This window comes from Micromonospora sp. Mcm103, assembly GCF_024519755.1.
Taxonomy (GTDB): domain Bacteria; phylum Actinomycetota; class Actinomycetes; order Mycobacteriales; family Micromonosporaceae; genus Micromonospora; species Micromonospora aurantiaca.
Map to the genome: position 1 here is coordinate 141,126 of NZ_JALJRJ010000012.1, position 55,692 is coordinate 196,817.

Consider the following 55,692-nt stretch of genomic DNA (forward strand, 5'->3'; position numbering starts at 1 on the left):
GCCCCAGTGCTGTTGACGGCTGTCGTTCCCACTCACCGCTGCGGGGCAGTCCCGGACTCTCACCGGGTTCCCTCTTAGGGGCGTGTTTCACAAGAACTGGCCGGCCGCCGCCTGGACTCCGCCTCGGCTCGACCGCCCTTATGAAACACGCCCCGCGACACCCGGCCGTCGCCGACCGGGTGAACCAGCGCTTCCCGCAGCGTAGCCCAGCGTCCGAGGCCGGCGGCACAGGCGTCAGGACGGCGCCGATCCCGTCACAGCGGCAAGCGGCGCCGCGCCGAACGACACCGCGAACCGCTTGCACCAGATAGACACGCTGCGCAGACCGTCCAGGTCCACCGACGCCGGGATGTCGTACGCCTGGTCGCCGATGTTGCCCTTGAGCCGGCCCAGCTCGACCCAGCGGCCGTCGTCGAACACCTGCCATCCGGCCCGGCCGGGCAGCACCTTCCGGTCGGTGAGCCACACCCGCAGGTCCGGCCCGTCCGAGGTGTCCAGTCCGCGCAGGAGCAGCTGACGGCGGCCGTCGGCGAGGCGGACGAGCTGCGCCCGGCCGGACGTGTCGTGCTCGTGGGTGACGAAGTCACCGGCGGCCAGGACCACGTCGGCCGGCGCCGCACCGGTCGGCGACGGGCCGATCGTGCCGGACGCCGGCGGGCCGGTCGTCTGCGGCTCCGCCACAGTGGGCAGCGCCTCGCGTACCTCACGGTCGGTCACCAGCCGCCACGGCTGGAACAGGTACAGGCTCACCCCGAGACCGGTGACGGCCACGACGGCGAGCACCGACAACACCACACGTCTTCTGCCCATGGCCAGACGGTAGGCGCGGACCCGGCGGAAAGATCTTTCCGTCCGCTTACGGCCCGACCGCGGGCCGCCACGCCGGGGCGCCGATGGGTAGCGTCTGGCGCATGGGGCGCTACGTGCTCGTCGTCGACGACGACCGGACGGTGAGCGACGTCGTGCGGCGCTACCTGGAACAGGACGGCTGCCGGGTCCGGCTGTCCTTCGACGGGCCGGACGCGCTCGCCGCGGCCGAGGAGGAGCCGCCCGATCTGGTGGTCCTCGACCTGATGATGCCGGGTCTCGACGGCATCGAGGTGTGCCGGCGGCTGCGGCGCCGGCTGCCCGGCCTGCCGGTGGTCATGCTCACCGCGCTCGGGGACGAGGCCGACCGGGTCGCCGGGCTGGAGGTCGGCGCGGACGACTACGTGACCAAGCCGTTCTCGCCGCGCGAACTCGTGCTGCGCATCAGGTCGGTGCTCCGGCGCGCGGCCCCGCAGGACCGGGGACCGACAGGGCTGCTGCGCGACGGCGACCTCACCGCGGACACCGGCCGCCGCGTCGCCGAGCGCGGCGGGCAGCAGCTGTCGCTGACCGTACGGGAGTTCGACCTGCTCGCGTTCCTGCTGGCGCACCCCGGACGCGCCTGGTCACGGGCCGAGCTGCTGGACCGCGTGTGGGGCTGGCGGTTCGGCGACCAGTCGACAGTCACCGTCCACGTCCGGCGGCTGCGGGAGAAGATCGAGGACCACCCGGCGCAGCCGCGCCGCATCGTCACCGTGTGGGGCGTCGGTTACCGGTACGAGCCGTCGGAGGCGTCCCGGTGAACGAACTGATGGTCATCGGGCTCTACGCCCTGCTCGCCGGCGCTGCCGTCGGCGCGCTCGGCGTCGGCGCGCTGCGGCTGGTGCGCCACCGGTCGATCCTCGCGCACATCGCGGTGCTGCTCGCGGTCACCATCGCCTCGGTGACGGCGGGCGTCACCGCCGTCGCCCAGGCCATGTTCCTGTCCGCGCACGACCTCCAGGTCGTCCTCGTCACTGTCGCCGCGTCCGCGGCGCTCAGCCTGGCCGTCGGGGTGGCGTTCGCCCGCCGCCTCGCCCAGGCGGCGGTCTGGGCCGACCAGGCCCGGCAGCGGGAACGGCAGCTGGAGGCCGGCCGCCGCGAGCTGGTCGCATGGGTCTCCCACGATCTGCGTACGCCGCTCGCAGGGCTGCGGGCGATGGCGGAGGCGCTGGAGGATCGGGTGGTCGACGAGCCGGCGGCGGTGGCCGAGTACCACCGCCGGATCAGGGTCGAGACGGACCGGATGACACGCCTGGTCGACGACCTGTTCGAGCTGTCCCGGATCACCGCCGGTGCGCTGCGGCCCGCCCTGTCCCCGGTGCCGCTCGGCGACGTGGTCTCCGACGCGATCGCCGCCACCGCGCCGCTGGCCGCCGACCGGCGGGTGCGGGTGCTCGCCCCGGAGACCGGCTGGCCGACCGTCCGGGCCGCCGAGGCCGAACTCGCCCGCGTCGTGACGAACCTGCTCGTCAACTCGGTGCGGTACACGCCACCGGACGGCACTGTGCGCATCGACGCCGGCCGGGACGACGACGACGCGTGGCTCGCCGTCTCCGACACCTGCGGCGGCATTCCCGAGGCGGACCTGCCCCGGGTGTTCGACGTGGCGTTCCGGGGCACCCGGGCCCGTACCCCCGCACCGGCCGGCGCCGACGAGGCGGCGCCGGCCGGCGGCGGCCTGGGGCTGGCGATCGTGCGCGGACTGGTCGAGGCGCACGGCGGGCGGGTGCACGCGCACAACGTGACCGGCGGGTGCCGGTTCGTGGTCCGCCTGCCGGCGGTCTGACCACCCGCCCGGCTCGCCGGGCGACCCGGCCACCGCGCAGGCGGGTGAGGCGGCCCGGTCAGGCGGCGTCCGGGGGACCGGTCTCCACCAGGCGTCCGTCCGCCAGGCGCAGCCAGCGGCCCACGTCGATCGCGGCGAGGAACCGCTCGTCGTGGCTGACCACCAGCAACGCGCCCCGGTAGGCGTGCAGCGCGCTCTCCAACTGGCCGACGCTGACCAGGTCGAGGTTGTTCGTCGGCTCGTCGAGCAGCAGGAGATGCGGGGCCGGTTCGGCGCCCAGCACGCACGCGAGCGTGGCGCGCAGCCGCTCCCCGCCGGAGAGCACCCCGACCGGAAGGTGCGCGCGCGGGCCGCGGAACAGGAAGCGGGCCAGCAGGTTCATCCGCTGCGCGTCCGGGGCCTGCGGCGCGAACGTGGCCAGGTTCTCCGCCACGGTACGGTCCAGATCCAGCAGGTCCAGCCGCTGCGCCAGGTACGCGATCCGGCCGTCCGCGCGGGTGATCCGGCCGCTCTCGGGCTCCAGGTCGCCGTCGATCAGCCGCAGCAGCGTGGACTTGCCCGCGCCGTTGTCGCCGAGCAGGGCGATCCGTTCCGGACCGCGGATCGTCAGGTCGACCCCGTCGGCGGCGAACAGCGACCGCTCGCCGTGCCGGACCTGCACCCCTTCGGCGGTCAGCAGCGTGCGTCCGGCCGGGACGGTGGTGGCGGGCAGCTCCACCGTGATCGTCTTCTCGTTGCGCAGCGCCCGCTCGGCCTCGTCGAGCCGTGCTCGGGCGTCGTCGACCCGCCCGGAGTGCATCTCGTTCGCCTTGCCCGCTGCCACCTGCGCGTCCCGCTTCAAGCCGCCGGCGACGATCCTCGCCAGACCCGCGTTCTTCAGGTTCCGGGAGGCGTTGCCGGCTCGCCGGGCCGCCCGTTCGCGGGCCTCCTGCAACTCCCGCTTCTCCCGCTTGAGGTCCTGTTCGGCGCTGCGGACGTTCTTCTCCGCCACCTCCTGCGCGGCCCGCACGGCCGCCTCGTACGAGGTGAAGTCGCCGCCGTGGAAGCGCATCTCACCGCGGTCTAGTTCGGCGATGCGGTCCATCCGGTCCAGCAGCGCCCGGTCGTGACTGACCAGCAGCAGGCAGCCGTGCCACTGTTCCAGCACGTCGTAGAGGCGGTGCCGGGCGCCCAGGTCGAGGTTGTTGGTCGGCTCGTCGAGCAGCAGCACGTCGGGCTGCTTGAGCAGTTGCGCCGCCAGACCGAGGGAGACCACCTGCCCGCCGCTGAGCGTGCCCAGGCGCCTGTCGAAGGCGAGGTCGCCGAGGCCGAGACGGTCGAGTTGCGCGCGCGTGCGTTCCTCGACGTCCCAGTCGGCGCCGATCGTGGTGAAGTGCTTCTCGTCGGCGTCGCCGGCCTCGATGGCGTGCAGCGCCGCGATCAGCGGGGCGATCTCCAGGACCTCGGCCACTGTGAGGTCGGCGGCCAGCGGCAGGCTCTGCGGGAGGTAGCCCAGCACGCCGTCGACGGTCACCGACCCGGCGGCCGGGCGGTACTCGCCGGCGATCAGCTTGAGCAGCGTGCTCTTGCCGGCGCCGTTCGGCGCGACCAGACCGGTCCGGCCGCCGCCGAGGGTGAAGGAGAGGTTCTGGAAGACCGGGGTGTCGTCCGGCCAGGAGAAGGTCAGGTTCGAGCAGACGACGAAGGAATCGGACATCAGGAAGACGACCTCGAAGATGAGGGCGGGCGGACCTCAGCCGCCCGGCGGGGGACACGGTCTCGGGGTACGACGGAACGACCACGGCGCTCGCCTGCGGTCGGTCACATGTCCGGTCTCACCCGGAGATGTCGTCGTCACCCGCCATGTCTGGTCTCCCTGCCTGCCTGATCGCCACTGGATCACTCCGGTCCACCGTAGCACCGGCGGTGGTCGCCAGGCGGTCCTGGAGACGGGCGTGCCGGAACTGGTAGACCGGCCCCACCGTGCGCAGCACCGACCGGCGGTGCGCGTCGTCGAGGAATCGGAGCAGCCGCAGCGGCGCCACCCCGGTACGGCGCAGCTCGACGATGACGAGCAGGGCGCGCCAGGTCTGCGAGGACGTCACGCCGAGCAGGAAGCCGCCGACGATGCCACAGGCGATGCCACCTTCCGCCGACCCGGCGAGCCGCCCCACCAGGCCACCCAGGACGCCGAGCACGGACCCGAGCCAGAGGCCGCCGCCCACCGCGGACCACAGGTCCCGCCGCCAGGACAGCCGCGACGACACCGGGTCGTCCTCGCCCGCCGAGCCGGCCATCGCCAGGTACAGGCCCAGGGAGAGGCAACCGAGAAAACCGGTCGCGGTGAAGGCGAGGAAGACCGGGAAGGCCCGGCCGGACCCGATGCCTGTGACGTCGGCGCACGCGGCGACGAGGAGCCCGAAGAAGCCCAGGAACAACGCACCGGTGAGCCCGGCGCCGAGCACGTTCTCCATCCGCTGACGGCTGATCACCCGGCTCCACCTGATCCGGCGGAGCCGCAGCGGACGCCGGCCGATCAGCACGTCCCGGGAGAGCTTGGCGGTGAACGTGAGCACCAGCCCGAACGCCAGCCCGGCCAGGACGCCGAACGCCGGGCCCGCGAGCAACCCCGCGCTCAGTCCGGCGCCGAGGCCGGTGACGAGCACCGTCGAGACCGCGTACAGGTCCCAGGAGGTGAACGACGCCAGGTGCCACCACACCAGATCGCGGCTGCCCGCCCGGTTCATCAGGTGGGCGAGGTGACCGAGCCAGCGCGCCGCCTGCGCAGCCGTGTAGCGCGGCTCCGGTACGCCGGGCTGGACGGCGTACGCCGCGGGGAGCACCCGGTCGAGCAGGGCGTCCTCCACCGCCTCCCGGCTGTGGTAGCGGTCGAGCAGCTCCGCGGCATCGTCGTCGGTGGTCACCGTGTCCCGGAACAGGCTCAGCATCAGCGGGCTGCGCAGCGCCTGCGCGACGGGACTGTCCGGCCGGTCGCGCACCTCGTCCACCAGCCGTTGCCACCCCGGCGGCAACGGCTGGGTCCGGCTCCGGGTGACGTACGCGGCGATGTCCGTGCCGGTCAGCGGCTCCAGCTCCAGGGCGGCGGCGCCGGAGAGGTGCCGGGCGGCGGCCACCGCCTCCACCAGCTCGCGGCTGCGGGTCGTCACCACCAGCCGGAACGTGGTCTGGACGTCGAGCGCGCGCAGGGCGACCGGTCGCAGGTCCGGCGGCAGTTCGTCCAGCCCGTCCAGGAAGAGGGCGACGTGCCCGCCCGTGACGAGCCGGCGGGCCGGTTCGAGCCCGCCGAGGACATCGTGATCGGCGGCCAGCCGGGCGGCCAGCCAGTCGGCGACCGGTTGCCGGCGTGGATCCCAGCCGGACACGGTCAGCAGCACCGGCACGGGTACCCGTGCGCGTTCCTGCTCCGGCAGGCGCTGCCGGTGCTCCAGCGCGTCGATCAGCAGCAGGACGACCGCTGCCGACTTGCCCGCCCCGGGCCCGCCGAGCAGCAGGAGGCGGCCGGAGCCCAGGCCCGCGTACACCCGGAAGAGGTCGTGCAGGTCGCCGTGGGCGAGGTCGGCCGCCCGCACCGGCGGGACGGCCGGCAGGGGCGGGAACCGGACCAGGTCGCCCTCGGTCGCGGCGGCGTCCACCGGCCCGGTGACCGGCCGGTCCGACCACCGCCAGTGGACCCGGATCGGAACCGGCGCCCACAGCCCGCGCTCGGTCGCCGCGCGGCTCCACTGCGCGAGGACGGCGGCGGCCAGCTCGTCGGCCGCCCGCTGCGCCTCGGGGCCGGGGCGGCGTGTGCCCCGGTGGTTGCGCCGCCACAGCCAGCCCAGGATCGGCCCGCCGGCCGCCAGGACGGCGAGGACCGACTGCAGCAGGGTGAGCTGCCGGTCGGTGGCGTTCGGCAGCCAGGCGACCGACGCGCCGAGCCCGGCCGCGACGAGCATCGCCAGCACCGACCAGACCCCCCGCCGCATCCCGGTAGTGTGCCAGCCGACCGGCTGTCCACACAGGCCCGTTCGCCGAGCCGGGAGTGGTGCGGCCCTATGCTCCTGGCCATGTCCCAGGTGACCGCGAGCCGCTGGTTCGGGCCGGCCGGCTCCTCGTCCGGCGACGCCCAGGTGTTCGTCTTCCCGTACGCCGGTGGCGTCGCCGCCTCCTTCGCGCAGTGGCGGGAACTGGCCGCGCCGGAGCTGTCGGTGCAGGTCGCGCTGATGCCGGGCCGGGGCGCCCGGCTGCACGAGCCGCCGCTGGACGACCTCGCGGAGCTGGTGGACGCGCTGGCGACAGCCGTCGCCGAGCGGGCGTCCGGGCCGTACCTGCTGTTCGGCCACAGCCTGGGGGCGCTGGTGGCGTTCGAGGTGACCCGGGAGCTGCGCCGCCGGGACGCGCCCGCGCCGCTGGCGTTGCTCGTCGGCGGCGCGGAGGCGCCGGGGACCCGGCTGGTACGGCGGCGCGTGCACGACCTCGACGACGCCGGTCTGATCGACGCGCTGCGCGACTTCGGGGCGACGCCGGCCGCGCTGCTGGCCGACCGCGACCTGATGGAGCTGATCCTGCCCGGGGTACGGGCCGACTTCGCGCTGTCCGAGCGGTACGCCTACCGCCAGGGGCCGCCGCTGGAGGTGCCGGTGCACGTGCTGCTCGGCGACCGGGACGAGCACGTGGACCCGGACCGGGCCGCGGGGTGGGCCCGGGAATGTGTCACCGAGCCGCGGTGGCACGTGTTTCCCGGCGGGCATTTCTTCCTTACCGACCATCTGCCGGAAATCATCGACCTAATGCGACACATCGTCGCCAGTCACACCCCTGTGGCGGAATAAGCGACAAAGAACGGGTAAGGACTCGTACCCGTACCGGACCTTCCACAATGTCCGGTATTCGACCTGGTGAACGGTCGAGAAGCGGTGTTAAAGTCTGCCATCCGTTCGCCGAAGGGACGTCGCTGACGAGGCGGCATACTGTCGCGTGCGCCGAGGTGTACATGAGCCGGCCGTACCTTCCGTCCCTGGTCCTGCGCGATTACCTGCACACCGTGGCGACCCTCCACCCGCAACTGCGCGAGCTGCTCGACTTCGGCCGCCCCGGCGCGGACGCGGCGCTGGCGGAACTGGCCGGCACGGTCAGCGAGTTCGACACCGACTCGACCGGCCGGGGCGATTCCTACCGCCGGGCCCAGCGGGACACGCTCGTCCGCTGGACCGGCATGCGGCGGCTGCTGGACCTCGCCACACCGGACGCCGCCGCCCCGGTCACGCTCATCCTCGACGTGCTCGGCGGCGACGGCACTGTGGCCCGCGCCGCGAGCAGCCAGTCCGCCTGCTTCGAGTCCAAACTGGCATTCATCACCGGCGACCTGTCCGGCCACATGGTCGACAAGGCGCTCGCCCACGGCCTGCCTGCCGTCCGTCAGGCCGCGCACTTCCTGTTCCTGCGCGACGCCGGTGTGGACGCGGTGCTGCTGGCGTACGGCACGCACCACATCCCGGCGGCCCGGCGGCCGCAGGCGGTCGCGGAGGCGGCCCGGGTGGTCCGCCCCGGCGGCCGGATCGTGCTGCACGACTTCGACGAGTCCAGCCCGATGGCCGGGTTCTTCGGCGATGTGGTGCACCCGCACGCCGCCGGCGGTCACGACTACCGGCACTTCAGCCGCGCCGAGCTGACCGGCCTGTTCACCGCGGCCGGGCTGCCGGTACGCGTCGTCGACCTGTACGACCCGCTGATCGTGCGCGCCGACAGCGCCGAGTCCGCCTCCGCCGGCATGCGCGACTACGTCGGCGACATGTACGGCGTGCGCGACTACTTCGCCACGCTCACCGACGACGAGGTGTGGCGACTGCTGACCCGCCACTTCGACCACACCGGCTACCTGGCCGGGCTCGGTCGCGACGACGTGCCGGCCCGTCCGCTGGTCTACCGGGCCGACGGGCAGTTCGTCGCCGAGGTGCCCCGGATGGCGATCGTCGCGGTCGCGACGAGGACGCGGTGACCGCTGTGACCGGCCCGCGCTACCTGACCGACCTGGTGCACCGGCCCACCGGCGCCGACGGCGACCGGCCCGCGATCGTCGGACCGGACGGCGAGGTGAGCTACTCCGCGCTGTGGGAGCGGGTCGGCGCGACGGCCGAGCTGCTGCGCCGCGCCCGCGTGCGGCCGGGTGACCTGGTGGGCCTGTACCTGCACCGGTCCGCCGACTACGTGACGTCGTTGCTCGCGACGCTGGCGGTGGGCGCGGTGGCGGTGCCGGTCGACCCCGAGCTGCCGTCGGGCCGGGCCGAGCAGATGCTCGCCGCGGCGGCGCCCCGGCTCGTCCTGTACGCCGACCGTCCGCCCGCCGTCGCCGCGCCCGCGTCCACCGGGTGGCGGGACGTGCGTACCGCGCGGGCCGGGTCGACGGCCGACCTGACCGATCGCGCCGGCTGGCTGCCGCCGGGCGAGCACGCCGCGCTGGTGCTGTTCACCTCCGGCTCCACCGGCCGGCCGAAGGGCGTCGTGCTGCACCACGCCGGGCTGGTCAACCGGCTGGCGTGGGGTCACGAGTGGTTCGGCTTCGGCGCCGACGACCGGGTGCTGCACAAGGCGTCGATCGGATTCGACGCGTCGGTGCACGAGATCCTCTCCCCGCTGATCGCGGGCGGTGCCGTGGTCGTCGCCGGGCCGGGCCTGCAGTTCGACAGCCTCGGGCTGGCCCGGCTGATCCAGCGGGAGGCGGTCACCACCGCGCACTTCGTCCCGACCATGTTGCGGCACGTGCTCGACGAGCCGGAGTTCGCCGGCTGCGTCACGCTGCGCCGGGTGCTGTGCGGCGGCGAGGCGCTGGACATGCGGCTGGTCCGGCGGCTGCGCGAGGTGCTGCCGTGCGGGCTGTTCAACGGGTACGGCCCGAGCGAGACCTCGATCAACGTGTCCTACTGGGACTGCGCCGAGCCGTACGCGGGCAGCATCGCCCCGATCGGCTGGATCATCGACGGCGTCACCGCCCACGTGCTCGACGACGACCTGCACCCGGTGCCCGAGGGCGGGACCGGCGAGCTGTGGATCGGCGGGGTCGCGGTCGGGCTGGGCTACCTGCGCGACGACGAGCGGACGGCGGAGCGCTTCCGCCCCGACCCGGCGCGGCCGGGCGCGCGGCTCTACCGCACCGGTGACCTGGTTCGGGTCGCGCCGCAGGGTTTCCTGGAGTTCCGTGGCCGGGCCGACGACCAGGTCAAGATCCGGGGGGTCCGGGTGGAGCCGGGCGAGGTGGCCGCCGTGCTGCGCGAGCATCCGGCCGTGCACGACGCGGTGGTGGTGACCGTCCCGGACACCGACGACGGCCCCCGCCTGGTCGGCTACGTGGTGCCGCAGCCCCGGCAGGCCCCGGCGGTCGGCGGGCTGCCGCGGTTCCCGCTACCCAACGGCATGGCGGTCACCGCGGCGTCGCCGGACGAGGCGGTCTTCCTCTACCGGCAGATCTTCGACCAGGCCGAGTACGCGCGTTTCGGCGTCCGCGTCGGTGACGGTGCGGTCGTCCTCGACGTCGGCGCCAACATCGGACTGTTCTCGCTCTGGGCGTCCCGGCAGGCGCGCGACGTGCGGCTGGTGGCGGTCGAGCCGAACCCGGACACACTGCCGTACCTGCGCGCCAACCTCGGCCTCTACGCCGGGTCCGCGTCGGTCGTCGAGGCCGCTGTGACCGATGCGGCGGGCACCGCCGAGCTGACCTCGTTCCCCGAGCTGAGCTACCTGTCCGGCCTCGGCGCCGACCGGGCCGGCGCCGCCTCCGACCTGGTCCGGTCGCACTACCGCCACGGCGGCGGCGACGCCGACGAGACCGAACAGGCGGCGCTCCTGGCCGACGCCCGCCGCCGCCTCGCCCCGGTGGCGCACGTGGTGCCGACCGTGACGCTGTCGGACCTGCTGGACCGTTTCGGGCTGGACCGCGTCGACCTGCTGAAGGTCAACACCGAGGGCGCCGAGCTGAGCGTGCTGCGCGGGCTGCGCCCCGAGCACTGGCCCCGTATTCGCCAGGTCTGCCTGGAGGTCGAACGCAGCAGCGTGACCACCCCGCTGGTACGCGAGCTGCTGTGCGCGGCCGGGTTCGAGGTCCACGACATCGGCGACTGGAACGTCGGCGCGGACGCCGACGTCAGCTACGTCTACGCCGTACGGCCGCAGGAACCGCCACCGGCAGCGACGCCCCGGGACGAGCCCGCCGACCACCTGCTGACCACCGGGCTGCTCCAGGGCTACCTGGCCTCGGCGCTGCCGCCCGCGATGCGCCCGGACCAGATCGTCCTGGTCGACCGGCTGCCCCGCCTGCCCAACGGCAAGGTCGCGCGGCTGGAGCTGCCACCGCCACCGTCCCGGCCCGCCGGGATCGCGGCGGAACCCGGCGGCGGCGCCCTCACCGACCGGCTGCGCGAGGCGTGGCGGGCCACGCTCGGCGTCGACGCGGTGCACGACGACGACACGTTCGTCGCGCTCGGCGGGCACTCGCTGACCGCGCTGCGGATGGCGCTGCGGGTACGGGAGATGGCCGGGCTGGAGGTGTCCCCGGCGAGCTGCCTGCGCGCCGGATCGTTCGCCGACTGGGTCGACCGGGTCACGGAGGCGGGACGCGATGTCAGCCCGGTCCGCTGACGCGCGGCACGTCGTCGTGGTGGGCGCCGGCCGGCTGGCCCGCTCGCTGTGCCACGCCCTGGCGGCGACGCACACCCCGGCGCCGCTGCGCGTGACGGTCCTGGCCCGCGACCCGGACGCGGCCCTCGCGCTCGCCCGCGCCGCGCGGGTGCGCGCCACAGTCGCCGGAACCCCCGTCGCCGTCAGCGCCCGGCCGTTCACCGCCGAACCCGGAGCCGACCCGGGGGAGGGGTACGCCGCCGACGCCGCCTCGATGGCCCGGCTCCGGCCCGACGTGCTGGTCTGCGCCGCGTCCGCGCAGTCGCCGTACGAGCGGGCGGCGGCGCCGTCGGCCTGGACGGACCTGATCGCCGCGGCCGGCTTCGGGGTGACGCTGGCGTTGCAGGCCGAGCTGGTGTCCCGGCTGGCCGCCGCGCTGGCCGGCGGCGCACCCGGCGCGACGCTCGTCAACGGGGCGTTCCCGGACGCGGTCAACCCGCTGCTCGCCGCGCTGGACCTGCCGGTGCGCTGCGGCATCGGCAACGTGGCGACGCTCGCCGTGTGCCTGGACGCCGCGCTCGGCCGTCCCGGCCCGCGCCGGCTGGCGGTGCTCGGCCATCACGCCCACCTCGCCGCGCCCGGCCCGGACGACGACGACACCGCCGAGGTACGCGCCTGGCTGGACGGCCGGCCCGTCCCGGACGTCACCGGGCTGCTCGCCGGCTACCGCGCGCTGCCCCGGCCGGAGCTGAACGCGCTCGCCGGGCACGCCGGGGCCGCCCTGGTGGCGGCGCTCGCCACCGGCGACGAGGTGACGGCGAGCCTGCCCGGGCCACTGGGACTGCCGGGCGGCTATCCGGTCCGGCTCGCCGGGGGCCGGACCGAGCTGCGGCTGCCGGCCGAGCTGCCGGTGGCGCAGGCGGTCGCCTGGAACACCGCCGCCGGGCGCCGCGACGGCGTCGAGGTCGGTGGCGGCCACGTCCGCTACCCGGAGCGCGCCCGGGCGGCACTGGCGGCGTACCGGCCCGACCTGGCCGGCGGCTGGCACGCGGGCGAGCTGCCCGAGATCGCCTGCCGGTTCACCGCCCTGCGTGACCATCTGCGAACGGTGCCGCCGGCGCCGGCCCGGAGTGTGTTGGAGGAAGCCCGATGACCGTGACCACCCCGGCCACCCGCAACATGATCACCGACTACTACGACGTCATCGCGTCGGCGGTGCGCCGGTGCGGCGCGGTCCCCGGCGACGCGCCCGGCACGCCCGGCTTCGCGCCCGGCTTCGACCTGCCCGAGCTGACCCCCGCGGTACGCGAGTTCTACGCCGCCGCCACGGTCAGCTGGTCCCCGCTGGGCCACTACGGCGGGCACGACCTGACGATGCTCGACCTGACCGCCAACCCGGGCACCCGCACCACGAAGACATTCGCCTCGATGGTGATCGTCGCCCGGGCGGTGGAGCACATCCGGCGTACCGGTGAGCGGCTGTGCATCGTCACCCCGACCTCCGGCAACAAGGGCGTCGCGCTGCGCGACTCGGTGGCCCGCGCGTACGCGGCCGGGCTGGTGACCCCGGAGCAGCTGTCCATCGTGGTGCTGGCTCCGGCGGCGACCCGGCACAAGTTCCGCCACGACGCGCTCGCCGCCGATCCCGCGACCCGTGCGGTCAACCCGCTGCTGCGGTACACCGGCGCGGACCCGGAGGGCGTGAAGGCGCTCGGCCGCGCGTTCGTCGACGAGTACGCCGCCACCGCGTACGACAAGCACGGCGTCACCCTCTGGTACACCCTCGACCTGCGCAACTACCTGGTCGCCGACGCCGCCCGGGCCGCCTTCGAGGCCGACGTGTCGCCGGCCACCGGCTCGCGCTGGCACGCGCACGCCGTGTCCAGCGCGTTCGGTCTGCTCGGCTACAACCTGGGCCGCGACGTACTGGAGGCGGCCGGCGACGCCGAATCGGCCGACCGGCCCGGTTTCCTGCTCGTGCAGCACCTCGGCACGCCGGACATGGTGCTCAGCCTGCGCCACGGCTCGTTCGAGCGGGACCACTGCCCGGCGTACACGCTCGACGAGAGCCGGGGCGTCTGGACGCAGGACGCCGACCTGCGCTTCCCGGCCGTCACCGACGACCCGGCCGAGGTGCTCGACCCGACGTTCTACACCCACCGCCCGGTGACCTCCCCGGCCATGAACGCGCTCATCGGACGGCACGGCGGCGACGGCATCGTGGTGTCGCGGCGCGAGTGCGTCCGGCGCTACCCGGTCGCCCGGCAGTGGCTCGCCGACGCCGGTCTGACCCTGCCCGAGGACCCGGCCCGGCTGCGGGAGTGGTCGATCCTGATGGCGCTGACCGGCGTCTGCAACGCCGTCGACCGGGGCCTGGTGCCGGCCGGGTACGAGATCGTGGTGCACGGCACCGGCAGCTACTGCGACGACTTCCGGATCGCCGAGGCCGACGCCGAGGTGTCCACGCTCGCCGACGTGGTCGCCGCCGTCCTGGACCAGCGGTGAGCCCGTCTCCGCAGCCGCTCGGCCTGCCGCCGCGGCTCGCCGCCCGGGCGCACGCCGCGGGCGTCGACCCGGCCGCCGTCGTCCTCACCGCCACGGCTCTGGTGGTACGCCGGTACACCGGATCCCCCGTGGTGACGCTGCGGCACGGCGACGAACCGGTGACGCTCGACCTGACCGCCGACGCACCGATCCGGGAGTTGTGCCGCTCGGTGCGCCCGGCGCCGCCGGACCAACTGGTCGACGTCACCGTCGAGGTGCGCCCCGGCCTGGCCGGCGTCACCGTCTCCGGGCTGCCCGCCGCGTACGCCGACGACCTCCGCGCCGACCTGGCCGACGTCCTGTCCACGCTGGACCCGGACGCGTCGTCGGCGGGGGTGCTGCCGTCGGCCCGCTACGAGCGGCGTCCGGCCCCGGACCTGTGGCGGCTGCACGGCGGCGACGGCACCGAGGCCGATCGGGTCCGCGGCGACACCATCCCGGCCGCGTTCGCGGCGGCGGTGCGGGCGTACCCGGAACGGCCGGCGGTGCTCGCCGACGACGCGACGGTGACCTACCGGGAACTCGGCGCGGCAGTCGCCGCGACCGCCGAAGCGCTGGCCGGGCCGGGTGACGTCACGGCGCCGGTGGCGGTGCTGTGCCGCCACGGCGTCGCCACGATCACCGGCATCCTGGCGGCGCTGGCGTCGGGGTCGCCGTACGTGCCGCTGGACCCGGCGTACCCGGCGGCCCGGCTGGCCGCGATGCTGCGCGACGCAGGCGTCCGGGCGATCGTCGCGGACCCCGGTCACGAAGCGCGGGCCGCCGCGCTCGCGGCCGACGCCGGGCTGGAGCTGCCGGTCGTGTCGTTGCGCCGGGGCGACCCCGGCGTGCCGGTGCCGGCCGGGCCCGCGCGCCCGGACGACCCGGCGTACGTGCTCTACACCTCCGGGTCCACCGGGAAGCCGAAGGGCGTGGTGCAGAGCCACCGCAACGTGCTGTTCGGTGTCCGCAACCACGTGCGCAACTTCGCCGTCCGGCCGGACGACCGCACGAGCGTGCTCACCTCGTTCGGCTACGACATGGCGGTCACCGACACGTTCAGCGCGCTGCTGTCCGGCGCCGCCGCCGTCCCGGTCGACGTCCGCACGCACGGCCTCGGCCACCTCACCGGCGCGCTCGCCGACCGGGGCGTCACCGTCTACCACTCCACCCCCACCGTCTTCCGGTACGTGGTGGCGAGCCTCGGCGAGCACGGGCGGCTGCCGTCGGTCCGCGCTGTCGTCCTCGGCGGCGAGGAGGTCACCCGGCACGACGTGACGCTGGCCCGGCGGTCGTTCGCGCCGGGCGTGGTGTTCGTCAACGGGTACGGCACCACCGAGATCAGCTTCGCCGCGCAGCACCACCTGCCGCCGGACGCCGACCCGGGGCGGGCAGTCGTGCCGATCGGGCATCCACTGCCGGGCGTCGAGGTGGTGCTGACCGACCCGGCCGGACGCCCCGCCTGCCTCACCGGCGAGGTGGTCGTGCGCACCCCGCACGTCGCGCTCGGATACCTGGGCCTGCCGGAGCTGACCGCGACCCGGTTCACCGAGCACGACGGGGTGCGCGCGTACCGGACCGGGGACATCGCGCGGCGGCTGCCCGACGGCATGCTCGTCTACCTGGGCCGCGGCGACCGGATGGTGAAGATCCGCGGCTACCGGGTGGAGCTGGGCGAGATCGAGGCCTGCCTGGCGGCGCTGCCCGGCGTGGCCCACGCGGCGGTGGTGGCGCGGCGGGGCGTGTCCGGCGCGGGCGAGCAGGAGATCGTCGCGTACGTGGTCGCCGCCGCCGGTACTGTCGTCGCGCCGCCGGCGCTGCGGGAACGGCTGGCCGCCGTGCTGCCGGACTTCATGGTGCCCCGGGCGGTGGTGGCGGTGCCGGAGCTGCCGATCGGGCCGACCGGCAAGCTCGACCAGGCCGCCCTGCCCGATCCGGACACCGGAGGGCCGGTCACCCGAGGGCCGGTCACCGGAGGGCCGGTCACCGGAGGGCCGCCGGCCGGGCCGGTCGAGCAGACCATCGCGGCGGGCTGGTGCACGGTGCTCGAACTGCCCGCAGTGGACCGGCTGGTGAACTTCTTCGAGGCGGGCGGGCACTCGCTCCAGCTCGCCCTGGTGCAGGGGTACCTGGAGGAACACCTCGGCCGCAGGGTGCCGCTGGCCCGGTTGGTGGAGTTCCCGACGGTGGCGGCGCTGGCCGCGTACCTGGAGACGTCAGGGGACGCTGCGGGCGTACCGGAGGACGGCCGGCTGGCCGCGGTCGGACGCCGGATGGCCCGCCGCGCCGCCGCGCGGGCCGGCGGCGGGGAGGGACGGGCGTGAGCGAGGACGACCGGATCGCGGTGGTGGGCCTGTCCTGCCGGGTCCCCGGCGCGGACGACGCGCCCACGCTGTGGCGCAACCTGCTGTCCGGGGTGGACTCGGTGCGCCGGACCCCGGCCGGCGAGGGCGCGCCGGACGGCCCGGACTGGGTGCCGGCGTTCGGCCGGCTCGACGACCTGGAGGGTTTCGACGCGGACCTGTTCGGCTATCCCGCCGCGGCGGCGGCGCTGCTCGACCCGCAGCACCGGCTGTTCCTGGAGGTCGCCTGGCACGCGCTGGAGGACGCCGGGATCGACCCGGACCGCGACCCGGCCCAGATCGGCGTGTTCGCCGGATGCGCGCCCAACCGCTACCTGCACCACCACCTGCTCGGCAACCCCGCGCTGGCACCGGCGGCGGGTACGCTCGCCGAGGACTGGGACGACGCGCTGACCGGTTCCGGCTGCGACTACCTGCCGACGCGTACCGCGTTCGCACTGGGGCTGTCCGGCCCGGCCGTGGCGGTCCAGACCGCCTGCTCGACAGCGCTCGTCGCGGTGTGCCAGGCCGGGCAGAGCCTGCTGGACTACCGCTGCGACGTGGCGATAGCGGGCGGCGCGGCGGTGGTCTCCACCCGGCAGGCGGGCTACCGGCTGCGGCCCGGCGGGTTGCTGGCCACCGACGGGGTGTGCCGGCCGTACGACGCCGCCGCCACCGGGCAGGTGTTCGGCAACGGCGCCGGGGCGGTGGTGCTGAAGCGGCTCGCCGACGCCCGCGCCGACGGCGACCACGTGTACGCGGTGCTCGCCGGGTGGGCGGTGAACAACGACGGCGCCGACCGGCCCGGCTTCACCGTGCCGGGCGTGTCCGGGCAGGCGGCGGTGATGGCGGAGGCGCTGGCGTCGGTCGGCTGGGACGCGGCCGACGTGGCCTACCTGGAGGGGCACGGCACCGGCACGCCGGTGGGCGACGCGATCGAGGTGGACGCGCTGGCCCGGGTACGCCGGGGCGCACGCGCTCCGCTGCTGCTCGGCTCGGTGAAGGGCAACCTCGGCAACCTGGACGCCGCGGCGGGCGTGCTCTCGCTGATCAAGGCCGTGTACGCGGTCCGCACCGGGCAGGTGCCGGGTACCGCGCACTTCACCGCCGCGCACGGCGACATCGACCTGGCCGCCGCGGCCGCCGAAGTCGGCGCGGAAACCCGGCCGTGGACGGGGGAGCGGCGCGCGGGCGTCAGCTCGTTCGGTCTCGGCGGCACCAACGCGCACGTACTCGTCGAGTCCGCGCCCGCGACGGACGAGCCGGACGCCGGGGCACCCGGCCCGGTGGTGCTGGGACTGTCCGCAGGCAGCCCGGCGGCGCTGCGGGAACTGGCCCGGCGGCTGGCCGTCCGGCTTGCCGACGGCGACCTGGCGGTGGCCGACGTGGCGCACACGCTCGCGGTGGGACGGCGGCGGCTGGCGTACCGGGACGCGGTCGCCTGCGCCGACGCCGGGGAGGCGGTGGCCGGGCTGACCGCGCTCGCGGCCGGCGACCCGGCCTCCGACGACGACGCCGCAGTCCGCGCCTGGCGCGCCGGTGAGGAGCCGGCCGTCCCGCCGGGCCGGCGGGTGCCGCTGCCCGGCTACCCGTTCCGGCGGACCCGGCACTGGATCGAGGCACGACGATGACCGTCCGCGACGATCAGCGCGACCAGCGGGTCGGTCCCGAGCTGCCCTACCCGCAGGTGTGCCTGCCCGACCTGGTCGCGGCGCACGCCCGGCGGCGTCCCGGCGCCCCGGCCGTGGTGCAGGGCGACCTGACGCTCAGCTACGCCGACCTGGTCGGCCGGGCCGCCGCGCTGGCGGCGTCGCTGCGCGCCCACGGCATCGGCGCGGACGACCTCGTCGGCGTCTGCGTGGACCGCCGGCCGGACCTGGTGGTCGCGCTGCTCGGCGTGCAGGCGGCCGGCGCCGGATACGTCCCGCTCGACCCGGCGCTGCCGCCCGGACGGTTGCGGGAGCTGGCCGGCGAGGCCCGGCTGCGCGTCGTCGTGGGTACGCCCGCCGCCGAGGCGTTCACCGGCCGCGCCGTGCTGGACGTCCCCGCCGGCACCGCGCCCTGGCAGCCGACCCCGGCGACGCTGGGCACCACGGCGTACGCGATGTTCACGTCCGGGTCGACCGGGCAGCCGAAGGGTGCGGTGATCGAACACCGGGCGCTGACCGAGAAGGTCACCTCGATCGCGGAGTTCTCCGGGTTCGACACGGCGACCCGGTGCCTGGCGTTCGCCTCGATCGGGTTCGACGCGTCGGTGGCCGACATGCTCGCCCCGCTCGCCGCCGGGGGCACAGTCGTGCTCGCCGGTGACGCCGAGCGGGCCGACCCGGCCCGGCTCTACCGGATCTGCGCCGAGCAGGCAGTCGACGTGGTGGTGCTGCCGCCGCCGATCCTGCCGCTGCTGGACCCGGACCGGCTCCCCGGCGTGCGGCTGGTCATCACCGGCGGCGAGGCCACCGGCCCGGAACAGGTCGGCCGCTGGACCGCCGGCGGGCGCCGCTTCATCAGCGTGTACGGCCCGACCGAGGCGACGGTGCTGGTGACCTGGTTCGAGGGCAGCGGCGACTGGACCCGGCCCATCCCGATCGGCCGGCCCGCCGCCAACCACCGCATCCACCTGGTCGACGACGAGCTGCGCGAGGTCGGCCCGGCGGAGATCGGCGAGGTGCTCGCCGGTGGTCCCGGGCTCGGCCGTGGATACCTCTATGACGCCGCCCGTACGGCGGAACGGTTCCTCCCGGACCCGTTCTCCGGCAAGCCGGGGGAGCGCCTCTACCGCACCGGTGACCTGGCCCGGTGGCTGCCGGACGGCAGCCTGGAGTTCCTCGGCCGGGCCGACCGGCAGGTCAAGATCCGTGGGCAGCGGATCGAGCTGGGCGAGGTCGAGGCCGTACTGCGCCGCCACCCGGACGTCGACCTGGCCAGCGTCCAGGTCCGCGCCGGCGCCGGCGGTCAGGAACTCGTCGCGTACGTGGCGACCGGCCTGGACGCCGCCGAGCTGCGTGACTACTGCGCCCGGCTGCTGCCGCCCGCCGCCGTACCGGCCCGGATGCACACCATGCCCGCGCTGCCGATCACCATCAACGGCAAGATCGACACCGAGCGGCTGGCCGCGCTCGACGTGGCCGGACCGGCTCCCGTGCCGTCCGGCGAGCCGCCCGCCACCGACACCGAACGCCTCGTGGCGCAGGCGTGGGCGGCGCTGCTGGACGTGCCCGCGGTCGGCCGCGACGACGACTTCTTCCACCAGGGCGGGCACTCGATCACCGCGATGCGGCTGGTCGCCGACCTGCGCGAACGGCTGGGCCGCGACCTCGCCATCGAGGACGTGCTGATCGGGCGGACGCCACGCGGCATCGCCGCCCGCGCCGACGCCGCCCCCGGAACCGGCCCGGCCGACGCCGCCGTCCGGGGACGGCCACCGGCGCTGTCCCCGGCGCAGCAGCGGCTGTGGTTCCTCGACCGCTACTTCCCGGCCGCCGCGTCGGCGTACAACGTCGCGTTCGCCGAACGGCTCACCGGCCCGCTCGACGTGGCGGCGCTCGCCACGGCACTCACCGCCGTCGCGGACCGTCAGCAGATCCTGCGCTGGCGCATCCCGGAGCGCGACGGCGTGCCGTACGCGGTCGCCGACCCGTCCACACCGGTGCCGCTGCCGGTACGCGACCTCGCCCCGGGCACGGACCTCGCCGGTCACCTCGCGGCGAGCGCCGCCACGCCGTTCGCGCTGGCCACCGACACGCTGTGGCGGGCCGAGCTGATCCGCACCGGCGCCGACGAGCATGTGCTGGCCGTCTACGCCCACCACGCCGTGTTCGACGGCTGGTCGCAGTCGCTGTTCTACGCCGACCTGGCCGCCGCGTACCGGGCCGCGCTCGGGGACGGGCCGCCGCTGCCGCCGCTGCCCGCCACGTACGGCGACTACGTGGCCTGGCGCGCCGACCGTGCCCGGCGCCGCGCCGCCGCCGACCTCGACTGGTGGCTGGACCACCTGACCGGGGCACCGGTCGTGCTGCGGCTCCCCGGTGGACGGGACCGGCCCGCCGAACAGACGTACACCAGCGCGACGGTGCGTACCCGGCTGGACCGGGCCGCCACTGCCGCGCTCACCGACCTCGCCGCCGGGCTCGGCGCGACCCCGGCGGCCGCCGTGCTCGCCGCGTTCGCGCTGGTGCTGGCCCGGCGTACCGGCCTGCCCGACCTGGTGGTCGGCACCCCCACGGTGGACCGGCGCGCCGCCGACTTCGAACCGATGGTCGGCTTCTTCATCGAGATCGCGCCGCTGCGGCTGCGCCGGACGCCCAGGGCCGGCTTCGCCGCGCACGTCCGCGCCGCCTGGGAGGAACTGCTCGCCGCGCTCGCCCACCCGGAGGCACCTGTCGAGCGCATCGTCGGCGGTCTCGGGCTGGGCGGCCTGCTCGACCGCAGCCCGCTGGTGCAGGTGCTGTTCAACATGTACACGTTCGACGAACCCCGCCTGGACCTGGCCGGCCTGCCCGCCGAACCGGTGCCGGTGCCCGCGCCCGGCTCACCGTTCGACCTGACGCTCTACGGCATCACCCGGGACGGGCGGCTGCGCGTGGAGATCGTCTTCAACCCGGACGTCTACGGCGAGGCCCTGATCAGCGACGTGCTCGCCGACGTCGAGCGGCTGCTGCGGGCCGGCGCCGCCGACCCGGAGCGGCCGGTGGCCGAGCTGCCCGCCTGGACCGCCGTCCCGGCCGGGACGGCCGGCGACGTGCCCCGGGCCGCCCGCGTCACCCGGGCCGCGGGTCGCGCCGGGGCGCCCGCCGCCCGCCCGGCCACCGCCACCGAGCGGCGGATCGCCTCGGTCTGGTGCGACGTGCTCGGCGTACCGGAGGTGGCCGCCACGGACAGCTTCTTCGACGTCGGCGGCGGCTCGCTCGCGGTCGCCGTCGTGCAACGGCAGCTCAACCGGCTGCTCGGCACGAGCCTGCGGGTCGTGGACCTGTTCCACCACCCGACCGTCCGCGCGCTCGCCGCGCACCTGGACAGCCTCGGTGCGTCGTCGTCCGGCGAGGACGCCGAGGACGAGGCGGTGGCACGGGCCGCGCGCCGGGGCGCGCTGCGCCGCCAGCGGGTCCAGCGCCGCCCGGTGGTGGAGGAGGAGCCGCGGTGACGTACCTCGTCCCCCTCGGCGACACCGGCTGGTCGGTGTGGCGGGACGTGCTGCTGCGCAGCGCCGGGTTCCCCGCCGACGGACTGGACCGGTTCGCCGCGCCGGACTGCGCCGACACCGCCGACCGGCACCTCACCGGCGAGCTGGACGAGACGGCGTTCACCACCGCGTACGCCACCGCCGTCCGGGCGTCGTCGGCCACGCTGTGCGGGATCGCCGCCGACCCGCTGTTCCGCGAGGCCGTCGCCTGGCAGAACCCGGAGGCGCTGGTGGCGCTGGACGGGCTGCTCCGCGACGGCCCGGACGCACCCCGCAACGTGCGCCGCCGGGGCCGGGAGAACGTCGTCGCCGGGTACTGGCAGCGCTACGTCGCCAAGTGCGAGACCATCGGCTTCTTCGGGCCGGTGTGCTGGGGCACCGTGGCACCGGGCGCGCCCGGCGTCACCGCCGTGCCCGGCCCCGGGCTGCTCCGTCACCGTGCGGTCCACCTCGAACACTGGGCGCTCGCCGCGTACGCGGACCGGCTGGCCGCCGACCCGCAGGTCCGGCAGTGGCTCGCCCCGGTCCGGGCGCCGCACGTCCACCTGGCGGGCCGGGTCGTGCACCGGCCCGCCCAGCGCCCGGAACCGGTGTCGTTGAGCGAGTCGATCGCGCTGTGCCGGTGCGACGGCACCCGCCCGGCCCGGGACGTCGTCGACGACCTGGTGCGCGACGGGCAGACCGGCGTACGCCGCGCCGAGGAGGGGTTCCTGCTGCTCGCGCAGCTCGTCGAGCGAGGGCTGCTGCGCTGGGACTTCGACCTGCCGCAGGGCTTCGCCGCGCAGGACCACCTGCGGGAGCGGATCGCGGCGATCGGCGATCCGGAGTGCCGCGCGCGGGCGCTGGCCGGGCTGGACCGGCTGGCCGCCGCCCGGACCCGGGTCGCCGACGCCGCCGGTGACCCGGCCGCGCTCACCGGCGCGCTGTCCGCGCTGGACGCCGAGTTCACCGCGCTCACCGGGCTGCCGCCGCGCCGCCGGGCCGGGCAGAACTACGCCGGGCGGGCGCTGTGCCACGAGGAGACCGCACGCGACGTGGACCTCACCGTCGGCGGCGGCCTGCTCGACTCCCTGGCCCCGGCGCTGGACCTGCCGCTGCGGGCGGCGCGCTGGCTCACCGCCGAACTGGCCACGGCGTACGGCGACGCGCTGCGCGACCTGTACGACGACCTCAGTGGCGACGGGCCGGTCCGGCTCGGCGACCTGTGGTTCGTCGCGCAGGGGCCGCTGTTCGGGCCCGGTGACCGGCCGGTGGACCGGGTCGCGGCCGAGTTCGCCGCCCGTTGGGAGCGGGTGCTCGGACTGGCCGGACTGCCCGAGGGGACGGCCCGGGTGGAGTTCGGCGCGGCCGAGCTGGCGCCCCTGGTGGCCGACGAGTTCCCGGCGGCCCGCCCCGGCTGGAGCGCGGGCCGGGTGCACAGCCCCGACCTGCAACTGTTCGCCGAGTCACCCGAGGCGCTGGCCGCCGGTGAGGTCGGGGCGGTGCTCGGCGAGCTGCACGCCGCGTACGCCACGTTCAACGCCGAGCTGTTCACGCACTGCCACCCCGACGTGGACCGGCTGCGGCGCGCGTACGTGGCCGACCTGGGCCCGGGACGGCTGCGCCCGCTCTACCCGGTCGACTTCCCCCGCGTCGGCGGGCGGCTGTCCGCGTCCCTGCACGGCCCGGACGACCACCGGCTCGCGTTCGCCGACGCGCCCGGCGCGCCGCGCGACCGGCTCGTGCCGGCCAACGCGGCGATCGTGTCCGAGGTGGACGGTGCGCTGGTGGCGACCGGCCCGGACGGCACGCGCTGGCCGCTGGTCGAGGTGTTCTCCGACCTGATCGCGGTGCACGCGGGCGACGCGTTCAAGCTGATGACCGACCGCCCGCACAGCCCCCGGGTGACAGTCGACCGGCTGGTGCTGGCCCGGGAGACCTGGCGCACCACTGTCGGGGCGACCGGCCTGGCCGACGCCGTCGACCAGGCCCGGCGCTACCTCGCGGTACGCCGCTGGCGGGCCGCGCTGGGCCTGCCGGAGCGGGTCTTCGTCCGGGTGGCCACCGAACTGAAGCCCACCTACGCGGACCTGACCAGCCCGCTCTACGCCAACCGGCTCTGCCTGCTGCTGCGCGCCGCCCGGCGGGCCGGCGGCGACGACGTGGCGGTGACCGTGTCGGAGCTGCTGCCCGCGCTCGGGCAGGCGTGGCTGCCCGACCGCGCGGGCCGCCGCTACGTCAGCGAACTGCGCCTGCACATCAGCGATTCGGCCGAGCCGGAGGTCATGGCGTGAACGAGACAGTGGAGCCGATCGCGATCGTCGGGCTCAGCCTGCGCGTACCGGGAGCGGCGTCGGCGGACGAGTTCTGGCGCAACCTGGTCGTCGGCGCCGAGTCGCTCACCCGGTTCACCCGCGCGGAGCTGCTGGCCCGGGGCGTTCCCGCGGAGCAGCTCGACGACCCGGCGTACGTGCCGGTGGCCGCTGTGCTCGACGGCGTGGACCGGTTCGACGCGGAGCTGTTCGGGCTGAACCCGCGCGACGCGGAGCTGACCGACCCGCAGCAGCGGCTGTTCCTGGAACACGCGCACGCCGCGCTCACCGACGCGGGCTGCGACCCGGCCCGCTACGACGGCGAGATCGGCGTGTACGCGGGCGGCAACGCCGACCTGTACCAGTGGCTCAACGTCCGGCGGAACCCGCGGGCGCTCGCGGACGCCGGTGAGCTGCGCGTGTCGCTCGGCAACAAGCCGGACTACCTGGCCAGCACGGTCGCGTTCCGCCTCGGCCTGCGCGGCCCGGCGATGACGGTGCAGACCGCCTGCTCGTCGTCGCTCGTCGCGGTGCACCTGGCCGCCGAGGCGCTGCGCAGCGGCGAGTGCGACACGGCGCTCGCCGGCGGCGTGTGCGTGGAACTGCCGCACGGCGTCGGGTACGTCGCCGACGAGGGCTACACCTCCGCCGACGGGCACTGCCGCCCGTTCGACGCGGACGCCGACGGCACCGTCTACGGCAGCGGCGTCGGCGTGGTGGTGCTCAAGCGGCTCTCCGACGCGCTCGCCGACGGTGACGACATCCGGGCGCTGGTCATCGGCAACGCGGTGAACAACGACGGTTCGGCCAAGGCGAGCTTCACCGCGCCGAGCGTCACCGGTCAGGTGGAGGTGGTCACGCAGGCGCTCGCGGTGGCCGGCGTCGCCCCGCGTTCGGTCGGCTACGTGGAGGCGCACGGTACCGGCACCGTCCTCGGCGACTCGATCGAGCTGGCGGCCCTGAGCACGGCGTACGGGCGGCGGATCGCCGAGCGGGGCTGGTGCGGCGTCGGCTCCACGAAGGCCAACATCGGTCACCTCAGCGCGGCCGGCGGCGTGATCGGCCTGATCAAGACCGTGCTGTCGATGCGGCACCGGCTCATCCCGCCCACTGTCAACCACGACCGGCCGCACCCGGACGTCGACATCGAGGCGAGCCCGTTCTACGTGGTGTCCACGCTGACCAAGTGGGAGCCGGAGGACCAGCGACCGCTGCGGGCCGGCGTCAGCTCCCTCGGCCTCGGCGGCACCAACGCGCACCTGGTGCTCCAGGAGGCGCCGCCGCGCGTACCCCCGGAGCCGGATCACGGCGGCGGCGAGCTGCTCCAGGTGTCCGCCGCGACCCCCGACGCGCTGGCCGCCGCGTGTGCCCGGCTGGCCGAGCGGCTCACCGGCGCGCCCGAGGTGGAGCTGCGCGACGTGGCGTACACGCTGCGGGAGGGCCGGCCGGCCTACCGGCACCGGGCCGCCGTCGTCGCCGTCGACCGGGCCCGGGCCGCGGCGGCGCTCACCGACCCGAAGCGCCGCGCCACCGGGGACGCCGCGACGCCGCCCCGGCTGGGTCTGCTCCTGCCCGGCCAGGGCGCGCAGCACCCCGGCATGGGCGCGCACCTGGCCGCTACCGAGCCGGTGTTCGCCGCCGCCGTGGACGAGTGCGCCGCGATCCTCGGCTGGGACGCGAACGAGATGATCTTCGACGCCGGACCCGGCGCGGACGAACGGCTGGCCGGACCGGCGGTGGCGCAGCCCGCGCTGTTCGCCGTCGAGTACGCGCTGGCGACGCTGTGGCGGCACTGGGGCGTCACGCCCGCCGCGATGATCGGCCACTCCGTCGGCGAACTGGTCGCCGCCACGGTGGCCGGGGTGTTCGACCTGCCGGACGCGCTGCGGCTCGCCACCGCCCGGGGCCGTCTGGTCCAGGCCGCACCGGAGGGCCGGATGCTCGCCGTGCAGCGCGGCGCCGACGAGATCGCGCCGCTGCTGCCCGCCGGCGTGGCGGTGGCGATCAGCAACGGTCCGCACACCTGCGTGGTGGGCGGCGCGCCCGCACCGGTCGCCGCCGCCGAGGAGCTCCTGCGCGAACGCGGCATCGGCTGCACGCCGCTGCGGTCGCCGTACGCGATGCACGTGCCGCTGCTGGCGGCGGTGCGCGACGAGTTCGCGGCGCTCGTGGCGGCGGTGCCGCGCCGGGTGCCGGACCTGCCGGTGTTCTCGGCCGCGACCGCCGCGCCGTTCACCGGCGAGCAGATCACCGACCCGGCGTACTGGGCCGACCAGCTGTGCCGGCCGGTGCGGTTCGGGGCCACCGTTGCGGCGCTCGCCGCGACCGGCGCCGCCGACGACTGGCTGCTGCTGGAGTGCGGCCCCGGCCGGCAGCTCGCCGGGCTCGCCCGGCTCAGCCTGCCGCAGGGGGCCCGGGCGCCGCTGCGCACGCTGCCCGCGCGGGGGGAGCGGCTGACCGACAGGCAGACCGCGTACGAGGCGGCGGGCCGGCTGTGGACGGCCGGGGTGCCGGTGCGGCTGCCCGCCGCCGGCACGCCGCGCCGGGTGCCGCTGCCCGGCTACCCGTACCAGCGCGCCCGGTACTGGATCGACCCGGAACCGGTGGCCGCGCCCGCCGAACCGGCCACCGACGAGCGGTACGACGACGGCGTGGTCGAGGTGCCGGTCTGGCGCCAGATGCCCGACACCGCACCCGTGGAGGCGCCCGCCCCGCTGCTGCTGTTCGCCGCCGGTGAGCGCGGCACGGCGCTCGCGGACCGGCTGCGCGAGCGCGGCGCGGACGTCACGGTGGTACGCCCCGGACCGGCCTTCGCGGTCCGCCCGGACGGCTACCGGCTGCGCCCGGCCGGCGTCGCCGATCACCAGCGCCTGCTCGACGAGTGCGCCGACGACGGCCGGGCCGCCCGGATCGTGCACGCGTGGGCGCTCGACGGCGACCCGGCCGGCCCGGACGCCGACGCCGTGGCGGCGGCCCAGGAACACGGGTACCTCGCGCTGCTGACCCTGCTGGAGGCGTTGCCGGCCGCCGACGTGACGCTGGACGTGGTGACCGCCGGGACGGCCGACGTGACCGGCGCCGACCTGCTGCGCCCGGAACACGCCACGGTCGCCGGGGTGGTGCGTGCGGTGCCGCTGGAACGTCCGGGCCTGCGCTGCCACTGGGTCGACGCCGACCCGGCCGAGCCGGGTGCGGACGCGCTGGCGGACGAACTGCTCGGTGCCGAGCGGGCCGAGGCGGTCGCGCTGCGGCTGGGCGGGCGACGCTGGACGCGCGGGTTCTCGGCGGCGCCGGCGCGCCGGCGTACCGGCCCGGCACTGCGCGACGGCGGGCGCTACCTGATCACCGGCGGACTGGGCCGGATCGGCGGGGCGTTCGCCGCCGAACTGGCCCGCCGGGGCGCCCGGCTGGTGCTGGTCGGCCGGACCGCCCGGCCGGACCTGGTCGAGGCGCTGGAACGGGCCGGGGCGCAGGTCCGCCTCGTGCGCGCCGACGTGACAGACGTGGCCGCGCTGCGGGCGGTACGCGCCGACATCGAGGACGACCTCGGCGGACTCGACGGCATCGTGCACGCCGCGCGGCTGCCCGACACCGGGCTGTCCACCGGGTCGCGGCCGGCCGAGGCGACCGCCGAACTGCTGCCGAAGGTCACCGGCGCGCTGGCGCTGCGCGCGGTCTTCGGCGATCTGCCGCTCGACTTCGTGCTGCTCAGCTCCTCGGTCACCGCGCTCGCCGGTGGCCTGGGCCGCGCCGACGACACGGCCGCCAACGCGTTCCTCGACGCGTACGCGCGCAGCCCGCACGGCTGGCGGGCGCCGGTGCTGTCGGTGGCCTGGGGCGCGTGGCGGGAGGAGGGCGTACCCGACCACGACGGGCTGGCCCCGGACGCGGCGGTACGCGCGGCGTGCCGGGCCCTCGCCGAGGGGCGGACCGGCTCGGTGGCGGTCGGCGCCTACACGGTGGAGGCGGTCGCCGGGCACGAGCGGCGGCTCGCCGCGGCCACGGCGGCCACCGCCTCGCCGGTGACCGCCACCGACGGCGACCTGCAGGACACCGTAGCCCGGATCTGGCGCGACGTGCTGGGCGTGGCCGAGGTCGGCCCGCACGACGACTTCTTCCGGCTCGGCGGCACCTCGCTCGTGGCCGCGCAGCTGGTGCTGCGGATCCGGCAGGCGGTGGGCGCCCGGCTGTCCATGCGGGTGCTGTTCGACGCGCCCACCGTCGCGGCGATGGCCGCCCGGATCGAGTCGCTGCGCGCCGCCCCGTCCGCCTCCGCACCGGCCGAGGCGCCCATCCCGCGCCTGCGCCGACCGGGACGGCCGGGATGACCGAGTCACGCCACGACGTCACGCCGGTGGACGACGTCTACACCGTTCCCGCCTCGTACGCCCAGGAGCGGGTCTGGTTCACCGCCCAGCTCAGCCCCGGGCAGCCGCTGTTCACCATGACCGACGCGGTCACCCTGCCGGCGGGCGCCGGGCCGGAGCAGGCGCTCGCCGCGCTGCGGACGGTCACCGACCGGCACGAGGCCATGCGCACCACGCTGCGCCTGCACGACGGACGGCTCTACCAGGACATCCACCCCACGGTCCCGGTGGAGCTGCCGGTCACCGACCTGTCCGCGCTGCCCGAGCCGGAGCGGGACGCCGCCCGCGCCCGGATCGTCGCCGAGTACGCAGGTCTCGACCTGCCGATGGACGCGGCCCCGCTGTGGCGGGCCCGGCTGCTGCGGCTCGACCAGCACACCTGGTGGCTGCTGTTCGCCGGGCACCACGTCGTCCTCGACGGCACCTCCCTGCTCCACCTGCGCGCCGAGCTGACCGAGCTGTGCGCCGCCGCCGTCGCGGGCCGCGCGCCGGACCTGCCCGAGCTGCCGATCCAGTACGCCGACTACGCGGCCTGGGAGCGCGACCGCCTCGACGGCCCCCGGTGGGACGAGCTGCGCGACCACTGGCGGGAGGCGCTGACCGGCCTGCCGGCAGTGCACGCGCTGACCACCGACCGGCCGCGCCCGGCGACGCTCACGTTCGACGGCGCCGACGTCCGCCGCACGCTGCCCGGCGACGTGACGGCGGCGTTGCCGGAGCTGTCCCAGCAGGCCGCCGCGACCCCGTTCATGGTGCAGCTGGCCGCCTACGTGGCGCTGCTGCACCGGCTGTCCGGAAGCGACGACGTGGTGGTCGGCATGCCGGTGGCCGGCCGCGACCGGGCCGAGCTGGAACCGCTGCTCGGCATGTTCATGAACATGCTGGTGCTGCGCGTCGACGTGTCGGGCGATCCACCGTTCCTGACCCTCGTCCGCCGGGTCCGCCGGGTCGTGCTCGACGCCTGGGACCACCAGGACATGCCGTTCCAGAAGCTCGTCGAGGAGCTTGCGGTACGACGCGACCCGGGCGTCCCGCCGCTCTACCAGCTCACGTTCCACCACCTGCCTACCGGCCGGGGCGAGGCGTTCGGCGGAGCCATGGACGACCTGTCACTGGAGATCGCCGGGGACGAGCTGCGGCTGGAGTACCGCACCGCGCTGTTCGAGCGCGCCGCGATGGAGGCGTTCGCGGACCGTTACCTGCTGCTGTTCGCCGCCGCGGTGGCGGCGCCCCGGACCCGGGTGAGCGCGTTGCCGGTCATGCCCGACGCCGAGCACGCGGCGGTCGTGACCGGCTGGAACGCCACCGCCGCCCCGGCTCGCCGGACCACGCTGGCGGAGCTGTTCGACGCCCAGGCCCGGCGCACGCCCGACGCGGTCGCGCTGGTCGACGGCGACACCCGGATGACGTACGCGCAGTTGTCCGATGCCGCCGAGCAGGTGGCGTCGCGCCTGGTCGCGCACGGCGTGGGACCGGAGTCGGTGGTCGCGATCCACGAGCCCCGCTCCCGCCGCCTGATCGCCGGGCTGCTCGGCATCCACCGGGCCGGCGCGGCGTACCTGCCGCTGGACCCGGACCACCCGCCGCAGCGGCTGGCCTTCATGCTCGCCGACGCCGGGGCCGGGGTGCTGCTCGCCGACGAGCTGCCCGACGGGCTTACCGTCCCGGGCACCGTGCTGCCGCTGACCGCGCCGGACCGGCCGCGTACCGCCGGTGGCACTGCCGCCGGGCCGGGGAACGCGGCGTACGTGATCTACACGTCGGGCTCCACCGGGCGGCCGAAGGGCGTGGTCAACGAGCACGCCGCGATCGTCAACCGGCTCGACTGGATGCAGGACGCCTTCGCGCTCGGACCGGACGACGTGGTGCTGCACAAGACGCCGATCGGATTCGACGTGTCGGTGTGGGAGGTGTTCTGGCCGCTGCTCGTGGGCGCGCGGCTGGTGCTCGCCGCGCCGGGCGGGCACCGCGACCCGGCGTACCTGCGGGAGCTGATCGAGCGGGAGCGGATCACCACCGTCCACTTCGTGCCGTCGATGCTCGACGCGTTCCTGTCCACGGCCGACCCGGCCCGCTGCGGGTCGCTGCGGCGGATCGTGTGCAGCGGCGAGGAACTGCCCGCGGACCTGGCCCGCCGCGCCGTGGCCGCGATCCCGTCGGCGGCGCTGCACAACCTGTACGGACCCACCGAGGCGGCGATCGACGTCACCGCCTGGGCGGCCACGCCCGACGCGCTGGCCGGCGTGACCCGGGTGCCGATCGGCGGGCCGATCCGCAACGTCCGCACGTACGTGCTCGACGAGGCGATGCGCCCGGTCCCGGCCGGCGTGGCCGGGCAGCTGCACCTCGGCGGCGTGCAGGTGGCCCGCGGCTACCTGAACCGCCCCGGACTCACCGCCGCCTCGTTCGTCCCCGACCCGTTCGGCGAACCCGGCGGCCGGCTGTACGCCACCGGCGACCTGGCCCGCTGGCGTACCGACGGGACGCTGGAGTTCCTCGGCCGCATCGACGACCAGGTGAAACTGCGGGGCCTGCGGATCGAGCTGGGGGAGATCGCCGCGGTGCTGCGTGAACAGCCGGGCGTCGGCTCCGCCGCCGTCGTCGTGCGCGGCGCCACGCCCGCCGAGCAGCGCCTCGTGGCGTACCTGACGGGGGAGGCCCCGGACCCGGCGGAGCTGCGGGCGGCGCTGAAGCGGCGGCTGCCGGAGTACATGGTGCCGTCGGCGTTCGTGACGCTCGACGCGCTGCCGCTGTCCGCCAACGGCAAACTCGACACCGCCGCGCTGCCCGCACCCTCGTCCGGTGTCGCCCCCGCGCAGCGCCGACCCCCGGTGACCCCGGTCGAGCAGACGGTGGCCGCCACCTGGTGCGACGTACTGGGCGTGCCCGAGGTCGGCCTGGACGACGATTTCTTCGAGCTGGGCGGGCACTCGCTGCTGGCAATCCGGATGCTGGCGCTGCTGCGCGAGGCGTACGGGCAGGTCGACGTCGGAGTGATGGACGTGTTCGCGCACCCGACGGTGCAGGGGCTGGCCGCGCTGATCGACGCCCCGGCGGACGGGGACCGGCAGCGCCCGCTGCTGTACGAGCTGACCCGGCCGGTCCCGGCGGACCAGCGGGTGCGCTCGTACGTGTGCGTGCCGTACGGCGGCGGGCTCGCCAGCATCTACCAGCCGCTCGCGGACGCGCTGCCGGCCGGGCACACCCTGTTCTCCGTGGCGGTCCCCGGCCACGACGTCGGCGTCCGCGACACCGAGCTGCCCTTCGACGAGCTGGTCGAGCGGTGCGTGGCCGAGATCCAGGAGCGGGTGGACGGCCCACTGGTCCTGTACGGCCACTGCGTCGGCGGCGCGCTGCTGACCGGCATCGCCCGGCGGCTGCACCAGCGGGGACGCCCGATCGAGGCGATCTACGCCGGGGGCGTGTTCCCGACCGCCCGGCCGGACAACATGCTCGGCCGGCTCGTCGACTGGGCCGACTCGCGGGGCGCGGACCGGCGGTACGAGACGTTCCTGCGCTCGATCGGCGCGGAACTGGCCGACCTGGACCCGGCGCAGGTCGACCGGTTCGTCCACCACGTACGCCGGGAGGCCGCCGAGGCGCAGGAGCGGTTCACCGAGTGGCTGGACGGCGAACCGGTCCGGGTGCCCGCACCGGTGATCTCCGTCGTCGGCACCCACGACGTGCTCACCGAGTACTACGAGGAGCGGTACCGCGAGTGGAGCTTCCTCGGCGAGTCGACAGCGCTCGTGGTGCTCGACGAGGCCGGGCACTACTTCGTCAAGCAGCGGGCCGAGGCGCTCGCCGAGGTGCTGACCCGCACCCATCCCCGGCTCGCCGAGCCGTCCGCCGCGCCGCGACAGCTCGCCGGTGACGGCTGGGCACTGGCGGCCACCAGCACCGATCCGGTCACCGCCGAGACCGGCGTCCAACCGGGCGTACGCCGGTTCCTGGCGATCACCGCCAGCCAGCTCATCTCGTCGACCGGGTCGGCGCTGACCCAGTGGGCGGTGCCGGTCTGGGTCTACCTGGAGACCGGGTCGATGCTGTGGTTCGGCCTGTCCGGGGTGATCGCGTACCTGCCGGCGCTGCTGACGCTGCCGGTCGCCGGCGCGGTCGCGGACCGGTTCGACAGGCGCCGGGTGCTGCTGGCGGCGTGCGCGACGGCGGTGACAGCGGAGGCGCTGCTGGCTCTGCTGCTGTGGACCGACCGGCTGGGGCTGGCGGCCGTCTACACGCTCGTGTGCGTGCTCGGCGCGGCGTCGGTGTTCCAACGCATCACCTACCTGGCCGCGATCCCGCAGGTGGTGCCGAAGCGCTACCTGGGGCACGCCAACGGCATCGCGCAGCTCGCGGTCGGGCTCAGCTCGCTCGCGGTGCCGCTGCTGGCTGCGGGCCTGCTCGCCGCGATCGGCCTGGCCGGCGTCCTGGTGATCGACATCGTGAGTTACGTGGTGGCGATCGGTGTGCTGGCCGCGGTGCGGTTCCCCGACCTGCTCGGCCGGCGGCGCAAGGAGCCGTTCCTGGCCGAGCTGATCGGCGGCGCGCGGATGACGTGGGCCGAGCCGGGCTTCCGGGCCATGCTGGGCTTCTTCTCGCTCTACAACCTGTGCCTGGCGAGCCTGCTGCTGGTGCCGCCGATGGTGCTCGCGTTCGGCACGATGGGCCAGGTCGGCACCGTGGCGTTCGCCGAGGCGCTCGGCGCCGTCCTCGGCGGACTCGCCATCGCCGTGTGGGGCGGCCCGACCCGGCGCCGGATGCCCGCGCTGATCGCCATCGCGTTCGGCGTGGCGGTCAGCCTGGTGCTCAGCGGCGTCCGCCCGAGCCTGCTGCTGGTGGCGCTCGGCAGCTTCGGCGTGGGGCTGGGCCTGGGCCTGCACAACGGCATCTACCTGTCGATCATCCAGGTGAAGGTGCCGCAGCGGTTCCACGGCCGGGTGCTGGCGATCATCCAGACGCTGACCTGGGCGACGCTGCCGCTGGGCTTCGCCGTGCTGGTGCCGCTGAGCGGGTCGCTGCTGGAACCGATGTTCGCCCCCGGCGGCGCGCTGGCCGGCAGCGTCGGCGCGCTGATCGGCACCGGTCCCGGCCGGGGACTCGGGTTCGCGTTCGTGGTGTCCGGGCTGGCCCTGGCCGTGGTGGCCCTGGGCGCCTACGGCGTACGCCGGCTGCGCCGGTTCGACACCGAGACCCCCGACGCGCCGGCGGACGCCACCGAGTGGCTACCGCACCTGCGCCGGGTCGACGATCTGTAGCCGCAGTTCCGAGGCGTACGCCCGGCCGGCCCCGTCGGTCAGCCAGGCGTCGTCCGGGCCGGGCAGCAGCTCGGTGACGGTGAGCCCGACGCCGTCGCCGCCCTTGGCGTGCGCGCCGCGCAGCAGCGTGCACAGCAGCCGGGTGTAGACGCCGCTGCTCAGGTCCACGTAGCTGGGTTTGAGTTCGGTGTCGACCCGCACGAAGACCCGCTCGGGCAGGCCGAGCGCGAGCCGCCAGCGCCGTACCGCGAGGTAGCGTGCCCGCTCGCCCTTGACCGTGTGCAGGCCGGTCTCGCCCACAGTGGTGCGCCACGTCTCGCGGACCAGCACCAGGCCGTCGACTGTGACGCGCGGCGTGCGCCCGGCGTTGCCGGCCAGCTTCCACGTGTCGAACACCTGGTAGTCGAACAGCGGCGCGAACACCTCCAGCAGCGGCCACCGCCGCCCGTCGTCGGCGTGCGCGGTCAGCGTGCCGTCGTCGTCCGGCCGCACGGTCAGGGTGGTGATCGGCACGAGGCGGTCCGGGTCGGCGCCGGGCGCGTCGACGAACCCGAGCTGGGCGTCGGCGGGCCCGTGCAGCCACTCCGCGATCCGGGCGGTGTGCCGCGGCCAGTCCACCGGCGGCAGCAGCCGGACCCGGCCACCGGGCAGGTCGGCGCGCATCCCGTCGCGCAGCCGCTGCGGGTCCGGGTGCCCGTACGCGAAGAAGTGCGTGTCGAACGCCGCCAGGGCCACGTGCAGCTCGCCGAGCACGACGGTGAAGTCCCCGCGCAGCAGCGCCGCCTCGTCCGGGGCGCACACGTGCACGTCGGGGCTGTGGATGCGGGCGGCGGCCCAGCCGGGCGCGTCGGCGGGGAACGCGGCGGCGACCCGCTCGGTCAGGGCGGCGGCGTCGAACCGCAGCTCCCGGGCGTCCGCGTCGGCGTCGGCCAGGCCCAGCACCGTCGCCCACCGGTCCAGGAACTCGGCGGTGACGGCCGCGCCGGGCGGGTTCGCCCCGAACACCACCGCCTGCGCCAGGAACCACAGGTCGGCCAGGGGCACCTCCCCGGTGGCCGACTCCGCCGCCAGGTCGCGGTACAGGGCGGCCAGCGCGTCGGCGTACGCCGCACCGATCGCCGCGGTCAGCCACCGCGCCGACAGCAGCAGCGGTTCCAGCGGCGCGAGGCGTTCCAACAGCGCGTCACCGAACCGGATGTCCAGGTCGCGGACCGTCTCCAGATGGCACAGCGTGCGGCCGGCGTACACCTCGCCGGGCTGCTGCCGCGCGTCCCGGCCGGTCAGCTCCACGAACCGCCGGTCCAGCGCGGACATCGCCACGGACAGCGCGTCCGGGCCGTCGGCGGCGGCCACCGCGTCGCGCAGGTCACTCACCGTGGCCAGGTCGCCGAGCACCCGCTCGCGGACCGTGTCGTCGCCGATCGCGGCGAGCTGCTCGCGCAACGCGTCCTCGGCGGTGAGGTCGACCGGCAGGTCGAAGCCGATGCGCAGCACGCCGCGCCCGGTCAGGTCGTCGAGCTGCGCGTGCACGTCAGCGGCCCGGCGGAAGCCGCTCGCCGGGTCCGCGAGCAGTGCGGCGACCAGGTCGGCCACGCGCGGTCCGCGCCGCGTCAGCGCGAGCAGCGCGGCGGTAGCCGCCGGGAGCGTCTGTAGTGGATGGTGCGGGTGCCGCAGCACGCGGTCGCGCAGGCTCAGGTGCGGGGCGAGCCGCACCGGCAGCCAGTCCCGCACGCCGGGCACGCGGGCGAAGGCCTCCGCGAGCGCGTCCAGGCCCCACCGCTCCAGGAACACCTTCCGGGTACGCGTCAACGCCGCGCCTGGACGCACCGTCGCGATCGGGCCGCTGCCGCCCAGCTCGGTCCAGCAGATCGGCCCGAAGAAGCCCACCGTGTCGTTCTTCAGGCAGTACCGCTGCCAGTACTTCGCGACGACCTCCTCCCGGTGCCGGCGGCGCAGATTGCGCGGGGCGTGCGGGCCGTCGCGCCGGATCGCGTCGACGGCGAGCAGGACCGCCGGGTTCTGCCAGGTCAGCGCCGTGCGGAAGGCGTCGTCGCAGGCGATGTCGTAGACCGCCTGCCCGAGGTCGGCCGCGGCGGCGTCGAACGCGGCAGCGAACTCCGCGGCGTCGCCGTCCCCGCGCAGGTGCCGGTCGGCCGCCTCCGCGAGCGCCGGAGCGGCGAACCGGCTCATCCCGTCGGCCGGAAAACCGGCCGACCGGAGCAACGCGGAACGCCATACGTGCCAAGGGGTTCCGGGCAGGGACGTGAGATGCTCTCGGGGCATGGGGGAATGGTAAGCAGCGGCGGATCTGCGGCGGGACGGTCGAGCATGAGCTTCGGGCTGGTGTCCTTCGGTGAGGCGCTCGGCGACCCGGCGCCCGTCGCCGACGTGGTGGCGCAGTACACCGACGACGTCAACCGCGTCCTCGGCTACGGCTACCGGCGGGTGCACCGCGCCGCGCCGGACGTGGGTCTGACCGACCTCGCCGAGCGGGCCGCCCGCCGCGCCCTGGACGCCGCCACGCTGCCCGCCACGCGGGTGGACCTGCTGGTGCTCGCCGTCACCGACCTCACCGAACACCTCTACTGGGACGCCGCCGCCGACCTGGCGTACCGGCTCGGCGCGGCCGGCGCCGAAGCGGTGCTGCTCACCCAGGCGTGCACCACCGGCGTGCTCAGCCTCGACACCGTCGCCGGGAAGTTCGCCACCCACCCGGAATACGCCACCGCGCTCGTGATCGCGGCCAACCGGACCTGCGAGGCGTACTGGAACCGGATGGACACCCAGCCGATGGTGTTCTCCGACGGCGCGGTGGCCACAGTGGCCCGGCGCGGGCATCCCCGGCTGCGCTGGCAGGTCACCGAGGCCGCCACCGACGGCCGCTACGCCGGGTTCTACCGGCTCGACGGCGGTGGCGCGGCGGCGCCGTTCGCACCCGGCGCCGAGCCGCCCGCCGCCCGCGACGTGTGGCACGTGATGGAGTTCTTCGACTACGACCCCGAGCAGTTCGCGCAGTACGCCCGCCACCTCGACGAGCGGATGGTGCGGGTCACCGAACGCGCCTGCGAGCGGGCCGGCGTCACCGTCGCCGACCTGGCGCGGCTGATCCTGGTCGCCGACAACGAACGCGCCATGACGTCGCTCGCCGAGGCACACAAGGTGCCGCCGGAGCGGACCAACCGGGAACTGGCGGCCGAGTACGGGCATCTCGGCGCGGCGGATCAGTTGTTCGGACTGAGCCGCCTGCTCGATGCCGGTGAGCTGCACGACGGCGACCGGGTCGCGTTGATCTCGTTGGGCCGGGGCGCCCACTGGGCCTGTACGATCATCGAGGTATGAGCATGTCCAGCCGGCTGGTGCGGCTCGTCGCCGAGGTGCTGGAACTGCCCGTCGACCAGGTCGACGCGCAGACCGGCCCCGCGACCACCGCCGCGTGGGTGAGCCTGCGGCACCTCCAGATCGTCGCGGCCGTCGAGGACGCGTACCGGATCTCGCTGACGCCCCGCGAGATCCGGACCGTGCGGTCGGTGGCCGACCTGCGCGCGCTGCTCGCCCAGCGGGGCGTGCCGGAGTGACAGTCGCGCCGGCCCCGCTCGACGACGCCGACCTCGACGCCGGGCTGCTCATCCGCCGCTTCGAGGAGCACCTGCTGCGCCTGTACGCCGACGGTCACCTCGCCGGCACCACACACACCTGCCTCGGCCAGGAGTACGTCCCGGTCGCGCTGGCCCCGCTGCTGACCGGCGACTTCGTGTTCAGCAACCACCGCGGCCACGGGCACTACCTGGCGCACTGCGGCGACCCGGAGGGGCTGCTGGCGGAACTGCTCGGCCGCGACGGCGGGGTGTGCCACGGGTACGGCGGCAGCCAGCACCTGCGCCGGGACCGGTTCCTGTCCACCGGTGTGCAGGGGGAGAGCCTGCCCGCCGCGGTCGGCGTGGGTCTGCACCTCAACCGCACCGGGCAGGACGCGATCGTGGTGGCGTACATCGGGGACGGCACCTGGGGCGAGGGCGCCGTCTACGAGGCGCTGAACATGGCCGCGCTGTGGCGGGTGCCGCTGCTCGTCGTGGTCGAGCACAACCGGATCGCCCAGTCCACTCCGACCTCCGCGCAGCTCGCCGGCACCATCGCCGGCCGGGCCGCCGGCTTCGGCATCACCGTCAGCGAGTCCGGCTCGCTCGACCTGACCGAGGTGCGCGCCGCCGCCGCGCCGCACGTCGAGCGGGTCCGCACCACCCGGACGCCGCACGTGCTCGTGCAGCACACGGTCCGGCTCGGCCCGCACAGCAAGGGCGACGATACCCGCCCCGCAGGCGAACTCGACCGGCTGCGCCGCCTCGACTGGCTCCAGCGGTACGCCGAGGCGTACCCGGAGCGGTTCGCGGCCGCCGACGCGCGGGCCCGGCAGCGGGTCGCGGAGGTCTCGGCCGAGGTGCTGGCCCGGCCGCTCGCGCGCGGAGCGGCGGAGTGACGCGCGCGGAACGGGTCAGCCGTAACCTCAACCGGGCCCTGCACGCGCTGTTCGCCGCCGACGAGCGGGCCTGGCTGCTGGGGGAGGACGTGGCCGACCCGTACGGCGGGGCGTTCAAGGTGACCCAGGGACTCTCCACCGCCTATCCGGACCGGGTGCTGTCGACGCCGCTGAGCGAGAACGGCATCACCGGCGTCGCGGGCGGCCTGGCGCTGTGCGGCGACACAGTGATCGTCGAGATCATGTTCGGGGACTTCGCCGGTCTCGCCTTCGACCCGATCCTCAACCTGATCACCAAGTCGGTCGCCATGTACGGCGAGCGCACCCCGATGCGGGTGGTGATCCGCTGTCCGGTCGGCGGCGGGCGCGGCTACGGCGCGACGCACAGCCAGAGCCCGCAGAAGCACTTCATCGGGATCCCGCACCTCGCGCTGTACGAGCTGTCCCCGCTGCACGACGCGGCCGACGTGCTGGCCGCCGCGCTGCGCCGCGACGAACCGGCGATGCTCTTCGAGGACAAGATCCTCTACACCCGGCGACGGTATGTGGACGGCCGCGTCGACGACCGCCTCGCCTTCGAACCGCGCGGCGCGGACGGCAACTGGGCCCGCGTCCACGATCCGGACGCCACCGGCGCGCCAACGCTCGTCATCGCGCCGGGCGGGGTCGCCGACCGGGCGATCGCCGCCGCCACGCGGGCCGCCGAGCGGGGACGTACGGTCGAGGTGCTGGTCCCGGCGCGGCTCTACCCGGTGGACGTGGACGGCCTGCTCGGCCTGCTCGACGGCGCCGAGCGCGTGATCGTCGCCGAGGAGAGCACCGCGGGCGGCACGTGGGGGAGCGAGGTCGCGGCCCGCCTGCACGCCGAGGCGTGGCCGCTGCTGCGCGGCCCGGTCGAGCTGGTCAGCTCCGCCGACCGGGTCATCCCGTCCGCGCCGCACCTGGAACAGGCGGTGCTGCTCGGCGCCGACGCGATCCTGGACCGGATCATGCACCTGTCCGCCCCGACAACGGCGGCCGGCGACCGGGGTGGACGGACTGACGCCGGCCCGGTGGATCCGGCCGGCGTGTCTCCGGGCGTCCCGGTGGACGTACCCCGGCTCAACCCCAACGACGACAGCTACGTGCTGCTGGAATGGCTGGTCGCGGACGGCGCCACTGTCGAGGCCGATGAGCCGGTCGCGGCGGTCGAGACGTCCAAGGCGATCGAGGAACTCGCCGCGACGCAGGCCGGCGTGCTGCGCCAGGACGTGGCCGCCGGCGCCGACTGCGCCCCGGGCACGCCCATCGGCCGGATCCTGCCCGAGTCGGCCGTGCCCGCCCCGGTGGAGCCGGCGTCGGTGGAGCCGCCAGCCGTGCCTGCCCGGGTGACGCCGCCGGGACGGCCGCTGCCACCGGCGCAGCGCCGAATCGCCGACGTGGTGTCCACCTCGCACCGGGAGATCCCGGTGGCCTTCACCGCCGTCCGCGTGGACGTGACGGCGGCGCTCGCGTACGCCCGCCGCGCCGCCGACGAGACCGGCGCCACGGTCGGCCTGACCGAGGTCGTCATCGCCGCCGTGGCCGCGCTGCACGAGCGGTTCGGTGCCCTCTACGCCCGGCTCACCGGCGACGGGCTGGTGGTCGACGCGGAGGCGCCGTCGATCGGGCTCACCGTGGACGTCGGCACCGGACTGTTCCTGCCGGTGATCCGCGACGCGGCCGGACTGGACCTCGGCGACCTCGCCGACGCCGTGGTCGCGCTGCGGATGAAGGCGCTGCGCGGCCGGCTCCGCGAGGAGGACATGGCCGGCATGAACTTCCTGGTCGCGCTCAACGACACACCCGGTGTCACGGTGGCCCGGCCGGTCATCCCGCCCGGCGTCACCTGCGCCCTGTCGGTGCCCGACGTGCACCGCGAGGTCGTGCTCGACGGCGACGGCGGGGTACGCGAGCGGACCGTGGCGGACCTGGGCCTGGCGTACGACCACCGGCTCGTCAACGGTGCGCAGGCCGGGGCGTTCCTGGCCGCGCTCGGCGAGGCCCTGCAACACTGACCGGCACCGCGGCCCGGCCGCCGTGCGCGCCGGTTGCGACGCCGGACCGGTGAGAACCTCGCGACAGCGGTGCCTCTGGCCGGGGGATGACCGAACCTGCATCATAGATGTCCATGAGTGCGCAGCAGTCCGCGGCCCGGTGGTGCACGCCGATGACCGACCCGCAGCGCGACCGATGGTCCACTGTGCTCGGCCACGTCACTTCCGCGATCCCGGCCGGCTCCGCCTACGTCCTCGTCGACGGCCACGAGCGCGACGCGACGGTGCTGGCCGACCGTCTGGCCGCCGCCCTGCGCGACGCGGGCCGGCCGCGCATACGACTCAGCCGGGCGATCTGCGCCGGCCCCGCCGACCTCCGGGGCGGACTCACCCCCGGTTCCGTCGTCATCGCCGCCGGCCCCGCCTGGCGGGGCCGGCTGCCCACCGGCCACTGGCACCTGACGATCCGGGTGCGCGGCGCCTCCCCCGAACGCGGACGCCGCCACCGGAGCGACGCCGCCGACATCGTGGTCGACCTGGCCGACCCCGCGTGGCCGGTGATCCGGCACATCGGCGCCTGGTTCACCCACACCGACGCCTGGTACCGCACGGAGACGCAGGCCTTCTTCGCCGCCCGCGCCGCCACCTGGGACACCGAGTCCGGCGACGACCTCACCGCGTACGCCGCCGCCGTCACCGAGGCCGCCATCCCCACCGGAGCGAACGCCATCGACGTCGGCTGCGGAACCGGCCGCGCGCTACCGGCCCTGCGCGACGCCGTCGGACCCGCCGGCACCGTTCTCGGCGTCGACCTGCCCCCCGCCATGATCGACGTCGCGCGCTCCCGCGCCCACGCCGCCGACGCCGCGCTCGCCCTGGCCGACGTCCGCCGTCTCCCCCTGCCCGGTCGCGCCGTCGACGTCGTCTTCGCCGCCGGCCTGCTCCCGCACCTGCCCGACACCGACGCCGGGCTGCGCGAACTCGCCCGCGTCACCCGCCCCGGCGGCCGGCTCGTCATCTTCCATCCCTCCGGGCGCACCGATCTCGCCGGTTGCGGCACACATCCCGGTGACCCTCTCGCCGAGACGTCCCTGCGCCTCGCCGCGCACCGCACCGGATGGCACCTCACCGGCTACGACGACCCGCCGCACCGGTTTCTCGCCCTCGCCACCCGGCGGTGACCCCCGGCGGATGAGCAATCTGGGAGAAGAGGGCTCACCCCATGACGTCTAGCGTCGATGCGTGTACTTTCCGTGATCGCCGGCGAGGGGGATACCGCATGTCGAACGGGTTCATCGGCGCGCTCAACGGTCGTCATCACCGCGTGGCACTGTCGGGCTTCATGGTGGTCGTGCTCGCCCACTGGGCGGAGCATCTGGTTCAGGCGTACCAGATCTGGGTGCTCGGCTGGCCCCGTCCGCAGGCGCGGGGTGTCCTCGGTGAGTTCTACCCCTGGCTGGTCACGTCCGAGGTCATGCACTACGGGTACGCGCTGCTCATGCTCGTCGGTCTGTTCCTGCTGCGCCCGGGGTTCGCCGGGCAGTCGCGCACCTGGTGGACGATCGCCCTGGCCCTCCAGTTCTGGCATCACATCGAGCACCTGCTGCTGCTGATCCAGGCGCAGACCGGGCACTTCCTGTTCGGCAGCGCGGCGCCCACGAGCCTGCTCCAGGTGGTCTATCCGCGCGTCGAGCTGCACCTGTTCTACAACTCCGTCGTCTTCATCCCGATGGTCGTCGCCATGTACCGGCACCTGCGGCCCTCCGTCGCCGAGGAGGAGGCCATGGTGTGCACCTGCGCCGGCCGCCGGGTGGTGCCGGCGCTGGCGGTGTCGCGGGGTGGTGTGTGACCCGCGCCGGGTGGGCGTCCGCCGTCGTCGTGGGCCTCGCGGTGCTGTTCGGCTGGACCGGGGCCGCGTGGGCCGGCTCCGGCGCGGCGAGCAGCGTCCCCGCCGACGGCGCCGTCCTCACGTCGGCGCCGTCGGCGGTCGAGCTGGTCTTCACCGGGCGGCCGGTGGCTGCCGACTCGCACGTGGCCGTGCGGGACGCCGCCGGACGGTCGCTGGCCGTCGGCGAGCCGCGGCCGAGCGGGGACCGGTCCCTGGTGCAGGCGGTACGCAGCGCCGAGCGCGGCGATGTCGTCGTCGCCTACCACGTGGTGCTCGCCGACGGTAGTGAGAAGAGCGGCACGCTGTGGTTCAGCGTCGGCACCGGTGTGCGGCCGGCCCGGGCGCCGGATCAGGGCGGCGAGGCGGCCGCCCCGCTGCACGAGCACGGGATCGACCCGCTGAGTGCCGTGCTGCTCCTCGTCAACGCCGTCGTGGTGTTCGTGGCAGTCGCCATGCTCGTCCTGCGGCCACGGCGGAGCGTCGAGCCGCCGCCCGCCCCGGCTCAGCACCCGGAGATGAGCAGCCGCTGAGCCCGGCCGGGCTCAGCCGTCAGGCGCCACAACGCGTCCACCGCGGCCATTCCCGGCCCGAGCGGCACCGGCGGAAGGTTGAGCCGCCGGGCCGCGGCCACCGCGCCGGGCGTTCCGTGCGCCATGCCGGCGCCGCTCCAGATCGACCACTCCGCCACCAGCGTCACCGCCGCCGGCAGGTCGGCCGCGAGGCGTCCGGCGCAGCGCCGCAGCAGCTCGTTTGCGAGCGCGTACGCGCCGAGGCTGCGGTGCGGCCGCTCGGCCGTGATCGAGCCGAAGACGAGCACCCGGCGTAGGGCATGGCGGTCCACCGCGTCCAGCGCGTGCCGCAGGCCGTCCACCTTCGCCGCCTGGACGGTGCTCAGCCCGGCCGCCGTGCCGGCCGTGACCGGGCCGCCGCGCAGCAGCCCGGCGCAGTGCACGACGCCGGCCAGCCGCAGGTGTCCGGCGTCCGCGAGTGCCCGGCGCAGGGCGGCGCCGTCGGTGACGTCGGCCCGGAGCACTGTCACCCCCGTGGTCCCCGCCATGCGGTCGAGGTGCCGGCGGCCCGCGGTGCCGAGCCGGTCGGGCGTGGCCGTGTCGGCCAGGATCGGGTGCAGGCCGTGCCGGCAGGCCAGGACGGCGGCGACCCGCAGGCCGAGCCCGCCGAGGCCGCCGGTGACCAGCACGGCTCCGGCGGGACCGGCGGGGCCGGCCGCCGAGGGCAGGGCAGCCGGTTGCCAGTCGGTGGTGCGGAGCCGGCCGTCCCGGTCCACCCGCACCTCGCCGGCGACCGGGGAGGCGGCGGTGACCAGGCCGGTGGCGGCGCGCACCGCGGCCGGTGCGGGGCCATCGGTCAGCTCCGCCACCACGCAGGACAGGCCGGGATGCTCGACCGCCGCGGCGCGCACCAGGCTGCCGCCGCCCGCGCCCAGGTGCACGACCGCGAGCCGGCTGCCGCGTGCCACGGCCGCCCGGATCGCCCGCAGCAGGCGACCGTTGTCGACCTGGTGGAAGGTGCGGCCGAGCAGCACGGCGACCGCCTCCGGTGCGTCGTCGCGGCTCGCCACCCGCAGCGCCGGGGCGAGCGGGTGCCGCTCGGGGCCGACGATCGTCCACCGGTACGCCCGCGCGTCGCCGGGCGGCGCGACCTCGCGTTCCCGGGGCGTGCGGATGTCGAGCGCGGTCCTCATCGCAGGACCGCGAGCAGGGTGGGGATGGCCTCGGCCTGGAAGTCCACGTCCACGTCGAAGTCGTTGATCATCCCTTCGAGGACGAGCAGCGACATGAGCGGGAAGACGAACTCCGGCGCCGCCGTGATGCCGTACCGCCGCTGCAGGTTGAACAGCTCCGCGGCGAACGGCGCGAGCCGGAACTGCCCGGCGGTGCGGCGGTGGTTGCGCACCACGAGATCCCGTACACCGGCCTGGAACGCCTGCACGTCGCACCCCGGCGGTACGTGCTCGGCGCTGCGCAGGATGACCTCGGCGGCCTGCTGGCCGCGACCCATGGACATGGACAGGAAGAACTCGGCGAACAGCCGCCGTACGTGCGGTTCGAGCCGGACCACGAACCCCGCGTCGAGCAGCACCACCTCCTCGACCCGCAGGTAGAGGTTGCCGGGGTGCATGTCGCAGTGCACGAGCCCGTCGACGAACAGCATCCGGTACACGCCGTGCAGCACACGCCGGACGATCTGGCGGCGCTGTTCGCGGTTGAGGTCGCCGGGCTTGAACTGCCGCAGGTCCGGGATCCACTCCATCACCAGGACGCCGTCGCGGCAGAGCGCCGGCCGGGGCGCCGGGATCCGGAACGCCGCGACGTCGGCGAGGTTCTGCCGCAGCTGTAGCAGCGCCGTGGCCTCCTGCGCGAAGTCGAGCTGCCGCAGCACGGCGGTGGAGACGTGGCCCAGCATGCGGCGCATCGGTACCTTGCGCAGGCCGGGCAGGCGTTCCAGCAGTCCCGCGCCGGCACTGAGCAGGTCGAGGTCGCGGCGCATCTGCGGGCCGATGCCGCCGCGCCGTACCTTGACGGCCACCGGCGTCCCGTCGTGCAGCCAGGCCCGGTAGACCGAGGCGATGCTGCCGCTGGCCACCGGCTCGCTGCCGATCCGCGCGAACGGCGTGCCGTCGGGGTAGGCCGCGTCCAGCACCGCGCGCGCCTCCCGGGCGGACATGGCCGGGACCCGGTCGTTGAGGCGGGCGAGCTGGTCGCACCACGGTCCGGGCAGCAGGTCGCGACGCGTACCGAGGATCTGGCCGCCCTTGACGAATGTCGGGCCCAGCCGGGTGAGCAGTGCGGTCATCCCGGCGGGCGCGGGCGAGGCCCGCCGGGTGAGCCGCCGGCCGGCCGCGACGGCGAGGTGCCGGGCCGTGATCGCCGCCCAGGCGGCGGCGCGGCCGGACATCTGCGGGAGGGACGAGCGCGGTACGGACGTGGGCGTGTAAGCCACCATCGGAGCCCCCGATCGCTACATGTACTGACAGCTTAGGGAGGGATGGAAAGGCGTGAGAAGTGTCCAGGTTCATTTTTCTATAGCGTCGTCGATGTTGAGCCTGACGGAACCGACCGAAGGGAATGCGAGATGGCGATCGACCTATGCAACAAGTCTCCAGTGTCCGCCAACGGTGAGGTCCGGACGTGGCCGCAGGAAACCGCGCTGCTCGAGGATCTCGGCACCGAGCAGCGCGACGCGCTCAACTTCGCGTACCGCACCACCCTGAGCAACGTGGATCCCCGGCTGGTGGCCGGCGACCCGGCGGCATGGGCGAGCGACTTCGGCTACGCCCTCAACCGGGTGGCGATCCGGCTCGACAACCGCACCAACGACGAGCTGCGGCACGACGCCCTGCACCACGCCGACCCGGCCATGCGCGAGCAGGCGATGTACGAGTACGCCGACCGCGACCAGGCCGACGCCTTCGAGCTGCTGGAGCAGGTCGTCCGGCACGACACCAACCGGGAGGTGCGGTGGGACGCGCTGTGGGCGATCGAGAAGCTGGGCGGTGCCCAGGCGATCTCGACGCTGCAGAAGTTCCTCGGTGACGCCGACCCGGAGATCGCCGAGTGGTCCAAGCTGTTCATCAGCGAGCTGCAGAGCGGTGACCCGTCGTTCGACGGCCGGGACGCCCTCTACACGCCGGGCCGCACCTTCGACGAGACCATCTACCTGCTGATCCACTGTGACCTGTACGTGCGTCTCGACGAGTCGAACACGCACTGGGGCAAGATCTCGCTGGCCCCGCAGGGCCTCGCGCGGATCTACGGCCAGGCCCACGCCTGCCCCAACGTGCAGACCCGCGAGCGCCAGCTGGTGATCGCCAAGACGATCTCCGGCCTGCACGCCGACGGCTCGCCGCACTGCGACAACTACCTGTTCCGCGGCTTCACCGACCGGACGCGCCGCGACCGGGGCAACTTCTTCTTCGAGTCGCTGGTGCCGCGGACGTTCTTCAAGTCCGGTCGCGCCGACGACCCGAGCGAGGGCGTGCGCAAGGCGAACATCGGCTTCGCCCGGTACGGCACCTGGCACCTGGAGCCGAAGTTCCAGATCCGCGAGGAGGCCGCGATCCGCTACGTCCGCGGCCGCTTCCAGGGCTGGGGCTACGTGAACCTGGCCCGCATCGCGGGCCGCTCGATCGAGCAGGTCCTCACCCCGGGCAACGGCGTGCTGTCCACGCTGCACGACCCCGAGGTCGGCCCGATGACAAACGCCTTCATCCTCGGCACGTTCAAGGGCAAGCTGAACGACTGGGACGGCGACGGCCGCATCGACATGAACTCGCGTGACGTGTACTCCACCGTCGACGGCGAGATCGACTCCGACCAGGACGGCGTCGCGGACGAGCCCGGCCTGACCTGCTGCGACCACACCACGCTGATGCCCTGACGGGCGAGGCACCCCGCATCCGTTCCCACGATCCATGCGATGCGTCCGGGCGGCCGAGGCCGCGCCGAACTCTCAGGAGGAGAAGACAATGACAGCCCCCGCCAGCAAGCCCTCCGTGATCTACGGCCGGCCGGTTCCCACCGACGGCGTCCCGAACCGGTACGTCGGCACGGAGGTCAAGCCGTGGACGCCGCCGGTCCCCGGCATCGACAACCTCGGCATCACCTCGGTCGACACGTTCGCCGTGCCCGGCGTCGGCGAGTACACAGTGCCGTTCGAGGGCTACGTCCGGGTCGTGCGCTCGGAGCCGACCTCCGAGGACTGGGCGACCGCCGAGGTCTACACGAACCTGATCGAGATGAAGATGACCGGCAGCTGCGAGGAACTCGGCGAGATCACCGTCACGCTGAACCCCGACTGCCTGTCGACCGGTCAGATCCGTACCCCCTTCGACCCGTACGCCGGTGAGGGGCCGTCGGCGAAGGCCTGCCGGATGGCGGTCGGTGCCATCTTCGACATGCCGAAGCTCGGCCTGAAGCTGATGAACAAGGAACCGATCATCCTGACCATCGACGACGTCCGGCAGATCCCGCCGGCCGGCTCGCCCGGCAAGGGCCAGATCTACCGGATGCTGCCGCTGCACGACACCCGGTACCCGGAGAAGGACCCGGTGGCGTACGTGACCAGCCTGCGGTTCACCATGGGCGGTTACCTCGCCAAGGACGCGATGTAGCAGTGAGATGGACGCGGGCCGGACGCGACATGGTCCGGCCCGCGCTCGCTGGCCGGGAGGAGAGACGATGGACGACCACAGGGGTGACCGGGGTCGACGGCTTCTCGGCGCGCCTCCGGTCCGGACGGCGATCACCGTGCCGGTCGGCGTGGACGAGCTGTGGGCGGCCCTGACCGACCCGGTCCGTCTCGCCGCCTGGTTCGGCACCACGCGCGGCGACTGGCACGTCCGGACGCCGTGGCGGATCGACTTCGGCGACGGTGACTTCTTCGTGGTCACGCCGGTGCGCGTCGTCGACGACCGGCTCATCGAGTTCACCTGGTCGTTCCTCGGCGTCGGGCCCGAGCAGCACATCACCTGGCGGGCCGAGCCCACCGCCGGCGGCGCGCGGCTCACCGTCGAGGACGCCGACCCGGTGCGGCCGCCGGCCGAGATCGAGCAGATGCGCGCCGGCTGGACCGACTTCCTGCAACGACTCGACGGGTACCTGCGCACCGGACGCTCGACGCGCTACGACTGGCGGTCCGACATCGACGGCTCGGTCGACCTGCCACCGGGCTGGGACGCGTTCGAACCGTCGCTGCTCTACCGGTGGCTCCCGGTGGCGAGCGACGGCTTCCGGCCCGCCTGGTTCTTCGTGGTGGACGCCGACGGGCCACGTCGTTTCCCGCTCGACGACTGGTCGGTGCGGGAGGGGACGGTGACGTTCACCGTGCAGATCACCGAGCGCGGCGCCGGCACCACCGCCGAGCTGGCCCTGCACCGGCTGGCCGACCGTCAGCGGCTGGAGTTCAGCCACCAGGGCTGGCGCCATCTCGGGCTGCCGGACAACCGTGCGCACGCGCTGCGCCGCCGGTTCGCCGCCGCCTGGACGGCCGCCGCGGACTGCGCGCGGGAGCTGGCCCGCCTGTCGGTACCGCCCGGGTAGGCGGTCACTCGCCGCCACCACATTGTCATGCAATACTCAAGTAGCATGACAGCCGGAGGGTGGACGAAGTGAACGGGGCCCGCGGGAAACGGTCGTATGACCAGCAGTGTGCCCTCGCTTACGCATTGGATGTGGTGGGCGAGCGGTGGACCTTGCTCGTCATTCGCGAACTACTGCACGGCCCTCGTCGCTACAATCAGTTACTGGAAGCGCTACCCGGTATCGGCACCAACCTGCTCGCCGCCCGGCTCGCCGCGCTCGTCGACGCCGGCCTGCTGACGCCCACCGAACCCCGCAAGCGCACCGGTGGCTACCAGCTGACCGACCTGGGCCGCTCGCTGCACGAGCCGATCCTCGGGCTGTCCCGCTTCGGGCTGGCATACGCCGCGGGGCACGAGCTCCCCACCGGGTCAACGGTACGCGCGTCCTGGGCCGTCCTCGCCATCGAGGCCATGGTGGACGACGCACGCACCGGCGAGATCGACGAGAGCTACGAGTTCCGGGTCGACGACGAGATCTTCCACGTCGACGTGCGGGCCGGTCACGCCGAGGTCGTCGCCGGGCCGGCCGGCGCGCCGTCGCTGACCGTCCGCACCGACGCGCGCAGCTTCTTCAGCCTGGGCATGCGGCAGCTCGACCCGATCGAGGCGCTGGTCAGCGGGCAGGTCGCGGCGGTCGGTGTGCCGGCGGCGGTCACCCGTTGCCTGCGGCTGCTCGGCATCACCCCCGACGTGGCGGTTTCCACGGACCGGCTGGCCGACGTGGGGCCCGCCCCGGTGTGACGCCGCCGGTCCGCGGACGAGAGGTGAGGGAGCGCAGATGAGCGAGACGTTCGGCGGCACACTCGTGTGCGAGCAGGTCGGGGCGTGGACCTATGTCACCGTCCCGCCCGCGATCGCCGGCCGGCTGGGCACCGCGGCGCGGATCCCGGTGACCGGCCGGATCAACGACACGCCGTACGCCGGCTCGGTGATGACCGGGCCGAACGGCAACCGGTACATCGTGGTCAACAAGACCGTACGCGCCGCCGCCGGGGTGGAGGCGGGAGACGACGTGCGCGTCACCCTGGAACCGGACACCGAGGCGCGCACCGTGGAGGTGCCCGACGACCTGACCGCCGCGCTCGGCGAGCATCCCGACGCCCAGGCCTTCTTCGCCACGCTGTCCTACTCGCGGACCAAGGAGTACGTCACCTGGATCACCGGCGCCAAGCGGCCGGAGACCCGGGCCCGGCGGATCACCCAGGCCGTCGAGCTGCTCGGCGCCGGCCGGGTGCTCAAGGGCTGACCCCGGGGGGATCGGCGCGCTGCGCAAGTTGCGAGAAGCGGCGAGACCCCCGGCCTTCCTACGATCGGCGTACGCGTTCCGGCCCCGGACGGCGGCACGCGACGCACCTGATCCTGACTCCCACGCACCGATCGACGCCACACCGGCGGCGACCGGTGATCAGTGGTGCCCGTCAGCGGCCCGGTGAGCGTCCGCCGTCCTCGAGCCGGCCCAGGTCGCACCCCAGGGAGGCAGACCGTGTCCGTCGAATCGGCAGAGCTGAACGGAGCACACACCACGGAGACGTCCTGGCCGGACTTCGCCGAACTCGAACCGTCGCGGGCCCTGGACACCTTTCCACCGCTCAACGCGATCCAGGCCCGCTCCATCGTGCAGGACCGCTGGGAACGCCTCGTCGCGGTCGTCGAGATCCCGAACCCGATCGAGCGGGTCTGGCAGGCGCTCACCACGCCGGAGGAGATCCGCTCCTGGCTGGCGCGGTGCCGGGGCTCACTGACCGCCGTCGGCAGCGACGTCCTGCTCGACTTCGAGGACGGCGAGTTCTTCCACTGCCGGCCGCTCGTGGCGGAGCCGCCGCGTGACGGCCACGCCGAGCTCAAGTACTTCTGGCGCTGGGTCGGCGTCGGACCGGCCACCCGGGTCGTCTGGGAACTGGACGCCACCGGCGACGGCGGCACCCGGATCACCGCGACCGAGGAGGCCCTGAACTCACCGTCGGACTGGCGCGGCTGGAACGGCAACGGCTGGCCGGGGATTCTCGACCAGCTCGCCGGCTACCTGCGTACCGGCACGACGTGGCGCTGGCCGTGGCGGCGGATGGGCCCGTACGTGCAGATCGAGCTGGAGTCCACGCCGTACGACGCCTGGGAGCTGCTGACCAAGCCGGAGTCGCTGCGCTACTGGTTGCAGCGCCGCTTCGGCACGTTCACCGACGGCGACAAGCTCACGCTGATCATGGGTGACGCCAGCGGCGTGGTGGAGATGTCGGTGCACCGCCACGTGGAGCCCAACCAGCAGTTCCCCTCCTACCTGCCGTGGCTGGAGTTCGGCCTGCGCCGGGCCTCGTGGCCGGTCGAGCTCAACGGCAAGCTCTACATCGAGCCGGCCGGCGTGGGCCGCAGTCTCTTCCAGATCTTCGTGGACAACTGGGAGAACCTCCCGGCCGAGCTGCAGCGCGAGGAGCGCGAGATCATCTGCGGCTTCTTCCGCGACTCGATGGTCCGGGCGCAGAACCTGACCTCGCCCCGGCCCTCGCCGTCGCACCAGCACGGCTGGACCTGACCCGCGTCGTCACCCTCCGAGGAAGGCAGCTGCGATGACCCTGTCCGACCAGGTCGAGACCGGGGCGCCGGACGCCCTGATCCAGCTCATGTCGCCGGCCGCCGCCGCCGACCCGTACCCGATCTACTCCTGGCTGCGCGAGACCGCGCCGGTCTACCGCAGCCAGTTCGGCGCGTACCTGGTGAGCCGGTACGCCGACGTGCAGTACGTGCTCAAGCACGCCGAGGTCTTCCCCGGCGCGCACCCGGACGCGATGGCGCAGATGTTCCCGCAGGCCGTCGAGCACGAGGCGTACGACGTGCTGGTCAGCTCGCTGGTGGGCAGCAACCCGCCCAAGCACACCCGGCTGCGCAAGCTGATCGGGCACGGCTTCACCAGTCGCCGGGTGGCCGACATGCAGGCCTCCATGGAACGGTGGTCGGACCGGCTCGTCTCGGACGTGCTGGAGCGGCTGGTCGACGGGGCCACAGTCGATCTGCACACCGACGTCTCCGTGCCGATGCCGATGCACATGATGTCCGACCTGCTCGGCATCCCGGAGCCGGACCGCGAGTCGCTGGCCCGCAACGTGCCCGAGATGATGAACGTCGTCGACCCGGCCGCGACACCCGACGCGGTCCGGCGGGCCGACGAGGCGTTCCGCGAGCTGGGCACCTACTTCGACGCCATGATCGCGCAGCGCCGCCGGGATCCGCGGGACGACCTGGTCTCGGCGCTCGTGCAGGTGCGTGACGCCGAGGACGGCAGCCTCGACGACGCCGAGCTTCGTACCCTGCTGTTCACCCTCTGGTCGGCCGGCTTCGAGACGACTGCCACCGCCATCGACAACGCGATGTTGCTGCTGCTGGAGGACCCCGGGCGCGGACGCTGGCTGGACACCGAGGACGGCACCCGCAGGTTCGTCGAGGAGACGCTGCGCTTCGAGTCGTCGGTGCAGGTCGCACCCGGCCTGCGCTTCACCGGCGCGGACGTGGAACTGGGCGGGGTCGTCGTTCCACAGGGGTCCCAGGTGCGGCTGCTGATCGGGTCCGCGAACCGGGATCCGGAGGCGTTCCCGGACGCGGACGTGTTCGACCCGGGCCGCACCGGTCCCATGCCGCTGAGCTTCGGCGCCGGCATCCACTACTGCCTCGGCGCGGGTCTGGCCAGACTGGAGATCGCCGTGTTGCTCCGCCGGCTGCGCGCCGCCGCTCCCGGGCTGGTTCTGGCCGCCCCGCCGGTGCGGCGGCGCACGATACCGCTCCGCGACTTCGCGTCGCTGCCGGTACGGCTCCGTCAGCTCGACTGACACTACGCGAAACGCAAGCTCGATAACTGCGCGAAAATATAGCGGATGATAGGGTGTCGCCATGGCGGACGCGATCAGAGCGCGAGACATCAGCAAGCAGCTAGGCAAAAGTAAGGTTGTCAGCGCCTTGTCGCTGGACGCCGCGCCCGGCACTGTGGTGGGCCTGCTCGGCCCCAACGGCGCCGGCAAGACGACGACGGTGCGGATTCTGTCCACTCTGCTGCGGGCCGACTCCGGCACCGTCGAGATCTACGGCGTCGACGCGGCGAAGCAGCCGGGGCGGGTCCGTTCGATGATCGGGCTCACCGGCCAGTTCGCCGCCGTCGACCCGGTCCTCACCGGCCGGGAGAACGTCGAACTGGTGGCCCGGCTCTACCGCATCGGCCGGGCCGAGGCCCGCCGACGCACCGGTGAGGTGCTCACCCGCTTCGGTCTGGACGAGGTCGCCGACAAGCAGGTGAAGACCTACTCGGGCGGCACCCGGCGACGGCTCGACCTCGCCACGAGCATCCTCATCCGCCCGCGCGTGCTCTTCCTCGACGAGCCCACCACCGGCCTCGACCTGGAGTCACGGCTCGGGTTGTGGACCGAGATCGAGATGCTGGTCCGTGAGGGCACCACCGTCCTGCTGACGACGCAGTATCTGGACGAGGCCGACCGGCTGGCGAAGACGATCACCGTGCTCGACAAGGGGCGGGCGGTGGCCCAGGGGACTCCGTCGGAGCTGAAGTCGCGCGTCGGCGGAGACCGTGTGGAGTTCGTCCTGGAGGATCCCTCCCGGCTCGACGACGCGGTCGCCCTGCTGCGGGCGCCGGGTGCCGAGGAGCCCGTCGTCGACCGGCCGCTGGCGCAGATCACCGCGCGGATGGGCGACGATCTCGTCCGGGTCGCCGACGCGCTGAACCGGCTGGCCGACCACGACATCCGGGTGGCGACCCATGTGGTCCGGCGCCCCACCCTCGACGACGTCTTCCTGGCCCTGACCGGCAGCCGCGCCGCCGCGGCCGGCGCCGCCACGTCGTCCGCTCGGAAGGGAGAGGGCAAGTGACCGTCGACGAATCGACGACCCGGCAGCGGGACACCCCCACGCCGGCGTGGGAGGCGCCGCCCGAGCGGCGGGGGCCCGGCTGGTTCGTGGGTGACGTCCTGCTGCTGGCCGGCCGCAACATCCGGCACATGCAGCGCCGCCCCGACCAGCTGATGGCGGCGATCCTGCAGCCGATGATGTTCTTCATCCTCTTCACCTATGTGTTCGGCGGCGCCATCTCGGTGCCGGGCGGCGACTACAAGCAGTTCGTGCTGCCCGGCGTCTTCGGGCAGATCGTCGTCTTCGGCGGCATCGCCGGCATGTGCGTGGGCATCGCGGAGGACCTCCGCAACGGCATGATGGACCGGTTCCGCTCGCTGCCGATGAGCGACAGCGCGGTGCTGATCGGCCGCACCCTGGCCGAGACCTTCCGCAACCTGATCGCGCTCGTGGTCACCGGTGCGGTCGGGTACGCCTTCGGGTTCCGGCTGCACGGCACGTTCCTGCAGGTGCTGGCGGGGATCGGCGTGCTGCTGCTGTTCGGCTTCGCGCTCTGCTGGGTGCTGTCGATCGTGGGCGTCACCGCCTCCAGCGCCGAGGGTGCGCAGAGCACCGCGATGCCGTGGATGTTCCTGCTCGGCTTCGTCAGCTCGGCGTTCGTGCCGTCCGAGTCGATGCCCGGCTGGCTGCGGCCGTTCAGCGACAACAGCCCGGTCACGCTGACCATCAACGCGGCGCGCGACTACTTCAACGGCGTCTCACCGGGCGGGGACGCCCTGGCGTCGGTCCTGTGGTCGCTCGGCCTGCTGGTGGTCTTCGTGCCACTGGCGACGGCACTGTTCCGCAAGGCCACGGCGCGCACCTGACGGTGGGGGTCGACCCGGCGATCGGCAGGAGGAACCCACGACATGGAGGTCATCGGCGTCGGCTTCGGCCGTACCGGCACCGCCTCGCTGCGGGAAGCTCTCAACATTCTCGGGATGGGTCCCACGTACCACACGAAGGAGATCCTCAAGGACCCCGCCCGGCTGGCCGACTGGCAGGCGGCTGTGGGCGGGGCCGACGTGGACTGGGACCAGGTGTTCGCCGGCTATCGGTCCACTGTCGACTGGCCCGCCGCGGCGTTCTGGCGCGAGTTGGTGGAGCGGTACCCGGAGGCGAAGGTCATCCTGACCGTGCGCGATCCGGTGCAATGGCACCGCTCGTGCATGCGCACCATTTTCATGGCGTACCGGCAGGATCTGTTCAGCCGCCTCCTCGTCCCCGCCATGCAGTTGCCGCTGCGGGCCCTCGATCGGCGTTTCGGTGCGTTCAACGAGATCTTCGACGGTGTTTTCCGCCGCCATTTCGGGGACGGGCCGATTCAGGACGAGAAATACGCCGTCGAGGTGTTCGAAAAGCACATCCGCGACGTCCAGGAATGCGTTCCGGCTGAGCGCCTCCTGGTTTATCGAGTATCGGAAGGATGGCCCACCTTGTGTAAGTTCCTCGGTGTGGGAGTGCCCATCGTCGCCTTCCCGCACGACAACGACCAGGATGCCTTCCAGCGGGACAGCCGGCTGTTCGTCACCCGCGGCCTGGCCCGCATGGTGACCGGTCCGGTGCGCCGCGCGGTCGGCCGGTTCCGGCGGACGCAGGACGCCCCGGAGGCGGCCGGCCAGAACCGCTGAGGCCGCCGTCCCGGTCGTCCCGCCGGCCGCTGCGGCAGTCCGGTCGTGTCCGGCGCTGCCGCCGCGGCCGGCCTTCGGCCTGCATTCGTCCGGCCGACCCGTTTGCACGATCCCTGCGACCGGACCGGGAGTGTCGATGGACAAGGAACTCGAGGACTACGCGGACCGCGCCTGGCGCGGTGACGAGCCGCTGTTCGCCTACTACAAGGGTGAGCTTCGCCGGGACGGGCTCCGCCTGATCGACGACGGTGTATGGATGTGGGCGGCGACCGGCAACGTCTACGTCTTCGAGACGGCCGACGGCCTGGTCCTCTTCGACACCGGCGACCGCAACACCGCGGCCGCGCTGCACGAGGCGGTGCGGGCACGCAGCACCGCGCCGGTCGTCACCGCCGTCTACTCCCACGGCCACATCGACCACGTCCTCGGGCTGTCGCCGTTCGAGGCGGAGGCCGCCGAGCGCCACGACCCCGGCATCTCGGTCGTGGCGCACGCCGCCGTGCCGGAGCGCTTCGCCCGGTACCGGCTGACCGCCGGGTACAACGCGACAGTCAACCGCCGGCAGTTCCGCGCTCCGGGCATCACGTGGCCGACCGACTATCGCGAGCCCGACCGCACCTACCTCGACACGCTCACGCTGCGGCACGGCGATCTGACGATGGAGCTGCGGCACGGCCGCGGCGAGACGGACGACGCGACGATGGCCTGGCTGCCCGACCGGCGCATCCTGTGCTGCGGCGACTTCTACGCCTGGGTGGCACCCAACGCCGGCAACCCGCAGAAGGTCCGCCGCCACGTGGCCGAGTGGGTGCGGGCGCTGCGCTGGATGGCCGGCCTCGGCGCCGAGATCCTGCTGCCCGGCCACGGTCTGCCGGTGGTCGGTGCCGATCGCGTCCGGGAGACGCTGCTCGGGTCGGCGACGTTGCTGTCGACACTGCACGACGGTGTGGTGGCGATGATGAACGAGGGCCGCACGCTCGACGAGATCCTGCACGCCCCCCTGGTCACGCCGGAGGTGTCCGCCCTGCTGGCCCAGCCGTGGCTGCGCCCCACCTACGACGATCCGCAGTTCATCGTCCGCACCGTCTGGCGCACCTACGGCGGCTGGTACGACGGTGACCCGGCCACCGTGCGACCGGCGCCGCGCGCCGACCTGGCCGCCGAGGTGGCGCAGCTCGCGGGCGGGGCGTCCCGCCTGGCCGAGCGCGCCCTCGACGCGGCGGACCGCGGCCGGCTCGACCTCGCCGGTCACCTCGCCGAGTGGGCGGCGTTGAGCGCTCCCGAGGACCGTGACGTGCAGCGGGCACGCGCCGACGTGTTCGGGCGGCTCGCCGCCGGGACCCCGGCGTTGATGGCGCAGGGCATCTACACCTGGGCGCAGGCCGAGGCCCAGGCCAAGGCCGACGACGTCGACCCGTGGTCGACGATGCGCGGGGGCCGCTGGGCGCCCTGACGCCGGGAACACGGCGGACACGACAGTGGGGGCGGTACCCGGATCCGGGTACCGCCCCCACTGTCGTGT

37 protein-coding genes and 1 riboswitch (1 of these 38 cut by a window edge) are annotated in these 55,692 nt (G+C 74.6%); of the genes, 31 read left to right on the top strand and 6 right to left on the bottom strand.

Features of this window, described 5'->3' with window-relative positions; genetic code table 11:
* A riboswitch (cobalamin riboswitch) is annotated at window positions 1-120 on the bottom strand; it reaches 237 nt to the left of the window's first position.
* A 114-nt stretch (window positions 121-234) separates the two neighbouring features.
* Window positions 235-810, bottom strand: coding sequence for a DM13 domain-containing protein (locus OC439_RS17000; protein ID WP_262014269.1), 576 nt, complete (start codon window positions 808-810; stop codon window positions 235-237).
* 101 nt (window positions 811-911) lie between these two features.
* Here OC439_RS17000 and OC439_RS17005 point away from each other — a divergent pair, with 101 nt between their 5' ends.
* Complete coding sequence (locus tag OC439_RS17005; protein ID WP_315985940.1) at window positions 912-1,610, top strand: response regulator transcription factor; 699 nt, start codon at window positions 912-914, stop codon at window positions 1,608-1,610.
* An 8-nt stretch (window positions 1,611-1,618) separates the two neighbouring features.
* Window positions 1,619-2,635: a sensor histidine kinase gene (locus tag OC439_RS17010; RefSeq protein ID WP_262014307.1), complete on the top strand. Its 1,017-nt coding sequence runs from the start codon at window positions 1,619-1,621 to the stop codon at window positions 2,633-2,635.
* A gap of 58 nt (window positions 2,636-2,693) precedes the next feature.
* On the opposite strand, the gene OC439_RS17015 is transcribed toward OC439_RS17010, so the two are convergent.
* Both OC439_RS17015 and OC439_RS17020 read right to left on the bottom strand, forming a co-directional pair.
* Window positions 2,694-4,331 carry an ABC-F family ATP-binding cassette domain-containing protein gene (locus tag OC439_RS17015; RefSeq protein WP_262014271.1) on the bottom strand — a complete coding sequence of 546 codons (1,638 nt, stop codon included), beginning with the start codon at window positions 4,329-4,331 and terminating at the stop codon, window positions 2,694-2,696.
* 118 nt (window positions 4,332-4,449) lie between these two features.
* Window positions 4,450-6,600, bottom strand: a complete 2,151-nt coding sequence (locus OC439_RS17020; protein WP_262014272.1) for a hypothetical protein — start codon at window positions 6,598-6,600, stop codon at window positions 4,450-4,452.
* 81 nt (window positions 6,601-6,681) lie between these two features.
* Here OC439_RS17020 and OC439_RS17025 point away from each other — a divergent pair, with 81 nt between their 5' ends.
* The 11 genes from OC439_RS17025 to OC439_RS17075 all read left to right on the top strand — a co-directional run bounded on the left by OC439_RS17025 (window position 6,682) and on the right by OC439_RS17075 (window position 33,181).
* Window positions 6,682-7,446, top strand: coding sequence for a thioesterase II family protein (locus tag OC439_RS17025; RefSeq protein WP_262014273.1), 765 nt, complete (start codon window positions 6,682-6,684; stop codon window positions 7,444-7,446).
* A 161-nt stretch (window positions 7,447-7,607) separates the two neighbouring features.
* On the top strand, window positions 7,608-8,612 hold the full coding sequence (locus tag OC439_RS17030) for a class I SAM-dependent methyltransferase (protein WP_262014274.1): 1,005 nt from the start codon (window positions 7,608-7,610) through the stop codon (window positions 8,610-8,612).
* Entirely contained in the window at window positions 8,609-11,245 is a 2,637-nt protein-coding gene (locus tag OC439_RS17035; RefSeq protein ID WP_262014275.1) for an amino acid adenylation domain-containing protein, read from the top strand. Before OC439_RS17030 ends, OC439_RS17035 begins: the two co-directional genes overlap by 4 nt.
* Window positions 11,226-12,377: a potassium transporter TrkA gene (locus tag OC439_RS17040; RefSeq protein ID WP_262014276.1), complete on the top strand. Its 1,152-nt coding sequence runs from the start codon at window positions 11,226-11,228 to the stop codon at window positions 12,375-12,377. Before OC439_RS17035 ends, OC439_RS17040 begins: the two co-directional genes overlap by 20 nt.
* Window positions 12,374-13,729, top strand: coding sequence for a DUF6002 family protein (locus tag OC439_RS17045; RefSeq protein WP_262014277.1), 1,356 nt, complete (start codon window positions 12,374-12,376; stop codon window positions 13,727-13,729). The genes OC439_RS17040 and OC439_RS17045 overlap by 4 nt, the downstream gene beginning before the upstream one ends.
* Window positions 13,726-16,071 carry a non-ribosomal peptide synthetase gene (locus OC439_RS17050; RefSeq protein ID WP_262014278.1) on the top strand — a complete coding sequence of 782 codons (2,346 nt, stop codon included), beginning with the start codon at window positions 13,726-13,728 and terminating at the stop codon, window positions 16,069-16,071. Before OC439_RS17045 ends, OC439_RS17050 begins: the two co-directional genes overlap by 4 nt.
* Window positions 16,068-17,720 (top strand): beta-ketoacyl synthase N-terminal-like domain-containing protein, encoded by a 1,653-nt coding sequence (locus OC439_RS17055; protein ID WP_262014279.1) that lies wholly within the window; start codon window positions 16,068-16,070, stop codon window positions 17,718-17,720. Before OC439_RS17050 ends, OC439_RS17055 begins: the two co-directional genes overlap by 4 nt.
* On the top strand, window positions 17,717-21,229 hold the full coding sequence (locus OC439_RS17060; RefSeq protein WP_262014280.1) for an amino acid adenylation domain-containing protein: 3,513 nt from the start codon (window positions 17,717-17,719) through the stop codon (window positions 21,227-21,229). Before OC439_RS17055 ends, OC439_RS17060 begins: the two co-directional genes overlap by 4 nt.
* A complete protein-coding gene (locus tag OC439_RS17065) occupies window positions 21,226-23,541 on the top strand; it encodes a lantibiotic dehydratase family protein (RefSeq protein ID WP_262014281.1) in 2,316 nt (771 codons plus the stop codon). Before OC439_RS17060 ends, OC439_RS17065 begins: the two co-directional genes overlap by 4 nt.
* Window positions 23,538-27,887: an SDR family NAD(P)-dependent oxidoreductase gene (locus OC439_RS17070; protein ID WP_262014282.1), complete on the top strand. Its 4,350-nt coding sequence runs from the start codon at window positions 23,538-23,540 to the stop codon at window positions 27,885-27,887. Before OC439_RS17065 ends, OC439_RS17070 begins: the two co-directional genes overlap by 4 nt.
* Window positions 27,884-33,181: a non-ribosomal peptide synthetase/MFS transporter gene (locus OC439_RS17075; RefSeq protein ID WP_262014283.1), complete on the top strand. Its 5,298-nt coding sequence runs from the start codon at window positions 27,884-27,886 to the stop codon at window positions 33,179-33,181. Before OC439_RS17070 ends, OC439_RS17075 begins: the two co-directional genes overlap by 4 nt.
* Here the strand turns inward: OC439_RS17075 and OC439_RS17080 are convergent.
* Window positions 33,149-35,464 (bottom strand): lantibiotic dehydratase family protein, encoded by a 2,316-nt coding sequence (locus OC439_RS17080; RefSeq protein ID WP_262014284.1) that lies wholly within the window; start codon window positions 35,462-35,464, stop codon window positions 33,149-33,151. The two genes, OC439_RS17075 and OC439_RS17080, sit on opposite strands and share 33 nt — an antisense overlap.
* A gap of 45 nt (window positions 35,465-35,509) precedes the next feature.
* Here OC439_RS17080 and OC439_RS17085 point away from each other — a divergent pair, with 45 nt between their 5' ends.
* From OC439_RS17085 to OC439_RS17115, 7 genes are all read left to right on the top strand, one after another.
* Window positions 35,510-36,520 (top strand): 3-oxoacyl-ACP synthase III family protein, encoded by a 1,011-nt coding sequence (locus OC439_RS17085; protein ID WP_262014285.1) that lies wholly within the window; start codon window positions 35,510-35,512, stop codon window positions 36,518-36,520.
* Entirely contained in the window at window positions 36,517-36,756 is a 240-nt protein-coding gene (locus OC439_RS17090) for an acyl carrier protein (protein ID WP_262014286.1), read from the top strand. Before OC439_RS17085 ends, OC439_RS17090 begins: the two co-directional genes overlap by 4 nt.
* On the top strand, window positions 36,753-37,655 hold the full coding sequence (locus tag OC439_RS17095) for a thiamine pyrophosphate-dependent dehydrogenase E1 component subunit alpha (protein WP_262014287.1): 903 nt from the start codon (window positions 36,753-36,755) through the stop codon (window positions 37,653-37,655). The genes OC439_RS17090 and OC439_RS17095 overlap by 4 nt, the downstream gene beginning before the upstream one ends.
* Window positions 37,652-39,691: a 2-oxo acid dehydrogenase subunit E2 gene (locus OC439_RS17100; protein ID WP_262014288.1), complete on the top strand. Its 2,040-nt coding sequence runs from the start codon at window positions 37,652-37,654 to the stop codon at window positions 39,689-39,691. The genes OC439_RS17095 and OC439_RS17100 overlap by 4 nt, the downstream gene beginning before the upstream one ends.
* Before the next feature lie 113 nt (window positions 39,692-39,804).
* Entirely contained in the window at window positions 39,805-40,851 is a 1,047-nt protein-coding gene (locus OC439_RS17105; protein ID WP_262014289.1) for a class I SAM-dependent methyltransferase, read from the top strand.
* Window positions 40,852-40,949: 98 nt separating this feature from the next.
* A complete protein-coding gene (locus OC439_RS17110; RefSeq protein WP_262014290.1) occupies window positions 40,950-41,519 on the top strand; it encodes a hypothetical protein in 570 nt (189 codons plus the stop codon).
* On the top strand, window positions 41,516-42,088 hold the full coding sequence (locus OC439_RS17115; RefSeq protein ID WP_262014291.1) for a copper resistance protein CopC: 573 nt from the start codon (window positions 41,516-41,518) through the stop codon (window positions 42,086-42,088). The genes OC439_RS17110 and OC439_RS17115 overlap by 4 nt, the downstream gene beginning before the upstream one ends.
* Here the strand turns inward: OC439_RS17115 and OC439_RS17120 are convergent.
* Both OC439_RS17120 and OC439_RS17125 read right to left on the bottom strand, forming a co-directional pair.
* Window positions 42,061-43,260, bottom strand: coding sequence for a KR domain-containing protein (locus tag OC439_RS17120; RefSeq protein WP_262014292.1), 1,200 nt, complete (start codon window positions 43,258-43,260; stop codon window positions 42,061-42,063). The two genes, OC439_RS17115 and OC439_RS17120, sit on opposite strands and share 28 nt — an antisense overlap.
* Window positions 43,257-44,474, bottom strand: coding sequence for an ABC1 kinase family protein (locus tag OC439_RS17125; protein WP_262014293.1), 1,218 nt, complete (start codon window positions 44,472-44,474; stop codon window positions 43,257-43,259). The genes OC439_RS17120 and OC439_RS17125 overlap by 4 nt, the downstream gene beginning before the upstream one ends.
* Window positions 44,475-44,681: 207 nt before the next feature.
* Between OC439_RS17125 and OC439_RS17130 the strand changes: the two genes are divergently transcribed.
* The 11 genes from OC439_RS17130 to OC439_RS17180 all read left to right on the top strand — a co-directional run bounded on the left by OC439_RS17130 (window position 44,682) and on the right by OC439_RS17180 (window position 55,623).
* A complete protein-coding gene (locus OC439_RS17130) occupies window positions 44,682-45,956 on the top strand; it encodes a HEAT repeat domain-containing protein (RefSeq protein ID WP_262014294.1) in 1,275 nt (424 codons plus the stop codon).
* Between the two features lie 88 nt (window positions 45,957-46,044).
* Entirely contained in the window at window positions 46,045-46,689 is a 645-nt protein-coding gene (locus OC439_RS17135; protein ID WP_128137189.1) for a DUF6073 family protein, read from the top strand.
* Between the two features lie 67 nt (window positions 46,690-46,756).
* On the top strand, window positions 46,757-47,617 hold the full coding sequence (locus OC439_RS17140) for an SRPBCC family protein (protein ID WP_262014295.1): 861 nt from the start codon (window positions 46,757-46,759) through the stop codon (window positions 47,615-47,617).
* 68 nt (window positions 47,618-47,685) lie between these two features.
* Complete coding sequence (locus OC439_RS17145) at window positions 47,686-48,399, top strand: winged helix-turn-helix transcriptional regulator (protein ID WP_262014308.1); 714 nt, start codon at window positions 47,686-47,688, stop codon at window positions 48,397-48,399.
* A gap of 37 nt (window positions 48,400-48,436) precedes the next feature.
* Entirely contained in the window at window positions 48,437-48,904 is a 468-nt protein-coding gene (locus OC439_RS17150; RefSeq protein WP_262014296.1) for a YdeI/OmpD-associated family protein, read from the top strand.
* 237 nt (window positions 48,905-49,141) lie between these two features.
* Complete coding sequence (locus tag OC439_RS17155; protein WP_262014297.1) at window positions 49,142-50,185, top strand: SRPBCC domain-containing protein; 1,044 nt, start codon at window positions 49,142-49,144, stop codon at window positions 50,183-50,185.
* Window positions 50,186-50,219: 34 nt separating this feature from the next.
* Window positions 50,220-51,473, top strand: coding sequence for a cytochrome P450 (locus OC439_RS17160; protein ID WP_262014298.1), 1,254 nt, complete (start codon window positions 50,220-50,222; stop codon window positions 51,471-51,473).
* A 127-nt stretch (window positions 51,474-51,600) separates the two neighbouring features.
* The gene (locus tag OC439_RS17165) at window positions 51,601-52,521 is read left to right on the top strand and encodes an ATP-binding cassette domain-containing protein (protein WP_262014299.1); all 921 of its coding nucleotides are present in this window, start codon (window positions 51,601-51,603) and stop codon (window positions 52,519-52,521) included.
* A complete protein-coding gene (locus tag OC439_RS17170) occupies window positions 52,518-53,366 on the top strand; it encodes an ABC transporter permease (RefSeq protein ID WP_135239627.1) in 849 nt (282 codons plus the stop codon). Before OC439_RS17165 ends, OC439_RS17170 begins: the two co-directional genes overlap by 4 nt.
* Before the next feature lie 42 nt (window positions 53,367-53,408).
* Window positions 53,409-54,170, top strand: a complete 762-nt coding sequence (locus tag OC439_RS17175) for a sulfotransferase family protein (protein ID WP_262014300.1) — start codon at window positions 53,409-53,411, stop codon at window positions 54,168-54,170.
* Between the two features lie 136 nt (window positions 54,171-54,306).
* The gene (locus OC439_RS17180; RefSeq protein WP_262014301.1) at window positions 54,307-55,623 is read left to right on the top strand and encodes an alkyl sulfatase dimerization domain-containing protein; all 1,317 of its coding nucleotides are present in this window, start codon (window positions 54,307-54,309) and stop codon (window positions 55,621-55,623) included.
* Window positions 55,624-55,692 lie beyond the last annotated feature (69 nt).

Bases quoted from the DNA above. Each gene is read 5' to 3' on its own strand.
- OC439_RS17125 (WP_262014293.1), bottom strand. From the start codon at position 44,474: ATGTCCGGCCGCGCCGCCGCCTGGGCGGCGATCACGGCCCGGCACCTC.
- OC439_RS17180 (WP_262014301.1), top strand. From the start codon at position 54,307: ATGGACAAGGAACTCGAGGACTACGCGGACCGCGCCTGGCGCGGTGAC.
- OC439_RS17010 (WP_262014307.1), top strand. From the start codon at position 1,619: ATGGTCATCGGGCTCTACGCCCTGCTCGCCGGCGCTGCCGTCGGCGCG.
- OC439_RS17150 (WP_262014296.1), top strand. From the start codon at position 48,437: ATGAGCGAGACGTTCGGCGGCACACTCGTGTGCGAGCAGGTCGGGGCG.
- OC439_RS17005 (WP_315985940.1), top strand. From the start codon at position 912: ATGGGGCGCTACGTGCTCGTCGTCGACGACGACCGGACGGTGAGCGAC.
- OC439_RS17120 (WP_262014292.1), bottom strand. From the start codon at position 43,260: ATGAGGACCGCGCTCGACATCCGCACGCCCCGGGAACGCGAGGTCGCG.
- OC439_RS17020 (WP_262014272.1), bottom strand. From the start codon at position 6,600: ATGCGGCGGGGGGTCTGGTCGGTGCTGGCGATGCTCGTCGCGGCCGGG.
- OC439_RS17030 (WP_262014274.1), top strand. From the start codon at position 7,608: ATGAGCCGGCCGTACCTTCCGTCCCTGGTCCTGCGCGATTACCTGCAC.
- OC439_RS17085 (WP_262014285.1), top strand. From the start codon at position 35,510: ATGAGCTTCGGGCTGGTGTCCTTCGGTGAGGCGCTCGGCGACCCGGCG.
- OC439_RS17175 (WP_262014300.1), top strand. From the start codon at position 53,409: ATGGAGGTCATCGGCGTCGGCTTCGGCCGTACCGGCACCGCCTCGCTG.
- OC439_RS17105 (WP_262014289.1), top strand. From the start codon at position 39,805: ATGAGTGCGCAGCAGTCCGCGGCCCGGTGGTGCACGCCGATGACCGAC.
- OC439_RS17090 (WP_262014286.1), top strand. From the start codon at position 36,517: ATGAGCATGTCCAGCCGGCTGGTGCGGCTCGTCGCCGAGGTGCTGGAA.
- OC439_RS17040 (WP_262014276.1), top strand. From the start codon at position 11,226: ATGTCAGCCCGGTCCGCTGACGCGCGGCACGTCGTCGTGGTGGGCGCC.
- OC439_RS17015 (WP_262014271.1), bottom strand. From the start codon at position 4,331: ATGTCCGATTCCTTCGTCGTCTGCTCGAACCTGACCTTCTCCTGGCCG.
- OC439_RS17000 (WP_262014269.1), bottom strand. From the start codon at position 810: ATGGGCAGAAGACGTGTGGTGTTGTCGGTGCTCGCCGTCGTGGCCGTC.
- OC439_RS17060 (WP_262014280.1), top strand. From the start codon at position 17,717: ATGACCGTCCGCGACGATCAGCGCGACCAGCGGGTCGGTCCCGAGCTG.
- OC439_RS17080 (WP_262014284.1), bottom strand. From the start codon at position 35,464: ATGCCCCGAGAGCATCTCACGTCCCTGCCCGGAACCCCTTGGCACGTA.
- OC439_RS17075 (WP_262014283.1), top strand. From the start codon at position 27,884: ATGACCGAGTCACGCCACGACGTCACGCCGGTGGACGACGTCTACACC.
- OC439_RS17045 (WP_262014277.1), top strand. From the start codon at position 12,374: ATGACCGTGACCACCCCGGCCACCCGCAACATGATCACCGACTACTAC.
- OC439_RS17135 (WP_128137189.1), top strand. From the start codon at position 46,045: ATGACAGCCCCCGCCAGCAAGCCCTCCGTGATCTACGGCCGGCCGGTT.
- OC439_RS17160 (WP_262014298.1), top strand. From the start codon at position 50,220: ATGACCCTGTCCGACCAGGTCGAGACCGGGGCGCCGGACGCCCTGATC.
- OC439_RS17110 (WP_262014290.1), top strand. From the start codon at position 40,950: ATGTCGAACGGGTTCATCGGCGCGCTCAACGGTCGTCATCACCGCGTG.
- OC439_RS17025 (WP_262014273.1), top strand. From the start codon at position 6,682: ATGTCCCAGGTGACCGCGAGCCGCTGGTTCGGGCCGGCCGGCTCCTCG.
- OC439_RS17140 (WP_262014295.1), top strand. From the start codon at position 46,757: ATGGACGACCACAGGGGTGACCGGGGTCGACGGCTTCTCGGCGCGCCT.